This is a genomic window from Olivibacter ginsenosidimutans (genome assembly GCF_039542865.1).
Lineage (GTDB): Bacteria > Bacteroidota > Bacteroidia > Sphingobacteriales > Sphingobacteriaceae > Olivibacter > Olivibacter ginsenosidimutans.
In genome coordinates, this window is record NZ_BAABIQ010000034.1 from 57,672 (window position 1) to 111,690 (window position 54,019).

A 54,019-nucleotide genomic window follows, 5' to 3' on the forward strand; every position below is an offset into this window, starting at 1 on the left:
TCTTCAATGGTGGGGTGCCGTTTTGTATTGGCCATAAATTTTTCTACACTAAGCGCCCCTAAGGTAACACCTTGATAAAGCTTAACATGGTTACCGATAACAGTTGTTTCGCCAATAACAATCCCAGTTCCATGGTCAATATATAAATATTCTCCAATTACCGCTCCTGGATGAATATCTATTCCTGTTAGGGAATGTGCATGTTCTGTTAAAATTCGGGGAATCAAAGGCACTTGTAACGATAACAATGCATGTGCTATACGATAAAGCGAAATAGCTAAAAAACCAGGATAGGTACGAATAATTTCAAACCTGCTTCGAGACGCTGGATCACCATCCAATATGGCTTCTACATCGGTATTCATTACCCGATATAAGGATGGAATCTGTTCAAAGAAATGCTTAGCTACCGTCTGATTATTGCACTCCTTACAAGCTTTGGTGGCGTCTAAAATTTCGACAAGCGTTTGCTGCAAAGCGATAAAACGATCTCTCAGTGCATCAAGACTGTATTTTGGGGTTGTCAACCGTTCCGGATAAATTAAATCTAGCAGGTTAAATGCCCATTCGGCAATGATCTGATTAGAAGGTACGGCTTCTACCTTTTGCTGTTGTTCATAAATATGTTGAAGAAACTCTTCGCTCATGTTGGTTATTCGTGATGATTTCAATTGCACTGTAAAGGACGGAAAAATCTTGCATTTTTAATAACGTTTTTGTTAGTTCAATATAATATTATCTTCAGTCCGAGGCAAAAGTTTAATATTCACTAGCCGTAATAGTTAGTAGTTTAGTTGTTGAATCGTTAAGTCGTTGAGTAGTTAATCACCACTCAACGACTATGCCTTACACCAATTGGCTTAATGCATCTCTCGAGAAGCCCTTCAGTTCCACTGTACGCCCATCGCGTATTTTTTCTGCCCAGTTCGGATCGGCCAATAATGCCCTTCCTACACCCACTAAATCAAAATCGCCTCTATCTAACCTGCGCATCAATTCTTCCAGGGAACTAGGTTGAGAGGATTCACCATTAAAAGCTGCTAGAAACTCTCCAGATAGGCCAACAGAGCCGACAGTAATCGTTGCCTTTCCGGTAATTTTCTTAGCCCACCCAGCAAAATTTAAATCGGATCCATTAAATTCAGGCTCCCAAAAACGGCGTTGCGAACAATGAAAAACATCTACTCCGGCATCAGCCAAAGGGTTCAACCAAGCTTCCATTTCTTCCGGTGTCTTAGCCAAGCTGCTTGTATAGCTTGAAGGTTTCCATTGGGATAAGCGAAGAATAATAGTAAAATCTTCCCCTACTTGCTTTCTCACCTCTTTAATCACATCTATGGCAAATCTAGAACGCTCAGCTAGTGTTTTACCACCATATGCGTCCGTACGGTCATTGGTTTCCTCCCAAAAAAATTGATCGATTAAATAACCATGTGCACCATGAATCTCCACGCAGTCAAATCCAAGACGTTTAGCATCCGCAGCAGCCTTACCGAAAGCTAAAATGGTATTAGCAATATCCTGTTCTGTCATTGCCTTACCATTGGTAAAACCTGGTCTACCTGAACCTGAAGGTCCTTCAAAAGGTTCTGCGGGAAGCCAACCCGAATGGTGGTTATCCATGACACCCATGTGCCAAATTTGTGGTCCCATACTTCCGCCATTAGCATGTACATCCCGAATAACCTTTTGCCAACCCGCTAACGCTTGTTCACCATAAAAGTGCGGAACATTTGGATCATTGGATGAAGCCACTCGATCGATAACCGTACCCTCTGATAGGATTAAACCAACTTCTCCTGCAGCACGCTTAGCATAATAAGTCGCAACGTCTGCTGTAGGTATCCCATTTGGCGAAAAGGAACGCGTCATCGGGGCCATTACAATTCTATTTCTTAAGTTTAATGATTTTAACTGAAAAGGTTCAAATAATGTTGTCATACACCTGTTTTTAATTATTTATAATGCTGATTTAATGAAATCACTTAACTGTTGAAATGCTTCCTCATTACGCTTATAGTAAGTCCATTGACCGATACGAGTCGACTCCAATAGACCCGCATGAAGTAAGAGAGCCAAATATTCGGAAACTGTTGACTGGGTTAGTCCACATTTTTGCTGAATCTGCCCCACACAAACTCCAATTTGCTCAAAATCGGCATTTTCTTCTGCTGAAAAATATTTCTCCGGTTCTTTAAGCCATTCCAATATCTGTAACCTGGTCTTATTAGAAAGCGCTTTGAAAATAGTTAACTGATCCATAAAGCAAATATATATCGGTTTTTCCCGATATTCCTATTAACTTAAGGCTTATGACTTGTGCTTGATAAAAACGAACAGCCTTACACTCTTTTGACAAGAAGATATTTCAATGGCAGCTCAGCACAGTTCTTAGCTGCTTTAATGCTTAATAGTACATGCTGTAACTTCCACCCAGAGGTGCTGATGCTGGCAAATGAACATCTGATACGTTAGTATATAGCACCGGTATTTCAAAACCTATGAGATATATTTAAAGCAGGTATTAATCGGATTAAGGTAAATCATAAAGGTACTTTATACCCACATGATCCTGTTTTATACCTACTTAATAAATACCTAATCACCCTAGCAACAAACAAGAGTTAACCCTATAGGTACTCGTCCAGATTTACCATTATTGGTGTTCTTTGGGCTTTTCCTTCTACAAACCGCTAGCAGGTTACGCTGTCTCCCACTTGGAACCCAATTCAAATGCATTGGAAGTCATTTTCAGCTCTTCATAAGCCATTTTACGATGAAAAAAGTTGGAAAGGTAAAACGATAGGTTTCATTATGTGTGCAGATTAAAGTAAATTTGCTAACCATCTCGTGAAAAATTGCGCTTATGCTTGGATTAACGTTATTGACTGACCCTCGTTGGGCAAATATTGCAGAAGATAATTTGGAAGAAATTCTTACCGACCACGCTTGGTGTGAGCAAAAGGCCGCTTCAAACGCTATATCCCTGATTACCAATAATCCAGAACATACTGATCTGGTGCATGAATTAACGGCCATAGCCATTGAAGAAATGCAGCATTTTCAGCTAGTGATTGATATCATTAAGCAGCGTGGTTATACGCTGGGAAGGGAGCGAAAAGACGATTATGTTAATCAGCTTATGAAGTTCAGCAAAAAAGATGGAAGCCGGAATACGGCTTTTATTGATCGTTTATTATTTGCCGCTATGATAGAAGCACGCAGTTGTGAGCGTTTTCGGGTACTATCTCAACATATTCGGGATAAGGAATTAGCCAAATTCTATTACGACTTGATGGTATCAGAAGCGAATCACTACACTACCTTTTTAAACTTTGCACGCAAATACACCATCGATGTTGATGTAGAAAAACGTTGGAGAGAATGGTTGGCATTTGAAAATGAATTAATCCAATCCTACGGTACAAAAGAGCAAATTCATGGTTGATCGTAACGACAAGTGACATGGTTTAACTCGAAAATGCTTCCAAATATTTTGTAATAAAGGCATCTTTTTGTTTTGATTTATATTGCATGATAAACCGCGGATGTTCCAAGACTACTATTTCGCCAAATAGTTTTTCCTCTTTATTTATCTGTTTTATAAAATCGGCATTCTTCTTCCCCAGTACATAGACACGATCACTTATTATCTCCATCGTCAACTGTTTTTTTAATGTTGTTACCATAAATGATTTAACGCAGTTAAAAAGTGCTTTGTTATCGTAGTAATTCGCATTAACCCATTTATCACGTTCATTTCGCCTAATAATAGCCAGAGGGAAAGGAGAATTGATATAAAAATCGCTAAAGAAAGACGCAGCTCCTCCATATTGTGCTATAAGCTCGTATATAAAGACCGATGAAACCTCATGCGAATAAGCCGTTTTCATTTCAATGCCACAAACCTCTTTTAACCGTTTGGTATCCGTAAATGGAACGCCGGTAACACCCGCACCGTGGCGGTTCGGCTTGATGCCAATAATGAATTTTCGGTGACAGTGATCCGCATAAAATTTTCGGTAAAAGCGTTCCATAACCATGAGCGTTTCTTCTTGCTGCTGAAAAGGATTAATAACTGCGAAACTTTCTGGAAGTTCGCTTTTATAGTGCAGCTGTTTATTATATGCAATAACCTGTTCACCAAAAGATAAGTTTTTCTCCATTGTCTTATCAATAAGCATATTTTATCTCATAAAAATTTGTCCTAATGAAAAAGCCTTGACTGCCTGTTTACATAAAGCCCTTCTGCCAATAACGGCAGTTTCTCGATAATGTCATATTGCCCTCTTTGGGCATTAAATTTACGTACAACAAATGCCTCACAAAAATCGCTTGCTTTACATTCAGTAAATAATTCTTGAGCCAGTACCAAGCCTTCTTTTGTTAATCTTCTACCAATGGATAAGTGAGGCGAATAGAACCTACTATGTAAGGTAGCTGTAGATAATTGCCTGATATATTGACTGTATTCGATGATCGTTTGGCTCGACTCAGGATGCAATTTCATATAAAAAGTAAAATGTGTCATGTGTTCAAAATAGTCAAATCCGTCAAAGACAATGGTAAAAGGAGATAGTCCGGCAATAAGTTGCCTCAAACCAGATACTACAGCCGTATACTTATCGTCTACTATTTTCCATTCAAACAAACTAATGTGCGCTAACGCGTTTGCACTTCCATAGTGTGCACCGATTGCTTGCCTCAATTGTTTTTTCATTTCAGCTACGCGAAAAAGAAGAACATCATGGGGCTGTATAGCCAGCGAATATTTATGCATCCCTATTTCATCTATGTAATTAGATAAACGAATTTAACATTATATCATGAGACGCACAATTCATCTAATTTGGCATGGTGCTTGACATACTTATAAGAAAAAACAAAAATATATGAAGAACAAAATTAAATTATTAGGAACAATTATACTAGCAACCATGGTGTTTGCGCTTGGCTGTAGTAAAGATGACGACCCAGCAGACAATGATTTTTTTGTGGGAACGTATAATGGAACGATCACTTTCAATGATGGAGAAAAAACCATAACTGATGATGACGGGCGTGTAACAGTGGTGAAAGTTGATGACTCCTACTCTTTTGATTTTGGTAGCGGTATTCCTAACATTACCGGTGTAAAATTCCAAAAACAAGACGATAACACCTATATAAGCATTGGAGAAGGTTTAACAGGAATCACCGTTACTGCCAATTCATTAAAGATGTTGGTATCGAATGATAAAGGTACATGGACGGCCGATTGTAGTCGATAACCATTATTATCATCTCTAAAAATCATCCCTAAGGGGCCAGCTTCTATGTTTAGTTAACTATGAAGTTGGCCTCTTTTGCTATGAAAAGAGTTGTATGTCCTGATTAAAGGTCATTGTAATGTATTTAATCATACATGAACAACCTAAGACATCAGTTGTATATGCTTAGTGTTGTTTCAGTTCTTCCTCTTGACGGACACTTTCTGCATGGACATCTTCATACAATCGCTTCACAAAAGTCTCCGATAGCCCTTCCTTTTTCCCTTCGGTAATGGCTTGCTGCAACACCTTATTAAAGCGATCGGGCTGTACTACAGCTACTTTATGCGTCATTTTATATGCACCAATAGCCTTTGCTGCTTGCATACGTTCACCTAATAAGTGGATGATTTCTTTATCCAACTCATCTATCTTTTTCCTATATACTGTCATCGTATCTTGTACAGGAACCGTATTACCCTGAGCTTTTGCTGCTACGCAGCCTATAAAACATATCCCAGCAGTGATGATGATTTTACGCATGGTGTTCCTTTTAAATGTCGTTTGTTTAATCATTTTCTTTTTCGTTATTTTTTACTTTTAATAGCTATTGAATAAATCATCCAAAAGGGCATAAATATGTCACTTCGAACATATTGGAAGCGTCATTTCGACTGTGGTGGCGAATCCAAAGGCTCAACGATTTAAATCTATTCATGGACGAAATCCCTCGGCTACACTCGGTATGACGATTCGATTCCACTCGATACGACGGATAAGGTGCTTCATTCGCTTGGATGAATAAAGCATTTCGATCCCTTTATTGTGTCCCCCCATGGACAATGTTCATTTCTATCCAACTCTTAGCAGACCAATGAATTGCTGTTCATTACTTGTTATATGATCATGGTATATTTAACGACAATCTCATCGTAAATATTACACTGATTGGGTGTATTCCATTTCAGATCACGCTATGCCTATTCAAAACAGCATTATAAATGGAAATATATTCTGTCTTTGTAAAGGGGCCCACTATTTACCATCACGCAATGCAAATGCAATATAGCTGTCGCCCTTAGGAGTCCCTAATTTAGTACCTCCACAGGCTATCACGATATATTGCTTTCCATTCAGTTTATACGTACTTGGTGTTGCAAAACCAGCTGCCGGAAGCGAGTATTCCCATAACAGCTCGCCAGTCTTCTTGTTATAAGCCCGAAACATGCCATCTTTTGTCGCTGCGATAAAAAGTAATCCACCTGCTGTAACGATCGGGCCACCATAATTCTCTGTACCGGTTTCCGCATAGCCTTCGGCTTTAAGCTCTTTGAAAGTCCCTAATGGCCTTTGCCATAAATGATTGCCAGTATTCAGATCGATTGCCGTTAATGTTCCCCAAGGCGGAGAGATCGCAGGATATCCCCTATCATCCAAAAACTTATTGTAGCCATTAAATCGGTAAGGCGATGTTGTCTTAGCATCTTTCTCGGCCAGATCAATCCCTCTAGCAACGTTTGGAGCTTCAGTTTTCTCCTCCCCAAACAAAAAATCTATAATAGCCTGCTTTTCTGTTGCTCCAAGCTGACCAAATCCAGGCATCATCCCCTTCCCATTGGTGATCAGCTTCGATAGCTCATCCCGTTTCATTTGCTGCTTTACATCGATTAATGCAGGGTAACCACTAGCCGGATTGCCTTTTCGTTCAGGCCCATGGCAGGTTACACAGTAATTGTTATACAAGACATGACCTTGACTATATTCACTACCCTGACTTCCTGTCATTTTTACTAAGCTGAACAACCACGCCATTTCATTCGCATTTACATACATCATACAGTCAGGATCTACCGCAGCACCGCCCCACTCTGCACCGCCATCAGCCCCAGGCAATAGTAGGGTTTGCTTATCCACTTCCAAAGGATGGAACATTCCCTTGTTCGCACTGCGGTATACCGCCAAAAGCTCTGTTCGATTGCGCGCTAGGGGACTAATTTCGTCTTCCGTTATCTCCTGCCTTGCAAAAGGTTTAGGGGCAGCAGGTATGGGTTGGGTGCGCCAAGCCTCTTCCCCAGGTACAGTTGATGATGGAAAAGCTTTTTCTTCGATATCAAACAAGGGTTTCTCGGTTTCCCGTTCAAATACAAATACAAAACCCGTTTTCGTGATTTGTGCTACCGCATCAATTTCTTGACCATTTCTTTTTACCCGGATTAAGTTTGGAGGAGCAGGTAGATCACGATCCCAAATATCGTGATGAACCGTCTGATAATGCCAAATATGCTGACCTGTGTGCGCATCCAATGCAATCAAACTGTTTGCATATTCGTTCTTTCCGTGACGTTCTGCTCCGTAAAAATCAAAGGCATAGAACCGGTAGGGACAAATACTATTCCCCGTTTCCGGTCAATAGCCATTCCCGCCCAATTATTTGCGCCACCAATAGCATCATTCTTATAGGCGTCTGCCGGCCAAGTTTCATATCCCGGTTCTCCAGGTTGTGGAATTGTATGAAATACCCATGCCAATTTTCCTGTTTTTATATGAAAAGCCTGTATATAACCTGGAGCAGCACCTTCCCCTTCTCCCACCCTTATCGGCATGATCATGATATCTTCAAACACCGTTCCGGGGGTAGTCGATCCGACATATTTTCCTTCAGCAGCTTTACCTAAACCCAGTTTCAGGCTTACCCTACCGTTGTGCCCAAATGTATGGATAACTTTTCCTGTACGGGCATCCAATGCGGTTAACCATTCACCATAGGCAAAAATGATCCGTTTATCGTTTCCATCTTCCCAATAAACAACTCCACGATTGACATTACCCGAAAATCCCTCACTCGATTTATTTTTCCAAAGCTCTTTGCCGGTTACAGCGTTTAGAGCAAAAACATAATTGGAAGCCGTTATGCCATATAAAACTGTATCCACCATAATGGGATTGCATTGAACCTGCCCAGAATCGCCTGAATGATATTCCCATGCCACGTGCAGGTTCTTCACATTGGCGATATTTACCTGATCAAGTGCGGAATAATGGTTTCGGTCTGTGCCATTTTAATCCTTATTAATCTCGTCTATCATCCGCTTTCCTAATGCGGTCAATATATAACGTTGTTTGCTGCTTTTGGGTTTATCGGGTATGGTCATTTCCAGCAATCCCTTATCAACCGCTGGTTGTAAGTAATTGTATAAAAATGTAGGACGATGCTTTATGCCGACCAGTGCCATCAATTCCGCGCTTGTACGTCCGGTTTGGTCTGCCACTGCCAATAAATTCAACACTTGTTCGGTGACTTGTTCGGTGACTTGTTCGGTGACTTGTTCGGTGACCACTTCCGAAGCCGGAAACGTCATTCGGATAAAGTTACCCATAAACCGGAAGCACTCTTTTCCATAACTCTCCAAAATCCTTGGCACTCCCGAACCAAGCTGCTCCACCAATTCCAAATCCCGGTACACGCGCATCAACTCCCGATTCCTTGGGATGGAGACCCCATCAAAGAAATCCTCCTCGCTCAATCCCTCTGGCAATGTGCCTGCCGATGTGATTTCGATACGATCGGCAAAAATCTCAAACTTGGGTGGCACCTCTCTGGTAAAGTCGTTATGCACTATCGAATTTATCACGGCCTCGCGGATGGCCACCGGATTCCAAAGCCTCCGGTCTATCCGCTCTTTGGACGTAATTTGGGTTGCCGTCCGGTTTTCCAATTCGATTTTATCTAATACGCTTTTCGTTGCCTTTATGAGCGAGCAATAGCCGTATTCGTTGTTTTCGATGAGGTCTACCCGGTTCGTACCGCGATATTTCGCCACTTTAATGGAAACACCGTTTTCATCGGCCAACAGGTAGGCCGCATAATTGAGCGCACCATCCTCCGTAAGCAATTCCAAACTTTTCTTGAACTGGCTATTGAGTGGCTTACGCTTTTCCTCGTAATAAATACGAAGCTGCTCAAAGGTCAAATCCTGCCTATTCGACCGGATTTTGCCGATGGAATTACGGGTACGGGTGGAGAACAGTTTATCAATCATACCCTGCGGCATTGGCTCCACTGCTGTACCGATACGGATGAAACAGCCCTTTTCGGTCATCCCGTATTTCTTTTTGAAGTAGGGCTTTTCGCTGCCGCTGGCTACGGTGATTTTGACAATGTCCTTGCCCTCGCGCTCCTCCACCACCACATCAAACAATCCCATGGCCGATGGCGAAATATTGTTTTTGATACGGTCTTTGATTTTGAGTGCGTCACCGTCCGCATCCGCGACACCCACGACATCGCCGGTTTTGTCGATGCCGATATAGATAACGCCGCCTTCGTAGTAATTCAAAAACGCAATCACCTCCTTTTCAATATCCACATCGGTATGGAGTTCGCGTTTGTATTCTATGCGATTGGTTTCGGGCATAGTCAATATCATTTTCTATAACTCCTCTTCATCCGTCAAATCACCTCCAGGCAACTCCAACGCTTCTACAGGTTGTATCGCATTTCCAGCAATACCCCTAATCGAACCGTACATGTCGATGGTGTTTGTGATTACTTTGTCAATCTGCTTTTCACGCTCCTTCCAAATCCTTTGCATCGCTCGCTTTTCTTTTTCGAGGTCATTTTTCATACACGAAAATCCCTCTACAATTGCCTCTACCTGCATACGGAACGTATTACTTGTGAGAAAATCATAGAGCATGTGCATCTTATCGCCTTTATTCTCCTGAGAGGCAACAGCTAATCCAATCTGTATGACCGTCTCTCTAAGTACGGCGCACAATCCCTTGAACTCTTCATACGTACAGATCCACACCCCGTCCTTGATGCCCATGCGCTCAAACCCGGCAGGCATTGCGTCGGTAACCAGCACACCCACATCCGCACCTTTTTCCCGCATGTCGGCTTTGAATTTCTCTATCCAGCTTGGCTGGAAATCCTTGGTACGTTTACTCTCGTAGTAAATACGCCCGCAATTCACACGATTATGGGTATTGACCACCTGTATACAGTCGCCACCACGTGCTCCTTTCTTGACTTCCTCTACGCTATCCAACGGGAATTGCATGGCCAACCACTCTTCTATGGCAAGTTCCTGCACCTCCCCCTGCAACTGCATGGAGCCCTGCTCTTGCTTACGTTTCATTTCTTCGGTGAGCTTCTTTTGGTCATCCAGTTGCTTCTGGAGCTCACGCAGTTTCAGCTCATTTTTTTCCTCTTCCAACTTTTTGATGCGCTCGCGTTCTGTTTGCAGTTGTTCATTCATCCGCCGTTGCAGATCAAGCTCGACGGCCTCTTTCAGTTCATCCTTCTCGCGTTTAAGGCGTTCAATGTCGGCCTTGGCACGGTTTAGCTCTTTGATTTGTTCCGATTTATCATTGAGCTCCCGTTGCAGGGCTTTGAATTGATCGGATTGCTCTTCCTCCAATTTGGTTTTCAACCGGTCTTCAATGGCTTTACTCTCCTCCCGCAACTTGGCATCCAGCCGTTGCTGGAACAGCTCGTTTTCCTGTTTCTTCTTTTGTTCAAAAGCCTCGCGCTCCTGTTGCAGTTTGGCTTGTTCCTGCTCATATCGTTGGCGTTCTTCAGCCAATTGTGCCTGGTATTGGTGTTTAATCTTCGCTTCCAATTGGTGAGCAAGGATGTCTTGCACGTCGATGGAAGTGCCGCAATTAGGGCATTTTATTTGGGTGGTATTATTCATTTCCTTCTTCGTTATTTAAACTTTGCCAGTCGTCAGCAAGGTCTTTCCAATTTACTTCTCGTTCTGATTTTCTTGTCCAAACATCCCAGAAGTCAGGGTCATCTGATTTAGGCCTGTGTTCAGGTTTGAGTTCATTCATTTCAACAAGTATTGGAAGTGGTGATGCCCAGCCCAATAAAATCGCTTTTCTTGTCGGAAGAATTGGAAGTTCCTGTAAAAGTCCGCCTATATTGTCAGGAACAAGTCGTTTAACCAATTCTTGGTCACGGTCGTTTACAATTCTATGAAGTAAAAACGTATTACATTGAGAAAGAACTGTCGGAGATAGTTCTGAAGGTCTTTGTGAGGAAAGTGTCAGACTTAAACCAAATTTCCGCCCTTCTCTTGCAATTTTTTCAAATGATTCCGTGCAGAGTTGTGACGCTGAAATTTCATCACCACTATCATTGTATCGCTTAATGAAATTATGAGCTTCTTCCATAACAATGACAGTAGGTAGAAGCTTATTATTTGATTTCCTATATCGTTGTAAAGATTCAAACACCACTCTCGAAATTACTGTAACAATCAAGTGAGTAATATCGGATGGAACAAGCGATAAATCAATTATTGAAATGCCATTTACAGTATTGCTTAACCAATTTTCTAATGTTACTTCATCATCTTTTTTTATAATGGTGTTCATTCTGCTATCAGCAAACATCGTCCGAATACGCATAGTAAGAAAGTCGACAAACTGCAGTTTTCCTTCTTTCTCTGCTAAACTGTCAATATAGTTTGGCACTTCTTCAACATCAAAAGGAATAGGATTATCTTCATTGCTATTCACGATTGTTTCAGGAAAGTACGTTTTAAGAAGGTCAGAATAAGTGTTTAAAATTTGTTCAACTTCGCCCACTAAGAAATCGTGATACCAAGGATTGTCGTTGTATACACCTCCAAACTTACCAACGCGGATTGCTTCAAGACTTGCAGACGCAGTTGATAATGCAGATTTATAAGGCTCTTCCAACTGGTGGGAATAGAAGTTTATTCCCTCTATAAATGATTGAAGTTTGTTTCCAAACTCATTTTTCCCCGGCTTACCAGAGTATGCTGATGGCCCATTGTTTAGGTCTGTTTGAATGGAAAACATACTTGTAAGTAAATACCTTTTTGCTCTGCCAATTACCACAGATGTTTTATCAATGGAATTTGATTTGAGTTCTCTTAAAGCTTGTTTGAGTAATGGTCGTTGAGTCCTTCCGCTTGCATTGGAAAATGAACTCCATTCATAGCTGTTCCACAACCAAGCAGGGATTTTAAGTTCCTTGAAATTAGCCTTTTCCGCTTCTGTTAATTCAACTTTGAATTTTTTAATATCGGAGTTCAGGTCATTAAAGGCATTTGTATATTCTCCATTCGGATCAAGAATGATAAAGCGATTATTTAACTTTTGTCCTTCGGGTAAGCTTTTAGACGCTTCTTCAAGCGACCATCTGATTACACCTGCAACGCTGCAAGATTTTCCACTTCCAGTATTACCAAGTATTGCTACGTGTCTGCCAAAAAGTTTATCGGGATTGATTTTAACTTCTGCATTTCCTGCAATGGGAGCAATGCCAATTTTTACAACTGAATTTTTTTCTTTGTTTTCAACTATTGATTTTAACTGAATGTCAGTTGGAAGAATAACAGTATCGCCAATAGATGGGAAACTGTAAACGCCTCTTTCTAATTTGTAGGTTTTATCTTCAATTTTGCCTTCCTGCTTTAATGTTCCCATTGGCGTTATGGACATTTTCCGTAAAGGGAAAGGCAAATCAATTAAATCAAAATCTTTGTAGCCCTTTCGTTTGGGGTATTGGCTGTGTTCAACTCCAATCCAACTGATTAAACCAACTAATGCACCAACTTCATTCGGAATTAATACAAATCCGTTAATTCTTGGAAAAAGGGAAGGTGTGCCTGTATTCAAAGCAGTGTTTTGTGGTGCTGACATGTCAAGCATCACTTTTATTTCATTTGGTGAAACATAATCAACCGTTCCGATTGTCAGGTTTCTTAAATGGTCATAATCGTATTGGTTGATATTGCTCATTCCTCACCTTTATTATCGTTTGCTGAATTACCCTCACCCTTATTTCGGTCGCCTCTATTGTCTTTCAGTTTTTGCATTTTAACTGTCAATCGGTCAATTGCAGATTTCGGCAAATAAAATTCAACAAGGTTTTTAAGGTCTGCAAAATGTTCGCCCATTAACAAAGTGCATTGTGCAGAATTTTTGTTTTCTAAAAATTTTATTATGCGTTCTCTCGATGAACCAAAATTTACAGGTTCTCCTTCATTAGCGTAATTCCTATCCCAAGCTATCACAACCAAGTGGGTGGATGGAATTGTAAGCATGTCTTCAATTACTCTGTTGATATGACTATCACCAAACCCGTATCCGTATGTAATGATTACCGAATTGGGTTGGCAAATGGCGGATGAAAAATCACGGAATAATTCTGCATACGGGTAAAATGCCGTTTCAATATCTTTTGAGGAATTGGGATAAATTACTACCTGCTCTGTGACATTTTGAGGAATTTCAGGATGGGTGTCTGCTGCACCAAAAGGCAATAGCGACTTGATAATTTTGTCTCCCGTAAATTTCCAATCAATTGACCCGTGCAGTTTCGTAATTCTTGCAACACCTTCAACATATCGAGGTTCGCCTCGGATGCCTGGCGGATTGTAATGATAATCCAATTCAAGTCGTGTGTTCCGGAATATCGGTTGAATTTTCCCTTTAAACCTGTCTAATAGTAACACTCCTGTTTCATCACAAGCCAATTCAATAAATCTATCGTAGTTGGTTGTGAACAAGTTAAGGCGTTCCCTCGAGGCCGCTCTACTTGTAAAACTTAGAATGAAGCTTTTTAGTAGATTAAAAGCTAAAATGCCTTTTTGATCATCAGCTTTCAGTTTGTTGACAAAATCTCGCTCTGTTTTAAGAATTGCTTTTATGAAAGCAAGGAGTTTTGTATCCAGTTCTGATTCTAAATCAGTGTACCGTTCATCATCGAGAATTTTTAAACCGTTAATTAGTTCCAACGCGATACGAATATCATCTTCGATATTCGCTTCGCCACGATTCATTTTTACAGCTGTTTCATCAGCTTTGGACTTAATCTTTTCACTAAGACCATTGTCAAGTGCAAGACGTGACATTTCTTGCGGTACTACGCCTGCGGTAAAAGAAACTGCACTTGTTAAACCTGTTCCTATGAGTAATGATAAATGTTCACTTTGAAATATGGCTGAAAGCCAAGGTTCAACCTCTTTTTTCAATTCTTCCGCATTGATTTTTTCAATTTCAGAAGTGCAAACGAGCGTAGTGTTTGTTTTCAGAATGTGCTTTTCACTCCAATCTATACCGAAAAATTCCATATTTCTTTAAATTTATGTTGCCCCCCATTTCTTGTCGTTTCATTTCCAAAGACATTGCTTATTTTATTCCGTCTTGGTTCCTTTTTGTTGTACTTTTTTTATAACTCTTCTGTTTTTGACCCGCCTATAATAAAAACAGCCAGAACACCTAAAATTATCAAAGCTTTTATCATTATGCGTTATCAATAATTTTTATTTCATCATCGGTCAGTCCGTAGAGCTTATAAAATAACTGATTTATTCGGTTTTCAAGTTCATATATATCCTCTGATTTATCTTCCTTTGTTGCTTTGATGATTTTTCTAACTATTACAACAATTTCATCTTGCTCTTTTCTTGTTGCTGGCTTTATGTACGCATTTAACAGATTTGGTGCGGAGTACAAAAGATAACCTCCTGACATTTTTAACCCATCAAAAAAACATTCGAATAAATATTGGAAAAGTTTTGAGTTCACCCAACCCAAAATATATTCAGGAAAATACTCATCGGAGAATGTGTGAATACAGTTTGTATTTACAGATGCATACTCTCCATTCTCATCATAAAATGCTTCTGGCGTAATTGCAATTTTTGCAAAAATTATTTTGGGTTTTGAATACAAGTCCAAACGATTCCTTCCTAATACTATTTCTGATTTAGGTAAGTAGGGTGTTAAATACTTTTTCCTCTTATCTACGAGATATGCAACACCCCAAGTCGTGGAGTATTTGTCAATTGTTCCAGTGTTTACGAGTTTAAAACCACCACTTTCATTTATGTGAGCATTAAATTCATCAGCTTCTTTTGCTGTCGAAGTAGCATTGATTGTTCCACATCTGTTAAGTGGAACGGATTGAGAAATTATTTTACTGACAATTTCATATTTTTCACTTAATACAAAGCCAAGAATGTAATCGTTAAGAGAAAACAAATCTTCTGTTCTATAACTTCTATATCTAAAAGGTTGATATTCGTCTTTAAACGTAAATGACGTTAATTTATGATTGTTTGGGGTCTTCTTAAAAAGTGTGGTAATAGGATATGTTGATGCTTCTTTAAAAACTTTTACGCTTGAATAGTCCCCTATATTCAAAAGGCTTGTTTTATTTAATAAGAACTCCCGTAAGGCTACACCATAACTGGCAGACAAGAATCTATTGGGTGTAATGTAATTTAGAAAGCTGTTTTCTCTTAATATGGTGTGGCCAAGTTCAAAAAAGTAAATATATAAGTCAACAGAGCCTTTTGCAGTGGAATAATTTTTCTTATAGAAATTGTATTCGTTTTCTTCCAGATTTTTTTTCAACTCCATTGCATTCACATAGGGCGGATTCCCAATCACCACATCAAAGCCTACAAAATCGCCATCATTGTTCAACACTTCGGGGAACTCGAAGCGCCATTCAAAAGCATTTTCGAAAATCTTGTTGGCTTTGATTTCTTCAATTTCAGCCTCTAACTTTTTGGTTTCTTTGGTCAGCTTCGTTACTTTTTTGTTCCAATCAGCCTTTTCCTTTTTGGACATTGCAAAAAGCTGAGTCTGATTAGTCATTTGAAACAATTCGCCTGATAATTTTCGTAATCGCTTTGCTTTAGGATCATTTAACGAAATCTCACTCCTAAAATCGGATTTAATATCAGCGATCAAGCGTTCCATTTCTCTTTTCTGTTCCTTGCTTTCGGCATTGCGGTATGTGGCTACAGCAACACGGTAACTGTCAATTGTCCACTTACTTTTTTTCAGGGCTTGCTTCAGGTCGGCGTCAATAGCAAAACGGCTCACCAGCGAGTTGCCGCATTTGATATTGATGTCAATGTTCGGAAGCGTTTCCAACTCGGTGGCATTTTTGTAATAAGCGTTTTTCAATAACTCAATCCACAAACGCAAGCGGCAAATTTTCACCGAATTAGGATTGATGTCCACACCGAAAAGGCAATTTTCAATAATGGTTTGCTTTTCGTGGAACAGCATTTCCTGTATGCGTTGGCTTTCTTTATTCGTTGGATTGTATTCAAACAGTTCGCCCTCTTCGTCCGTAATAATCAGTTCGTCATTCACCACTTCCACCTGATATTCTTTCAGGCGTCTGCCATCCCGGTCTTGCAGAATCTTCAAGTCGTTCTTTACGGAAATCATTTCATTGAGTGCCGAAACCAAAAAGTGACCTGAACCAACGGCAGGGTCGCAAATCTTGATGCTGTTTATAACCTCGTTGGCTTCTTTCCGGTCTTCAATTTTGTCGTAAAGTGCTTCAATGTCTTTGCAGTTCCATTTTTTGGTTTCGTTGAACTTCTGCACAACGGCTTTGCGGATGGTTTCACGGCACATATACATGGTGATGAAACCAGGAGTAAAAAACGAGCCGTCTTTATAACCGTTTATTTTCTCGAAAATCAGCCCCAGCACCGAAGCATTGATGAGCGTTTTGTTGTCTTCCTGAATTTCTTCGGAGCCTTCACCGCTGAAATCATAGGCGTCCAAAAACGCAAAGAGGTATTCGAGCGTAGTCAATTTCCCTGTTCTCTTCCGGCCTTGCTGGTCTTTGAGAACAGTGGAAGAAATTATCGGGATGGTTTTATCGTCTTTCAGGTTGCTGATAAACAACGTAACCTGCTCCAGATCGCTCGGCTCAAAAAGTGACGAATTGAGATAAGGAACCTTCTCAAAGGCCTTTTTTACATCTTCGTTTCGCTCATCGTATCTGCGTGCCAACACCTGAAAGAACAAGCTATTCAGGTCGTCGTAGTTTTTGATTTTGCTGTAGCTGAGAAAGGAATTCGATTTGTCGCCTTTGTGATAATTGATGAGTTGGGCTTCCAACAGCTTCAAAAACAAAATCCGGTTTATCCAAGTGATGGACAGTTCAAGCGCGACATTGAAAAGCCGTTCCTGTTGGGTGTTGCCGAACTGACTTGGTTTATCCAATCGACTGAGCTTATCTAAACTATCAAGCTGGATAATGGCATCTTCCAGTATGGTGCCGGTGTGCCGTTCGCCTTCTTTGTGCCGTTTAATCAGTTTCTTGCTGCCTTCTTTTGTTTCTGTCAAACCGATAATATGCAACAATTCGCTGTAAAAGCGTTTGTCAAGTGTGTTGCTGTCGTTGGTGAATGGCAGTTTCAAAAGATGCTCCGGCGACATCAACTTGAATAAAGCAATCAGTGAACCATCATCCGCTTTATCAATATTGTATAGAGGCTTTCTAAAGTCCTGAATGTTGAAGTAGGTAAATTCAATTTCGGAAGTGATACTTTCAATAAAAGGCTCGGCAATCTGTCTGTAGAAAAAATCGGTTTTTGTGTCCGCCAGCCGTCCACTTTCAAAGTCGTTAAATTGCTTTACAAGGTTTTTGCTTTGAGCAAAAAGCCTGTCGAATAGCGTAGCATCAAAAATGAACCATTCGTTGATGTTGGTAGCCACCAAATGTTTTACTTCGAGGTTTTTGTGTATAATCCGCTCTCTTAGGTAATATAAAACCAATTCCTGAAACGCCTTTACGTTCAGTCTTTTGGTTGTAATCATTTCGACTTTGTTGGTTGGCTTTTTCGCTTCGAGAATCACACCAACTGTTGAATTGGCATTTTGATCGTTATGAATAACAAGGTCGTTTCTACCTTTGGTATTGATGAAATGGTTAGCATCGTAATAAGTTTTCTTTAAAAAGTCAATAACAAGATTTTTATGAAACTCTTCGCTTTCGGTGTCATTAGTCCTTTCTAGTAAAGTAATAAGATTGGTCTTGAAACTTTCTATCTCAGAACGATGGGGCTTTACTTTTAAAAAGGCTTTATTCAGAGCCTTCTTTGGTTTCAATATATTAATCCGCATTAAATTCTCTTTTTATTAACAACACTGACATTTTCAATTAAATCTTTAGCCTCCACCCCCAAAATCCTCGCAATCTCAAACAGCACCTCCAACCTAGGCTGTTGCCGATTTTGCACATAGGCATTCACCATATTATAGCTTTTACCCAAGTGCTCGGACAGCCAAGACTGTGTAACGCCTTTTTCCTGCAAGACCTCTTTGATTCGGTTCATTGTTCAGCTTATTGAAATTGCTTCACAATATACACAAAATCCAGTTACCATCTCATTTTGTGAGATACAAATAATAGGCCTACACTAGACCCTTAACTGCATGGCACACGAGCGACACCAAAGCTAATCATGAATCCATATTTCCATTTACGGAAAACCGGAACGGAAGCGAGAAATTGTATTATAAAACGGCTGTTATTTGAGACATCTTTACCACCTTTGATGCGAAATTTCAACGAAACTCGTACGTTTGTCATCGCTATTTCAATATAGCGCCAACAGTGTTTTTCGTTAAAAAGCTAAAAATCATAAATATGAAGAACAAAAATTCCTATTGGAACTGCCGCATCATGGCTCATCACCATTCGAACAGTGAAGATGCCTATTTTGCCATCCACGAAATATACTATGAGAATGACATCCCTGTTTCGTATACTGAAAATGCAGTTGCCGTTGTTTTTGAAGAACTAAGTGATATATCCGATTATCTTGACAAGATGAAACTTGCCCTTAGTAAGCCGGTTTTATGGGCGGGTGAAAAATTCCCTAATGAATACATTGCCAAATAACCGCCACGCCACTGCTTTAAGTTATTGCCCTGATTTCCCATATTTAATACTTTCCTCCCTTTACTCAGCATTTATTTGCCTGTACAAAGTTTTCGCCTTCTCCTAATTTTGTTGATTTATTGATTGAGATCCATTAGATTTATTTTGATTAAAAGAAAGCTATGGCTAACAGTAAACAAGCGACGGAATACAAGTTAGGTGAAGAAATTCTAAATATGCCGACAGAAAATGCCCGTTATGGCATTAGCTCAGCTGAAAAGGAATTTATCAATCAACTGAACAACAGGAACATTCTCTCAATCAAAACCATGAGCGACTTTACAAAATCGCTCCTCATATTGCATCATATTGATACCATCGAAGATTTAAGGAGAAACTCGTTAGATTTCCTACTTCATTTTGATGATGGAAATACTGAAAAATATTTCCAAGCTTTTTTTGAATGCAAAGATTTCTTAAAAAATGCGACCTTCAAAAATCGCAATGTATTCGACAGCTTATAAATCATTTGAAAAGCAAGTTGCGAGCTTTTCTTAAATTCCAGAAAAATTAACGCAATGAAATGAAGTAGATTTGACTGGCATTTGCTTTGTCTGCAAGCCAGCTGGAAGCGGTTTGTCAGTACAAAAGCACAACTTGCATAGACTAAAAAATTTTTCCATAAACACATATTTACATAATCACGCAAATACATCATTGCATATTCATGTATTTATGCAAATTCATGCTTACATTATTACATACATTATAGCATAACAATTCATACCAGCAGCTTTATGCATCTCTATTGCTAAAACCTTGTGTCTTTTCTTTTGCTAGCAAAAAGGAAAAATAGCCACCCCTATAAAAAACGGCCTTAAATCCCCCAAAAATTGTTGACTTGTTGACTTTTTGCTATAAATCATTGTATTAAAGATACTTAATAGGTCAACTTTTAATCAACTTTCTTGTCAACATTTGAAATCGTTTGTTGACCTATAGTCAACTTTTAATTTGAATGTTGACCAATTGTTGACTGAATGTTGACTTAACAAAACACTACTAAACAGTCACTTACACTAAAAAGTCAACATTTCTTCATAAATACGGTCTAAATCGTGTTGCGTAATTCGGTAGTACCTTCCTTTACCATCGAATTCCAATAAAAACCCATTATGGTCGTACAAAAATGTGCTGAATGTAGACGCGTTAGGATGTTGCTTCAATTTCCACTGACCTTCCAATATATTACGTACCTGTGATCTTGTTATTTTTATGCCCGACCGTTCCAATAATAGCTTGGTGTGTGTATTGGTTAAGCAATAGTCATTCAACCCTTTAGCTTCCATAATCTCCCGAATGATCTCATACAGCTCCAGTTCAACCTTATTCACATAGTGCGATTTAACTTTACGCAAAGCTGACGTAGCAATTTGTTCTGGCGTGAACCACATTCGTGAATTATTCTTTGTAGATAAATTGCGACTCAACAAATAATGCAGGAAAGCAGGTATCTCGCTTTCAATCTTCCAGAGAAAATCGGGATCAAGTTGTTCGAATTGGCAGACCTTTCGTACCCAATACCGAGTTTCGTGAACGCCAATTACCATAAAATTATCCTCATTGTTAGAACACAGAATAATTTTCCCAAAGAACTCAACTTCAAAACGATCCTTACCTTTCGCCTCTGCTTTGTATGATTTTGCAGTACTTAAATTTTTAATTTTTTCACTGTCCTCTCGTCGATCTAATAGCACCTCATCTATCGCTATTATCAATTTAGACACCCAATCTGCATTGAAATTGCTTCGGAAATCCGCATTGGTATTAAACGTCATATTATTGCCGAATACTGCTTTCAATAAATTTAGGAAGGTGGTTTTTCCAGTGTTTCCTTCGCTGCTAACCAAACACAGAACCGGTAAGCGTTGCCTAGGATGGGTATATAAAAGCTGCAAATAATCAAGTCCCAATTCGTATTGTTCTCCAAAAATGTGTTCAATAAATTGCAATATTGTCTCGCATTCACTCTTTTTGGGAACATGTATTATCGGCTCATAAAGATTATAGAAACCTTGATAATCACGATGATAGTCCAAATGTTCCGGAATAGTACAAAACCCATCATATTTGGGCATTTCCTTCAGAAGAATACGCCATTCATTGGGATGATCTTGCTTTATCGCCTCTATAGTCCAAGGGATCAGCGATTCCAATACATCCTTGGAAAGTAATGGTTTCTTTACTTTCTTGTAGAAGGATGTTCCGATACGTAGATACCGATGCTGTGCTGTTGCCATAAGTGTAGAATTAAAGTGAAAGAATAACAGCTATGCTCACTTCTTACGAGCAACACGCTGAAAGGCCTCCATTCTAATTTCGCTTTCCGATTTATGATTATTTTGCAATAACCATAGGTCGATTTTCTTCCTGTCAAAAAAAAGTATCTTTCCATTAGGTTTTGAATAGGGAATTTTGCCTTCATGCACTAGCTTATAGATATAGGATTTTTTAAAGCCGGTGTACTCGGATAGTTCTTCGACATTGAATATGTCTTTGAGACCGCATATAAATCTCTCTATGCGATTAAGCTTGTGTAAGATTAGTTCATTTTCCATTTGCTTTCCTATTTTGTTTTTACTCCAGCAAAGGAAAGCACCCGATAATAGAAACCGAAGATGGACATAAGCATACTTAACGTATTTCTCTAAAATGTTAATCTATTTGCTCAAAAATAAGATCGAGCTTTAACATATTCCTAGAACCGTGACTACGTTTCTTTGCCTGACTTGAGGAAGAGGATAAAGATTCTGGTTTAATAATGCCATTAAGATTTGTAAAAATATTTACAAATCTAACAGAAGTGAGGCTGCTTGTATTTAGTTGTAGTTTTTCAAGAAAATAGGCGGTATCGGGATTTTTAAATTCCAGTTTAAATCGTGGCTGGTTGGGTGGTACGCCGGAGCGAAAAATAGCTATGAATTCTTTACGCGCATTGATCAACTCATCGTGATCCTCATAGCTTATGAAACCATATTTGGTTAATCCGTCAAAAACTGTTGTCAGATCCACCACTGACAATGCTGTCTTAAACTCACGATCATTTCCAAGATTGTTTTCGGTAACTGGTTTCTGCTTATATCTGTTTTCAAAAGAAGTGCTCCAAGTAAAGTTTAGTAGAGAGAAAGTTAGGATAATTATTACTTGAAACGAATAAAATAATAAAACATCCATCCAGAAAATGCCGCTCGCATTGGCATAATAAAAAACACCTATAAAAAGCACAATCAAAGGCCAAGCAACAGAATGAATAAAGATTCTCGGTTTATCTACTTTTTTATCAAAAAGTACTGTCTTTTTGTTTCCCATATATTCAGCGTATATCATCGCATATCGTCTGAAAAATTTATAGGAAGAATAACCAGCCAGCCCCAATACTGCTGCAATTGTAGTAACTTTTTTAAAGATGGAAAAATCGTATTTAATGAATAAACAGGTGTATAGGCCAATAGCAATGAGGCATATAAGTATTTTCACTAATGACAGATTTGATTTAGTCATTTTTTGTACCGCTTAATATTAACTCTGGAATAATGTGTGCCGACTCCCGCATCTTTTGATCAACAATTTTAGCATAAATGGCTGTGGTTTTAATTTCCTTATGACCGAGTCGTTTTTGGACAGTATATAGATCCGCCCCGTTTTCCAGTAATAGCACCGCATTGGTATGACGGGCAGAATGGAAAGTAATATGTTTTTGTACCCCTGCACGATTACACCAACGCACAATCTCATTATTGTACACAGCTCCGTATTTGAGACCTAGAAAGACACGCTCACTAGGAGATCGCCGTTCTCCGAGTAATTCCCGCGCTTGTTTGGATATATATAGATACTCTACACCATCCGTTTTCTCTTGCCTAAAATTAACTCTGTAAAGATTTTCACCTTCGTCTCTAACTTCCGACCAAATCAATGTATTGCAATCCGACCAACGAAGACCAGATAAACAGGAAAATATGAAGGCATTTTTTAAGATCGAATATTTGCACGGTGTGCCGGACAGTTTTTGAAGTTCATCGAAGGTCAGGTATTCTCTTTGCGTTTCTGATATTTCAAAGGCTTTAACTTTTGTAGCGAAGTTTATTGCGGTGTACCCTTCATCATACGCGCTGCGCAAACAGGCTTTAAATTTATTAAAATAGGAATATTTAGAATTAGCAGAAATGGGTAGATCGCTTTTGGTTTTTGCCTCCTTGTCAAAATACCGCCGTATACGCTTTACAAATTCATCATTCACTTCATCGAAAAGTAAATTTGGGCTTATACATATCTTTAAATGATGAAGAGCGGATGTCCATACGCCATAATTCTTTTCAGAACCTGCTTTCTCATTTGTCTTTTCAATAAAATAATCCAGAAATGGCCGCTTTGCTTTACTTTTGTTTTTAATATTGTATTTTCCTTGCAAATATTCGCTTTTACGAATAGCCAAAATATCTTCTGCAAGTTTGAGGTTTTCCCTATTTTCTTTCTTTTCGACAGCAGTTTTTGGATTCTCAGACAGATAAAGCTTTAAATATTCAAAATCACGTAGGTGAACACGCCTGCCATCGCTATCGGTATTAGAGCCTTTGTAATATTCAATGTATAGGCTAATGGTACCGTTCTTTAGTTTTTTCTCTTTCAAGGTTATCCGCATAATCACAACTCTAGATGTACATTTGTACACCTTTTAAAAATAAAGATGTACAAAAGGTGTGACTAATATAGTAATAAAGGAATTAAACAGAAAGAAAAATTAATCATAAAATACTGATAGTCAACAAAAAGAAAACAATAAAAACTATCAGAAACTACTTTTATTTCCCGATGCAAAAGCGACTAAAAATATTCTCTAAAAGGTCGTCTGAGCTCACTTGTCCGGTAATCGACCCAAGGTGATGTAAAGCTTGCCGAATATCAATGGCTAAAAAATCAGACGTAATAGGATTATCGATACCGTATAATACTTTATCTAAAGCTGCCTGGGTCTTACCTAAAGCTTCCACATGGCGAATATTGGTCACCATAACATCGTCGATATTAATATGGCGTAAATTAATTTGGTTTAGTAGTTCCTGCTTAAGCTCTTCAACACCCTCCTTACTTTTCGCTGAAATAAATACGGGATTTAGGGGAGTATAAGTGCTTAATGCTTCGGGAGTGAGTATATCTTTTTTGTTGACCAACAGCACAAAAGGAATCTGCAATAATAGTAAATCGGCAACCTGAATAGACACTTCTTCCACATCATCTTGCTGAGGGTCTACCAAGTAGATGATTAATCTAGCCTGCTTCATCTTTTCTCTTGTACGGGCCACACCCTCTGCTTCAATCAAATCTTCTGTATCACGGATACCTGCCGTGTCAATAAAACGGAACGTGATCCCTTCAATAATGATTTCGTCTTCTATACTATCACGGGTTGTACCTGCGATATCGGAAACAATAGCCCGTTCTTCATTTAATAGGGCATTCAACAAGGTTGATTTACCAACATTAGGTTTTCCGGCGATGACTACTGGAACGCCATTTTTTAAGACATTCCCCTGTTCAAAGGAAAGGATGAGTTTTTGCAGCACTTTATTGATCTGTAAAACCAATGTTTTCAGTTGATCGCGATTCGCAAACTCTACATCTTCTTCCGAGAAATCGAGTTCCAATTCGATCATTGATGCAAAATGGATTAATTGTTCCCGCAAAGCTTTTAACTCATTCGAAAATCCGCCCCGCATTTGCTGCATAGCCACTTGATGTGAAGCGGCTGAGTTTGATGCTATAAGGTCAGCGACGGCCTCCGCTTGTGAAAGATCCATTCCACCATTTAAAAAGGCACGTAAGGTGAACTCTCCAGCGCGAGCGGCGCGTGCCCCTTTTCGCAAAAACAGCTTGATGATGCTCTCCACTATATATTTAGAACCATGCGTTGATACTTCTACGACATTCTCCTTGGTATATGAATGTGGTGCTATGAATAAAGAAACCAAGACTTCATCCAAAATTTTATTGTCTTCATCTCTAATTGTTCCAAAATGGATGGTATGGCTTGCCTGTTGCGTTAAATCTTTCCCGTTAAATACCCCATTGACAATGGTCAATGCCTCGGGACCAGACAGCCGAATCACGGCAATAGCACCACTACCTGTAGGTGTGGCCAAGGCTACAATAGTATCAGTATGCGCTAAGATGGACATAGAGGCAAAGATACAACAATATTAAGCATTTCGTCTTGCCTTATCCATACGTCTCATCGCTCCAAAATCCAATTGTTTTTCCATGGCTTCCAAGGTTAGGGCAATCCTTTTCGTGCGGGTAGGTTCTGTTTTCGCTTGATTAATCCAATTGATAAAATAGTTTTGGTGGGATTTGGGAAACGCTAAAAAACGCTCCAGCCAAATTGGATCCTCACTTAAACAAATTTCCAAATCTTCAGGTAAGTTGATCTTAAAACCCACATCCTCTTCCAGCATGACCTGCACAAGGTCTCCTTCTTCTTTTTTCAAAGCCCGCCGAAGCGCGGCCTTCAGTGCCAAAATAAAATGTCCCTCACCCATTGGGGTAAGGGATAGGCCTTGTATGGGTAGATGATCTATTCTTCCTTGTACACGGAAGCTTTTACGAAAACCAGGTTTGAGTTGCTCCGCTAAATGTTGGTTAATTTCAATATAAGACCAACCGCTTTTTTCTCCCTTATTTCCAAATTTTAATATTTCCGCTTCAAAAGTAAGCATCTCTACTGAATCATCATGAGCGATTAATTCACCTTTTCTTTAGCGACCTTCTCTACCAAATCACCATCTTTCAAGGTCTTGCTAACGGCATTAAAGGGTCTGGTAACGACTTCTTCACCTTCTTTCAAACCCGTGAGAACACGGATATACGCATCATCTTGAATACCAGTAGTCACCTCCACCTGTTTCACTTTTTTGGTAGCTGCGTCATATACAAAGACATATTCTTTCACATTAGCTTTGGTTTCCTCCTCTTTAGCGGTATTTTTTGTGCTGACGGTATCTTTTTTGGTGAAATCTTCACGGGTAGTCACCGCTTGTATCGGCACAGCCAGTCCGGTGTCTTTCTCAGTATGGATATCTACTGTTGCCGATAAACCAGGCCTGAAAGGTGAAGGATTGGGTTGATCCGGTTTCAATAGATCTTTGTACGATTCGGGCAATATCCGAACTTTTACCGTAAAGTTGGTCACTTGATCGGTATTGGAAGCTACCGTTTCCGTAGTAGTCGCATTGGCAGAAGAAGAACTTGCTATCTCCGTTACGACGCCTTTAAATTTCCTATCCCGAAACGCATCGATTTCGATTTCAGCCGTGTTATTCAATGATACCCGGTTGATGTCACTTTCATTAACATCAACATTTACTTCCATTGAAGAAAGATTTGCTATGCGCATGATCTCCGTACCGGCCATTTGTGCGGTACCCACTACACGTTCCCCTTCTTCCACTTCCAGCATAGATACCACCCCACTTACTGGAGCATAGATTGTTGTCCGGGCCAAGTTATCGCCCGCTTCTTTTACGGCCGCTTGCGATTGGTCTATGCCATATTTAGCCCCTAACATATTTTGGCGTTGAGCCTCTACATTGGCCCTTGCTGCTTCATAATCGGTTCTAGCCTTGTCAAATTCCGACGCAGAAATTACTTTTTTGTCATAAAGCTGTTTAGTACGATTAAATGTAGCTTCCATGATGGTTAACGAAGCCTGAGCCTGTTTCAACTGTTGTTCAGCAGAGGCTAAGGCAGCACGTTGGGTGTTTAGTGAAGCCACGGCACGATCATATCCTGATTGCAGAATATCTGGTTTAATCCGGCAAAGCACTTGTCCTTTTTCTACCACTTGTCCTTCTATTACATTAAGTTCAACGATTTCCCCAGAAACTTCCGAACTGAGTTTCACCTCTTTTTCAGGCTGTACTTTACCACTCGCCGTAACGGTTTCCTGAACTGTTTTCTTTTCCACTTTGTCCGTCGCAATTTGTGTGGCTTTAGGTCCCCCTATCCATCCCATCTTCCCTGCAATAATGACCAATATCAACAGGATAACGGCACCAATGATCACATATTTTAGCGTACTTCTTTTCTTCTTCGCCATGGTTTATATAGATGATGTGTATATGTTTTTATTGTTAATTTAGTTATTAAACGTAATGGTCTTACCCAAATAAAAATCAATGACTTTACTCTTAAAAATAAAGTCATATTTGGCCTGAATAAAATCAAATTCGGCTTTATTTTTTGCTGTTTGTTGGGTAGATAGCTCCACCGCATTAGCCAAGCCTACGTCATAGCGTTGCTTTAGTACTTCAAAAGCATCGGATGTGGCTTTAAAGTTCTCTTGCGTAGAATAATACCTCTTTTCTGCTGTACGTAAATCCAAAACAGCTTGGTTAATCACTTTATTCAGATTATTCTTAGCTAATTGCTCATCGTTAAGCGCACTTTCGTAGGATATTTTTGCTTTTCTGACTGCTATATTCCGCCGATAGTTATCAAAAATTGGGATACTTAATTGCGCAAAAATATTGGTGTTTTTATTTTGATCCAATTGCTTGCCAAAGCTTAGCGGCATTCTCGTGATGAGGTCAACTGCCTGCGAAGAGTAATTGGTGCCATAGCCCGCCCCAACAGACAATTGGGGATAATATCCTCCTTTACTAAAATCGACATTCTTCTTTGCCACCATCGTATTATATTCGGCTACCTTAATATCCGGATAATGCTTAATAGCTTCCTGATAAACGTCGCCTGCTATAAAGGAAGATTCCAATTTGGTCACGTTAGGTAAAGGTGGTTTTTCCAGTACAATATCCATAGAAGGATCCATCTCCATAAGTTGTTTCAAGTCAAGAATAGATAAGTCATAAGCACTTTGCGCGGTTGTCAAATTCAATTCATCAGTAGCTAATTGACTTTTCGCTTGTGATAAATCGGCCAATGTTTTATTACCTACATCATAATTATATTGTTGTGCCTCCAATTGTGCTTTAGACAATTCTACTTGTTGCTGTGCTGCCACGGAAACATCTTTATTACTTAACGCTTCCAGGTATTTGGTAACCACGGATAATACCAAATCATTTTTTATCTTATCCAAATTACTTTGATTAGATAGAAGTTGATATTTATTAATGGAGATTTGGTTAACCTTCTGAAAACCACCAAACAAAACCACGTTACTGGATATACTACCGCCTACAGAGGTTATAGAAGTATTGATCAGTTTTGCAGAGGTCTGGTCAAAACTTAATCCCCAGTTTTTAGCCCCTTGAACTCCGGCGCTAACCGAAGGAAAAAGATCCATTTTTGCTTGCAATACATCTTGCTCACTCAATGAACTCTGGTACATTGCCTGTTTAACCTGTAAATTGTTCTGTAGGGCTTGGTCCAATGCTTCCCGGATGGTTACTGTTTTTTGTGCAAAAGCAGGAAGAGAAAGCGTACAAATAGCCATTGCCAAACCTACGCACACCACATATTTTTTAAAAGGCTTATAGGATATCATTCAGTAAATTTTATATCAATTGTTATAATTCTAGTTCATTTAGTTTTACCTTCGCTTCTCCATCAAGTATATTTTTGCCATGCGTGTTGTCAAATCGCCAATCTGGTTACGATTATTATTACCCAAACTTATCTGGCATTATCCTCGTCAAGGAAAGCATATTTATTTAACCTTTGACGACGGACCTATCCCTGATGTTACACCACACATATTAAATATCTTAAAAAAGTATCATATCCAAGCCACTTTCTTTTGTGTTGGCGAAAATATTGTGAAGCATCCTGAAATCTTCCAACAACTGAAAGCAGCAGGGCATCAGATTGGTAATCATACCTATAATCATCTCAAAGGCTGGAAAACCTCTACCAACGAATACCTAAAAAATGTTGAAAAATGCCAACAGTATACGCAAACAAACCTCTTTAGACCCCCATATGGTCAATGCACTCCCAAACAATTTAGTCAGTTAAGAAAAAAGTATCGGATTATTATGTGGGACGTCATTACGTACGACTTTGATCAACGCTTGAGTGCTGAGGCCTGTTATAAAAATGCAATTGACAACGTTACTAATGGATCTATTGTCGTTTTCCATGACAATATTAAAGCAACAGCCCGGCTATACGATGCGCTGCCAAGAGCTATTGAATATTGGTTACAACAAGGGTTTACATTTAAAATGATTACGGCTTCTTAAATTAAGTTATGCGTTGCCAATTGTGTATGTAACGTGTACTTAAAAAGATGCTACTGAATAATCGTAGCCGCCTGAGAAACCGTATGAGCACTAAAATATCCTAAAGCACCATTACTAAAATTCGAAACAGGATTTGCCGGGGCTGCAGCCCCGGGATTATTGGATTGTATCCCATTAAAGTAACGGTACACGGCCTCATCGACACCTAATTGTTCTACCATAACGGCATCGTCTTTTTTCAAGTCCAGATCCTCATGATATAAATTGCGCTGGACCTGCTTACCATCATTGTATTTATCGTTGTAAGCAAAAACCAGATTGGTTGGTTTTCCATTGAGCGTTACCAAATAGCGATAGTAGTTCTTTACTCCCGGGGGATCTTGATACACGACTCCCACCGTTTTTCCATCATCACCAAAAAAATCATCCGTTACTGTTCCGATTGAATCAATCATTACCGGCATGGGCATTGTAGATGAAGCAGTATACTCTTCGTCACCCACTTTGACATGCAGCGTATATGTTCTCCCAGGATACGCTTTAAAATGGGTTACCTGATAAACTCCGGGACTGACCTCAGCAAATGTTCGTTCCGTTTTCAAGCCTATACCACCTACAATAATCATCGAATCACTAACACTTTCCGTAATGTCAACCACTGCTTGTTGAACGGGGTTATATGTTCCACTTGCTGAAAAAGGCACGGTTTTAGAGATATATACATAGTGAGTATCTTCCTGATCAGAGACATTACCTTCAATGACGATTTTGGATTCACTATCTTTCAAATCGATATCGATAACTTTTTCGCAAGCACTTAAACCTAAAAGTCCGATACCCCACAAAATTCTCCAATAGAAAAAGGAAGTACTTGCAAGGAAGCTATAACTAAATTTTTTCATTCCATGTAAACATTAAAATTTAAAATTCCATGTTACTGAGGGGATGATACCAAACAAGGCTACCTGATATGCCTCTGTAACATTTGCATCATGTTCATTTTCTCTAAAATCAATTAGATAAGCATTCCGCTTATTATATACATTATAGATACTAAACGTCCAGCTCGACTGGTATTTCCTTCCCGGTTTTGATGCGAGCGTAGCTCCCAAATCAAGTCGATGATAATCCGGCATTCGATATCCATTCCTCTCCGTATAATACCAAGTTGATTTTCCGCCAATACTATATTTACCACTGGGAAAAGTTACTGCATTACCGGTATTGTACACAAAGGTGCCCGAGAAACTCCATCGATCAGAAAGTTGATATATTCCCACAAGCGCTACATCATGGATACGATCTTGCCGAGCAGCGAACCATTTTCCATTATTGATGGCATCAAACTTTCGTTTACTTCTAGATAAGGTGTAACTCAACCAGCCGTTCAATCTACCTGTCTTCTTTTTCACGTATAATTCCAAACCATAGGCTTTCCCGGCACCATAGACCAGATCCGATTCCACATGTTCATTTGCCTGCAAATCCGCACCATTCTTATAGTCGATTTGGTGTTGCATCGTCTTATAATAAAGTTCTGCTGAAAACTCGTAATTATTTTCAATGAAGTTACGATAGTAGCCCAATGCACCCTGGTCAGCTATTTGAGGCTTAATATTATTACTACTCAACACCCAAGCATCTGTTGGTAGAGCAGCGGTGGTATTGGTTAATTGGTGTAAATTTTGAGTATTTCGGTTATAAGAAGCCTTAACACTACTATTTGTTGTCAGGAGATAATTCACGGCAAGTCGAGGCTCTAAATTCATATAGTGTTCTACGAGTTCACCCTTACCATAAGTTTTGGTATAAGCCACGTCTCCATCCGCATCATAGGTATAAAAATCGCCAGGCCCTAGAAGCAAGAAAGTACTCAAGCGCAGGCCATAGTTTAAATTTAATTTTGGTAGGGGTTTCCATTCATGCGAAACATAAGCGGCTAAGTCTAGCCCCTGTCTATTTTCAATTTTTAAGGAATTCACGTCCGATTCTTCTGATGCGTCAATTCCCGCCGGCGATATTTCCTGTCGCATAACGTTTAATCCAAAACGTACATTACTGTTATTTCCGGCGAAATAATAATAATCTTGTTTCAGATTCAGGTTCTGGATACGCGAGGTAATTTTAAAATCATTATTATCCGAAAAAACATTTACATTATACTTGAAATCACTATAAATCAGTGATGTATTTGCAAATAACTTATGTGTAAATACGTGATTCCACCGAAGAGTACCGGTGGCATTACCCCAATCAAACCCGAAATCGCTAGCATAACCCAAAACATCTTTGCCGAAATACCCCGATAAATACAGGGTATTATTTGGATTCAATTGATAATTGGCTTTCAAGTTAAGATCGTAAAAATAAAGCTTACTTTTATTAATGGACGTATCGGATGATGCCTTCAAAAATAAATCGGCATAAGTCCGCCGGCCACTAATCATAAAAGATCCTTTATTTTTTTTCAATGGGCCTTCCACTTTTAATCGTGAAGCAATAAGTCCAATTCCTCCATCGAAATGAAATTCTTGGTTATTGCCATCCAGCATGCGCACGTCCAAAACAGAAGCTAACCTTCCTCCATATTGGGCTGGCATACTACCCTTATAAAGATCGACATCCTTAATTGCATCTGAATTAAAGGTAGAAAAGAAACCTAACAAATGAGAGGCATTATAGACCATCGCCTCATCAAGCAACACTAAATTCTGATCAACTGTTCCTCCGCGAACAAAAAAGCCACTGCTACCCTCTCCCGCCGAAAGGACACCAGGCAATAATTGAATGGTTTTTAGCACATCCCGTTCGCCAAACAACACCGGTACATTGTTAACTTCTTTGATGTTTATTTTATTCACACCCATTTGTGGGCTCTCCAGTTGTTCTCTGGAAGATACGGCACTAACTTCCACTGTTGCTAGTTGATTCATTGGTTGCAAGGCAAGGTCTATCCGAAGATCCTGACTAAGATGAACCACTTTTTCTTGTGCTTCATAGCCAACAAATGAAACGAGCAGGGTATAATCCCCCGGATTTAAAGAAAGTGAATAAAATCCATAAGCATTAGCACTTATACCTGTCGATGGAAACTCTTTCACCTTTACGCTGGCACCAATTAATGTTTCGCCGCTTGAAGCATCTCGTACGGTACCATTAAGGGTAAATTGTTGAGCTACTGAAAAATGGAGGCAAAAAAAGAAACTAATGATAAATCCGACAAGGGGTTTCAAGGCTTATAACTATTTAAAATCAAATTACTGGTATAATATGTCTCACACAAATGGCTACAATGTTAAGGAATAGATTGGACACTCGCAACTGTTCTCCATTATCCGTTTTTACCCTATACCATTAGGTACTACGTCATATGTATAGCATTTTTAAGTGAAAAGCCAGCGAGGCAAATGAAAACCAGAATCACTTTAAAATTTAAAACGTCCAACTTAAAAGCTATAGCCCAATGTAATTGACCCATATTGATGAGCCGTAGCCGTACTTTTAACTTCTTTCGTATTAAATTGGAGATGAGCATCAATTGAAAATTGATTATGCGCATAGGTAAATCCAAGAAGCTGGCTAATCACCCAAGGCTCTATTCCAAATATGACAGGCCCTTTGTCGTGCAATAACATTCCGCCTTGAATACTGGCATCGTACAACCGATAAAATACCATAGGCCAATAATAAAAATAACGCTCTTTTTTTGGCACCTTCGCCCCGCTACTTAGTCGATTATTATAAAAAGCCGTTTCATAAAGCGCGTTTGTTTTTCCCAAACGCAAAATAGGCCCTACTCCTATGTAACTTTGATTCAATCCAACCGATACCCTTGACGTAGCCTGAAGATCCGTTTTCCCAGATGCACTTCTAGCCAATAAACGACTATAGGCCATCCGCATATCCAACGTAGCATTATCTTTCAATTGATACTCCCAACCATTAATCTGATAAAAGCCAAATAGATGATGAAAACCTCGCTGCATCTGCTCACCAAAGGCCCATTTACCATATACCCCTACCTCTGCAGAAAAACTCAGTGCTGATTCATTTTTATAGAATTTCGTGTTAGTCCCCCTTACATAAAGATAGGCAGTAAATGGCCTATCCATAAATTGCAATTCGCTATAGCCATTATAAGCGTTATATAGTTTATGGCCTAAAGAAAGAGCCCAGACCTCCTTCACTTCGTTTCTCCGCAAGTACTTCGTATTTCTGAGTTTGCGGTAGCTAAATGCAATCCCATTGGTATAATACTGATCCTGGTTAATAAATAAATAGGCATCATTGTCGCTGTTAACAGTAACTTCGTGTAATTGAGCAGATTGTGCCTCACAAGTTAACGTAATTAAGCATAAAATAATACACCAGCCCAAATAAGCTGCTATACGGTTGATGATGTCTAAGTCCATGAGAATAGGCCAAAGTAGAAAATTTACTGCTATTTTTCAAAACCTTTGAACTGTCCATATTCAAAATTTCTTTTCAGTACATGAAAGAATGCGATTTTAAACACAATAAGGTTTGAAACAAAGTTGTTGCTAAGGCCGTAATTCTTAAAAAACCACTACAAATTCAACAGATATTTTATAACTTGCACCAAAACACAAAGCATAATAGCGGCTAACCATGCACCTATTATCAAGAAACAAATAGTAAAACGAATATGATCCAAATGAAAAAAATCTCGTTAAGTATCTGTAGTTGTTTATTTCTAGCGGCTACAGCTTTTGCACAACAAGCTAATAGTTTAACCTCTCAGGAGAAAAAAGATGGCTGGAAATTGCTATTTGATGGTAAAAGCACCAAAGGATGGCATACCTATCGTAAAGATAAAGCTGGAGCTGCTTGGACGGTACAAGACGGCGCATTGGTATTTAATAGTCCATCGGATAAATCGGAAGGCGGGGATTTGGTAACCGACAAAGAATATGAAAATTACGACCTTACCCTAGAGTGGAAAATAAGTGAGGGGGGAAACAGCGGTATCATATTTGGTGTAAAAGAAGACCCAAAATATGGTGCAAGTTATGAAACCGGTATTGAGATGCAAGTGTTAGACAACATTAAAGCAGAAGACCGGCATTACCCTAATCATTTGGCAGGCACCTTATATGATTTGATTGGAAGTGCAGAAGTTTCCAAACCAAAAGCAGTGGGCGAATGGAATCAGGCCCGTATTTTATACAATAAAGGTGAAATAACTCTTTGGCTTAATGGTGTTCAAACCGCAAACGTAAAAATAGGCAGCCCCGAGTGGCTGAATCTATTGGCAAAAAGCAAGTTTCATGACTGGGAAGGTTTTGCCAAATATCCAAAAGGAAAAATTGCCCTTCAGGATCATGGCCATGAAGTAGCCTTCCGGAACATTAAGATTAAACAGTTGTAACGATAACCAAGATCAGGTTTCACAACATGCAATGGCCACATTATCCTACCATAATGTGGCCATTTTGCTTTTTTAACTAAATATGACAAATAAACTAACAGCAGGATTTCGTTTTCGCGAAGCGATGCGCACAGCTCAGCCCTTGCAAATAGCGGGAGCTATCAATGCCAATCATGCACTTTTAGCTACTCAGGCCGGCTTTAAAGCCATTTATTTATCCGGAGGAGGCGTTGCCGCAGGTTCTCTGGGTATTCCAGATTTGGGTATTACTACTCTTGACGATGTATTGATTGATGTTAATAGGATTACCAATGTAACCGACACTCCTTTGTTGGTAGATGTGGACACTGGCTTTGGGCCTTCTGCATTCAACGTAGCCCGTACTGTTAAGGCGCTCATAAAAGCGGGGGCAGCTGCCCTACATATCGAAGACCAAGTAGGCGCCAAAAGGTGTGGACATCGCCCTGGAAAGGAAGTCGTAAGTCTTACAGAAATGTGCGACCGGATCAAAGCGGCGGTAGATGCGCGATCAGATGATCAATTTGTTATCGGCGCTAGAACAGACGCCTTAGCAACAGAAGGTTTGGAACAAACCCTAGCAAGAGCCGTGGCCTACAAAGACGCCGGAGCAGATTTTATCTTTGCTGAGGCCGTTCGTGAACGCAATCGCTACAAAGACTTTGCAGAAGCCACCCAAATTCCTATTTTGGCTAATATTACCGAATTTGGTGTAACACCACTTTGGACGGTTGACGAACTTCGGGAAGTTGGTGTACGCCTCATTCTTTATCCGCTTTCTGCCTTCAGGGCAGCCAATAAGGCAGCACTGCAGGTCTATGAACATCTCTTGAAAGATGGCACGCAACAAGCCGTCTTGAAAGACATGCAAACACGTGAAGAACTCTACCAAAGCATTGGCTACTATAACTACGAGGAAAAACTTGATGCTTTGTTTGCTAAAACGAATGCTAAAAAAGAATAAATTATGACGACAGAAAACGCTAATTTCAAACCCAAAAAGTCGGTCGCACTATCCGGTGTACCAGCAGGAAACACGGCATTATGTACCGTAGGCAAAAGTGGTAATGATTTACACTACCGAGGTTATGATATTCTGGACTTAGCCGCAGGGGCTAGCTTTGAAGAGGTGGCCTATCTGTTAATTTATGAGAAATTACCTACTATAGCAGAACTTAAGGTATACCGGGATAAATTAAAAAAATCAAGAGGATTACCCATTATTGCTAAAGCCGCTTTGGAACGGATTCCCGCTGCTGCTCATCCTATGGATGTATTACGTACCTACACTTCATTATTGGGTACCCTATTACCGGAAAAAGAAGATCACGCTTTAGCTGGAGCTAGGGCTATTGCGGATAAATTAATGGCATCCTATGCTTCAGCATTGCTTTACTGGTACCATTATGCATATCATGGCAAACGTATCGAGGTAGAAACAGATGACGATAGCATTGGAGCACATTTCTTACATTTACTCCATGGAAAAGAGGCAAGCGCCTCTTGGATACACGCCATGCAAGTTTCATTAAACCTTTATGCCGAGCACGAATTCAATGCATCAACGTTTACAGCTCGAGTAATTGCAGGCACCGGCTCCGATATGTATTCGGCTATTACAGGCAGTATCGGAGCGCTCAGGGGACCAAAACATGGAGGAGCCAATGAAGTAGCCTACGACATCCAAAGCCGTTATGCAGATCCTGATGAAGCCGTACAGGATATGGAACAACGTTTGGAAAAAAAAGAAGTTATCATTGGTTTTGGCCATCCGGTATATACCATCGCCGACCCTCGAAATGCTGTTATAAAAAAGGTCGCCAAAGCATTATCAGAAGAAATGGGCGACTTAAAACTATATGCGATTGCCGAACGTATAGAAAGCTTATTGTGGGAAAAGAAAAAAATGTTTCCTAACCTCGATTGGTTCTCTGCGGTAGCCTACCACATTCTGGGGATTCCAACGTCTTTTTTTACACCTCTGTTTGTGATTTCTCGAGTAAGTGGATGGAGCGCTCACATTATTGAGCAACGCTTAGATGGAAAAATCATCCGTCCTAGCGCACACTATACCGGTCCCGAAAATCGTCCTTTTATCCCTTTAGATAAAAGATAACTAATGATTAAATTTATTTCTAACAATTTTTTTAATACTTAGTAATCAATGTATATACAACGATTATATATTATTTAAATTCAATTATTTTTTTAACTGGATATATTCCTATTCTAAACTATAGTAGAAAAAAATGTCTTTTCACAGTGATAACCAACGACCACCGGTAGATCAAGTGATCACCGATATAGTCAATTATATAGTCGATTACAAGCTCACTAGCGACCTAGCATTAAACACGGCTTACCATTGCTTTCTAGACACCCTTGGTTGTGGTTTCGAAGCTTTAACCTACCCAGCATGCATCAAGTTATTAGGGCCTATTGTGAGAGGCACCATTGTTCCTAATGGAGCAAAAGTACCCGGCACGAGCCATCAGCTTGATCCGGTACAGGCGGCCTTTAATATCGGAACCATCATTCGGTGGTTAGACTTTAACGATACCTGGTTAGCAGCCGAATGGGGTCATCCCTCTGATAATTTAGGTGGAATATTGGCAACAGCAGACTGGCTAAGCAGGCAGGCTATTGCAGAAGGGAAACCACCCTTAACCATAAGTGACGTACTACATAGCATGATTAAAGCACATGAAATACAAGGAATTATAGCTTTAGAAAATTCTTTTAATCGTGTAGGATTAGATCATGTTTTGTTAGTTAAACTTGCGTCTACCGCTGTTGTGGGCCAACTGATCGGACTGTCGCGCGAAGAGCTAGCCAATGCACTTTCCTTAGCCTTGGTAGACGGGCAAGCGCTACGTACTTATCGGCATGCACCCAATACCGGAAGCCGCAAATCATGGGCAGCCGGCGACGCCACCTCTAGAGCTGTCCGTTTAGCCCTAATTGCGCAAACGGGTGAAATGGGATACCCATCGGTATTGACAGCCAAAACATGGGGATTTTATGATGTACTCTTTAAAGGCAATGCATTTAAATTTCAACGCCCTTATGGAACCTACGTTATGGAGAATATCTTATTTAAAATCTCCTACCCTGCCGAATTCCACGCACAAACCGCTGTTGAAGCTGCGGTCTTGATACACCAGCAGTTAAAAGCCCTCGGCAAAAGCAGTGATGATATTCAGGAAATCCAAATTCGCACCCATGAGGCTGCTCTTCGCATTATCGATAAAACCGGTCCTTTATATAATCCAGCAGATCGCGACCATTGTTTGCAGTATATGATTGCCGTACCATTAATTTATGGGCGCCTTACAGCAGCCGACTATGAAAATGAGACAGCCAATGATCCACGCATTGATCAACTACGAGAGAAAATGCGAACTAGCGAAGACCCTCAGTTTACCCGTGATTATCACGATCCCGAAAAAAGATCGATTGCTAATGCATTGCGCGTGACCCTTACAGATGGAACAATGTTAACAGAAGTACTTGTTGAATATCCAATTGGACATAAACGGAGAAGAGCAGCAGGAATTCCTTTATTAATCGAAAAATATAAAATCAATCTGAATAGAGTTTTCTCCGAAAAAAAACAGCGACAAATACTCGCTCTTTCACTCGATGCCTCAAAGCTTATGGAAACCCCAGTTCAGGAATTTATGGATTTGATCACCTTTTAATTTTTTCATTTAATTTAATGGAAGCCCATATCAAGAATAAACCTAAATTATTCTATCCCCCTGACCCTTAACATGATGAGACTGGTATGTGGAATACCCAATGTTGTTCCTGGTTTTATGGTAAACAAATGCTTGAGGTATACATCAATAATGCCTTCTAAAACACGTTTTCGGGATTCCACAAAATCCTCGCTGGCCACAAATTTACCCAAATGCACATCGCCTTTACCGTCTACTAAAACTGAAAAAGGATAATAAAAGTTTTTATAGGCCTTCTTTATGACAATATCGTATTCGGGATATAGGTAATCATAGGCTGCGCTTTGATTTAAACGTTCAGCCTCACTGAACGATCTCGTTTTAACGGTAACGTTTGGATTTTTTGGTATCAGTTGAACGGGCCTGCGGGCAGCAAAAGCACTATCAATTACGGTAGGATTGGCATTTGCAATAGTTGACCGCCACCGAATGAAAGCTGTATCATTTGCTCTTGGTTGCCGAAGCTCTTCAACGCTGGTTTTTAAGCTATCGCGAATATAACTTTCCGAATATAGCTTCATATAAACATTCGATCGGGCTTCCTTTACCGTCTTACTTACTACGGTTAAACGCTGCAAGAGTAAACTATCTTTCTCTAAGCTTTTTACACGAAACCATTCCCGGCCAAAATGAAAAATAGAATCCTGATCGAAATAGATAGAATAGTGCAACATCGCATTGCTATCAGGGCTGAATATTTTTACGGAATCATTGTTGATAAAATTTATATGCCAAATAGGCTCTTGCTCAAAACCTAGTGTGTCAAAGGCTAAGCCATTATCAAACGAACGTCTAACTTCAAAAAAATCGATACCAGCAATGGGAGTAAACGGCGGACGGCCTTCTTCCAATATATCATCTTGACTATTTTCAGTCTGCTCTCCTTTTTTCGCATTTGAGGAACAGGAAACTACCCCATACCAGGCGCTAATTATAAAAAAAAGAAGGTGGAATCTTTTAACGTATTGAACAAGCATAGGGGTGCAAGATATACAATTTACATTAAGATAAAAAAAGAACCTTTTTTCACTTTATCATCCTACTTTGAGTTTAGTCCACTAAAACAAATAGCATTGTACCTTGTTACCTTTAGTATTCATTTCAAAAATAAAAATCTTTATGAAAAAATATATTACGCTTTTTTTTATTTCCGTAATCAGTACGTATTGCTATGGCCAACAATTATATTTAATCCCACAATTGGGATTAAACGTCAACACCTATAACTTTGATGAAACCTCGTCTAATTTAAGTGATCAACGTTTTTCACCAGGTGTAACTGCTGGATTAGGACTTAATATAGGTCTTAATGAACTACGGACATTCATCATTCAACCTGAAATCAATTATAGCATGCGCACCAATCGTACAGACCACCTATTGGAATCCGCTTTGGAAAGCAACGCCACAACAACCGTTATTCAAAAAAGCACGCTCCACTATCTAGAAATCCCCGTCTTGGCGCGATTTGATTTTGGTATAGGAACACGTTATTATTTCAATATTGGTCCGTCATTTTCTTACGCTTTCGCTGGTAGAGAGAAACAAGAAAGTCATGAACCGCTAATTGAAAGTTATAACCGAAAAGTTGATTTTGATAATCGTTTTAATCGTACCGACTGGGGAGCAATTATTGGCGGGGGAGTAGAATTTCCAGTAAATGACAGTTTTTTTGTAGTTGACGCCCGGTTTTCATGGGGCTTCCATACGCTTTATCGATCAAGAGAAGTACAAAGCATTGTAGACGGCAGTCCGACAAGCACCACTGTAGGCCCTGAAGGAAAAAGCAGGATAATAACGCTAAGCATAGGGTATGCCTTGCCTTTAAATTGAACCATAAATATTGTTTCGTGTAAGAAAACCGGGTGTTCGTCACGGCAGGAGCACTGTCTGTGTAATATTTTTTTTCTTTAAAAACGAATCCTTAGGTTTGCGTAAAGAAAAAAATTCAATTTTTATGCCTAACACAAACAATCACCTAGATCTGGACTTTCTATTGAAAAGAAAGGAATTAATTAAACACGAACTACAGCTATTAGAACTAGCCATTATGTCCATTGAACTTAATCAAGTTTTTAGCAGTAGCGAATTAATCAACACGTCAAAAACAAAGGTGCTTCTTCACTAAAATAACATCTTGATAGATAAATATTTTTAAATATTACGATTATATTATATTTTTGTTATGAACATACGGTTTCATAATGAAAACAGACAATATTACAGAAAAGCAAGTAGTTGAATTCTTAAAATTAAGGCAACAGCAGCTTAAGGAAGAATTAAAGAGTATCGAGGTGACTATTAACGCTATTGGGCAAACCAAAACACTTGGCCTAAGCGGTGGTGGGGCTGATTATAGTACAGATACTTTTGGGAAAAAAGGAGTCGATAAAGCGTTAAAGCCTCAAGAAAAGTTTAATATCAATAGTAAATTAGATCAAAAGATCAGTTATGCTTTAACAAAAATTGGTGCTGGTTATAAAGACGATATTCTTGATGTTATCAATAAAGCGCAACCAGAGATGGATCCTTATAAAGTTGAAAAAGCTGTTGCCGTACGTCTATCCTATTTATTAAAGAACGATTTTATCCAGGCTACTAAGAACGGAAGAAGTTATAAATATAGCTTTAGGCCACAGGGTTAGGCCTTGGCTATAATAGGAAATGAACCTAAATTAATAGAATCATTACAAATCAACCTTTTTAATTTATAGGCAATGAAAGTTGTTTGTCAACTATTTTCGTCTTATTCCTAATAGAGATTAGAGTTTGCAACACAACGGAAACCATTACCAAAGTTAAACCGCCATAAAACGAAGCATTTACTTCTTTACTTTCATTAAAAAATAAAAATGCTAAGATGATTGTATAAATCGGTTCCAGATTAAAACTGAGATTGACCGTAAACGCAGGTATCTTTTTCAATACCTCAGCAAATAAGGTGTACAAACCTACTGTGCAGAAAAGGGATAATAAAATCAAAAACATGGTGTCTTTCATATCAGGCACAAGGTTCTTTGTAGGAAAGAAATACAAGTAAATAGGAAGTAAAACACCCAAACCTACCGTTCCACCGATCATTTGATAATAATTAATGATTTTACTATCGTAATTTCTTACCAATCGTTCATTATAGATGGTATATAGCGCGGCAAAAGCAGATGAAATAACGCCTAAACTAATACCTAGTTGATAAGAAGAGTCAAAATGGAAAATAAGTCCAATGCCAAACAATGTAAATGTACTCAATAACAACTCAGATAACTGAAATCTTCTGCTATCAATCAGCGGTTTGAAAACAGTGGTAAAAAAACTTGTCAAACAATAACAGACTACTCCAACGGAAATATTTGAATACTTAATACTTGCGTAGAAAAACACCCAATGTATGGTAATGAACATACCGACTTTAGCAATGGCCAGTTTTTCCTTCAGGGTGATACAGTTGGTTATTCTGGAGAGTTTTACAACCAGAAACAAGATCATAGAAGAAAAGAGAAGTCTATACCACACTAACAACCCTTCGTTAAGAGAAATTAGTTTTCCAAAAACACCCGTAAATCCGGCAAGAATTACCGCAAAGTGTAACAAGAAATATGATTTCTTCATAAATTATTTATCTGCCTCTTACAAAGGCGAGATCTAATACGATACAAAAACTATTGACTAACTATTGATACTGCCAGATTACCGATAACATCGGAGCTGTACTTAATGGAGCGATAAAGAAATACTAAAATCCTGGTGGAGAAAGGCAGCTTTTTCTATTCATATCTCTGTTTTAGAATGGTAAAGGTAATAAAAATTTATCGATCAATTTTGCTGGCTATTGAATATTTCATGGTAAGTTTCACTGCTCACTCATCTCTCAAAGTCTTGACCGGATTAAGGAATGCTGCTCGTATTGCTTGCCAACTTACCGCTAAAATCGTAATCAAAATAGCTAAAACTGCCGTTAACGCAAATATCCACTATTGAATTCCTAACATGATTACTATTTTATTGTTGATCGTTAGTTCAATTAGCCCCTAAAAGTTACATGTTTGGCGATTATCTAGCCAATACGCAAATTCCCTAAAATCTCATGCTATTACAACAAAATACTCATTTAAAACACATTACAAACAAATTTATACTCATTAGTGTTCGAAATCGAACAACAATTGTTCAATCTTGGACATACGCTTTCTGATATACATTTTTTATTTAAGAAAAAATCGTCTAAGAATTGATACGTAAAAACACGATGATTTTCAATTAACACATCGTCATCTCTTGGGTGTATGTTCTCTTTGTTGGGTGTTCGTTCTGCTTAGACAGGACTTAAACAGGGTTTAGAAAGGGTGTTTATTAAGTGAAGCTTGTGTGCTTGCTGGCTCGTTCCAATGTGGTTGTTGTATCGTTGTTAGGTGATTGTTGTACCGTTGTTAGGTGATTGTTGTGCCATCATTAGGTGATTGTTGTACTGTACTCCAATAAAAAAGCCGTCCCAGAAGTGAGACGTCTATCACAATATATGGAAAAATGATCTAGATCAACTTAACATTTACTGCATTGGGACCTTTTTGTCCCTGTTGTACCTCAAAGGATACATCATCATTCTCTCTGATACGGTCTTTAAGACCTGATGAATGAACGAAAATTTCACGTCCTCCGTCTGTCGGAGTGATGAATCCGAAACCTTTGGTTTCGTTGAAAAACTTTACTACGCCTTCTTGCATGGCATTTGAATTAAATAAAAAAATAAACTATTATCTGTAAAGGTACAGATAAATATTTATCGCACAAGTTTTATATTCCAACATTTCCGCAACACTTCGCACGAGGCAGTCATAGTATTCCACAATAAAATAGCAGAAAGTCCTAATAAAGTAGCCTTAGCGCTATTTGCTTCATCATGCATAAGTAAAACGTGTACACGATAAAAAATACAATTAAAAAATAGATGGAACATAGTAGAGACAAGAAAGAAGAGAAATTAGGGTATAAGCTATGCACTCGCTGCTTAATATTATTGAAGTGATTACAAACAACAATCCGTTAACATTGTTTTTGGCATATGTAGGATTGCGTGTTTTTAAAGACAAACAACGGGTTAAAATTATGACAAACGGATTTAAAATAATCGGAATTTCTATAAGAACAACCAACAAAGACAATTAATCTCAACAGGATTTGGAAGCAATTTTATGCAAACAGCATTTTTGATAAAATCCACAACAACGTTTCAAAACAGATTTTTGTAGTTTATACGGATTACAAGAGTGATTATACAGAAGACTACACGACAATAATTGGTATTACTGTTTCAACGATAAGATTAGGCTTGAACCACACAAAAAGAATTCCCATCCGGGTCAAGTAAAACGATATAATCGGCATCTTCTTCGTATTCCCAATGCTCAATTGTTGTTGCGCCTAGCTTTATTAGTCGTTCTACTTCCGCTTTTTGGTCTTGAGTTATTAAGTCAATGTGATGTCTTTTTGGTTTATCGGAAGTCGTTAATTTTAATGACAGCTGAAGACCCTGGCCGTTTTTGGGTATTAATATTGCAAAATCCACCTCGGGTTTCCGTTTCAACTTATAGTTTAACGCCTCACACCAAAAAGCAATCGCAGTATCTATGTTTTTGACTCCCCAAACAATTGAAAGAATTTTCAAATTCATATAATGATGTATTGGTTTTTACATTTTGTCACACTAAATTCATTGTTTTCTACCAGAAGTGTGTCGTTTAACATTGTCTACAACCGTTTATATGTCGTGCACACCAGACCTCCAGCACATGGTTAATTAGTTAGTCAAGATCTTCCTAATTGTTGGTAGATTTGTGCGCAACCCGTCGTTTCTTATGCGGATATGATTAAATAATAACCATCTAAATCCCTTAACGTAAACTGATTTTTTTGTGAATTCTCGTTATAGTGAATTTCTTTTTCAATATTTGCTTTTAGTTTTTTTGCATTTTCCAACGCTTCATTCAGATTACCTACTCTAAAGAAAAGTATCAATCCATTTCCCATCTCTTTTTCAGCTTTCAACATTGTCGGGTGCTCATGTTCACCCCATTTATGCAAGCAAAGTACGACTGTTTTTCCACTTGTTAGGATTTCAAAAGTTTCACCACCGTGTTCCCCTCTACAACCTAACAATTTTTGATAAAATGCTGCGCTTTTAGGAACGCTTTTTACAGCGATTATTGTTTCCAACCTTGTCATGAATATTGTTTTACTAGAGTGCTGAGTTTCATTTCTATTTTTCTTTCTTTTCCAAATCGCTTTCTGTGTGCATTGCGCAAAGCCATTTTTTGTTTTCTTTTATCCAAGTAGAAGTACAGGCACATTTCATGGCTTTTCCATCATAATCTAATTCAATCAGGTAAGCAATTAATGCATGGTCATTTCCCGTTTCAATTTGTTCGTCAGAAATGCTTTTTACTTTCATTTTTTTCCCGCTACCCTGTTCAAACATCTTTTTATAGGTTGGTTCATCAACACTCATTACGCCTTGCTTTCCTGCTACAATGCAAGGGAATTTGGTGAGATTCTTTACCGTTTCATAATCTTGACTAGTCATGGCATCCCAGTACTTTTGTTCGAGTTTGATCATTTCAGTTTTCATAACCAATATGTTAGTGTAAATTTTCAACAAAAAATGGTGATCAAATGTTTAATCGGATTTAAATTCCTTGCAAACTACTCCATTGGCTTATACAACTCATTACTAACCTGTGCATTGAAGAAACCTATTACACGGTATTGTGTAACCATATCGTTTTATATACCCTTATCCGCTACCAATCTTCAACTCATTCATCTCAAGAATCTGATATCTTTCCCAGATTAGGTAAAACAGAAATCTGTTCTCCATTATACAAAAGGTCTCGCATCAATTCATGTGTATAGAAAAGTCTTTAAATCTGAAAGTGCATGTAAATTAAGGATCGTCAATGTTCCTCATTTGCTTTTTTTGTAATTTTGCTGTTGATCAAAATAATTTAGCCGATTCACGTCGCATTAATTGTATTAGAAAGGTTTTATAAAGGAGTATAAACATGTTAACTAATATTTTATGGAACAACCGACACCTGAAAGAATTAAGGAAATTTTTGACCATTTTTATAAAGCCGATATAACTTTATGGACTGAATTTGCAAAGTCGGTGCACATACGCAGATTTAAAAAAAACGAAATAGTAAAAGATTATCTCAGAACCGAAAAATACATCAATATACTCATTTCAGGTTCAGTCGCTCATTTTGTTTTAGCTGACGAAAAGGATATTTGCATTAATCTCTATTATGAAAAGCAGATTTTTAGTGACTATCTGTCTTTTTTAACGCAATCTCCAACGCTCATAAAAACTGAAGCTTTAGAAGATACGATCATTTGGTCGGTAACTTATAGCGATTTGAGTGAATTATATTTAAAATCTTCAACTGGTATATTTATCGGCAAAGCAATTTCAGACGCCATGTTTATTCGCAAACAGTGGGAACAAATAAACCTATTAACATTATCGCCAACAGAACGATATTTAAAATTGATAAAAGAACGACCCGAAATTTTCCAAAGGACATCACTGAAAATTGTTTGTTCTTATCTTGGCATTACCGCAGAAAGTTTAAGTAGAATCAGGAAAAAAATTTCTTGAAACTGCACTTCTTACCTATCATCAATTTTTTAGCGAAATCATATCTCTACTTTTGAAATCTATATCAAAACGGATAATAAATGAGACCTAAAATTAACTATTTCGCTATCATTATTTTTTACATTATTGCCGTATTTCTGCGCTATTTAACAAATAAGACAAATCTACTGAATGGTATATCGAGCGAATTCCTTAAAGTACTTCTACGAGGAATTGGTCCTACCATTGGAGCTGTATCTGTCTTTTTAATTTTCAAAATAAAACCCGTTCTTACCTTGAAAGGAAATTACAAAAAAATACCCATACCTTTTCTTTTGTATTGGATACTTCCAATCACGTTCATTGTAGGGGCTGAATATTTAATAAAGGGAACTATTTCATCATTTGTTACGGTTAGTGCAATTTTGATTTATGGTCTTTTAGAAGAGATTGGATGGCGAGGTTTTTTACAGCGAGCACTTCAACCATTACCTCAATATTTGAATGTATTAATTGTTGCTACTTTATGGTTTATATGGCATTTAAATTTTGACTTAACTATTTCTAATTTGCTATTTTTTGGGATTTTATTACTTGGAGCTTGGGGCATTGGAAAAGTTGCAAACAGCACTCTTTCATTACTTGCTGTATCCGCATTTCATTCATTAAATAACTTTTTGCCTGAAATAAATCAAATTAGCTTACTTATTTTGATATCTCTTTTAATTATTTGGATAACGTCACTAATTATTAGAAAAAAGCAAATGAAGAAAAACGCCAACTAACATCATGCTGCAAAAGGTTAAACCTAAATTTAGAGTAGACTTGGCTATCCACTATGCGATTCGAAACGGCCAGTTGCTTCTTCGATGTGGATACGGTAAACGATCAGCGCGTCTCGAAGCGCTGGATTTATTGCATGAGAAGGATTCCGCCCAGGATCGTTGGTATTTGGCATAATACGCAGAATTAAGCCCTGCATCACCTGCTGGCGTTCCACACCTTTCAATTCCTCAAAGCTTCCCCATAGAATCACACTCTTCCACTTGAACATGTTGTCAATTTCATCAACCTGAAAACAAACGTGTGGATTTGCGCGCAGCATTTCTATTTTTTTTCCCTCGCCTGAATGGGCATATATCGCATTGTTTTGGTATACATAGTTGATAGGCACGATGTAGGTTTCGCCGTTTAAATAGCACCCCAGGCGACCAATGAATTGGCTTTCTAACAAATCGATGATTTCTCTTTTATTTAGTTCTCCTAGCATGGGCATCAACCATTATTTTTACTAAAATTACGTAAACTCCTTGGTTTTCCAAAACTACCACTTTAAACCAGTGATACTTTCATTACTTTTAACAAGTACCTCCAAGAAAGCTATCGGATGTTCTCCTACTTATTCAATCGTTCTATTTCTCTTGTCAGCGTTTGTTTCTCTGTTTTAGATTTGGTCAGCCTGATAGCTTGTTTGTAATGATAGATTGCTTTATCTCGGTTTGTATTAGTATATAGATAACCTAATAATCCGTGATAGTGGCTATTTTCATCTAGATGCAATTTTTCAGCTTCAGCAATAGCTTCTTTGTGCCCGTAAACCTTAGCAAAGGCGAACGTTCTGTTTAGTGCAGTTACTGGCGAATATTCAATAAGAATGAGTTGATTGTAAAGCTGTAAAATATATGGCCATTTGTTTTGGTCCATTGCTGTAGTATGCCAATATGCGATACTCGCTTCCAAATGGTATTTTGTCCAGTCGGCGAATCCTTTACACGCATTTGTCAAATAATAATTACCTCTTTCAATCAATCTTTTGTCCCACAAACTTTTGTCCTGTTCGTCGAACAGAACAGCTTCTCCTTTATCGTTCGTTCTCGCTTCCAACCGAGAGCTTTGAAAATACATTAAAGCCAATAAAGCATTTGTTTTTGGTGTATTGGTTGATAAATTTTCCGTCAATACCAATGTTAGTCTTATCGCTTCCAAACAAAGGTCTTTTCTAATTAACTGATTGTTGCTTTTTGAGAAATACCCTTCATTAAAGAGTAAGTATAACGTTTTCAAAACCGTATCTAATCGTGATTTTATTTCTGTTTCGTTTAATGATCTAATTTGGAAATTATCGTTCCGAAGATTGGTTCTCGCCCTTTGCAAACGTTTTTTAATGGTTTCGGGTTTTGCCAAAAAGGCATTGGCAATTTCTTCCACACTAAAACCGCAAAGTATTTGGAGCGCCAAACAAATCTGTGCTCCGATCGGATTTATTGGATTACACACCGCAAAAATCATGGCTAACTGACTGTCCGAAATATTCTCATTGCTGAACTCAAACGCTTGCTCCGCTTCCATTTCGTCTGATTTTATCGCTTCTTTAATTTGCGTTTCAAAAACGGAAATGTGTTTAAAATAGTCTTTGGTTTTATTTTTGGCTACTGTATAAAGCCATGCTGTTGGGTTATCGGGTATTCCCTTGACTGCCCATATTTCGGAGGCTTTTAAAAAGGTTTCGCTTGCAATGTCTTCGGCAATCTCCATATGTTTTAAATGGAATTTTCTACAGAGCACGGCAACTATTTTGCTATATTCTGTCCTAAATAAATGTGGAGTTATTTCATTCTGGCCCATAACAAAAAAAAAGCCCACGTAAATATACGAAAGGCTTTTAGGTATGCCTACAATTCGCTGATTTCTCTGACTTCCACACTTCCAAATGATAATATGGGAGCACCTTTAGCTAATCCTATGGCGTCTTCCATAGATATGGCATTTATCAATGTGTAGCCCATAATGGATTCTTTTATTTCGGCATAAGGTCCATCTGAAATTGTATCCCCTCTTAAAACCTTGCCCGAATCCGTTAAGCGATTTCCCCTATCAACCAATTTGTTTTGTACTGCAATACCTGCCACCCAATTCATCCATTTTTGGGTGGCTGCCTGCATTCCTTCAGGCGATTCTTTAGGCATAGCGTTATAATCTCCCCTGAATACCAATAAGAACTCTTTGCCATCTTCTTGGCTAAAGTCGCGATCTGCTATTCCTCTGATTTCTACATTGCCGCCAAAAGAAAGTATCGGACAATCTTTTACCAACGCTGCCGCCTCTTCTACCGAAGTGGCTTTTATAAGCGTATAACCCATTATGGATTCTTTAATTTCGGTATATGGACCATCCGAAATTACCCCTCCGCTTTTTACCGTTTTCCCCGAAACATCTAAGTGATTGCCACCCGCGAATTTGCTCTGGGCAGCGATGTCTTTAAACCAGTTCATCCATTTTTGTGTGGTTGCCAGCATTTCCTCGGCCGATTCCTTAGGCATCGACTGGTAGTCTCCCCTGAATACGAATAAGAACTTTTTCATTTTTCAAAATTTATTGTTCATCCTAATAACGATTAGCTTTAAGAAACGGGGACAAATTAAAAAATGTATCCTAAAGACAGTTGAATATCATTGGCATTTTTATAAGATTATGCGTTCAGTGTATATGAAGTAGTAATAAAAGTTTACCCCTGTTAAACCTTTATCAAACCTTTGTTAAACCTTGATATATTCACCTCAACACCAGAATGCTTACCAATTTGGCGTATATTCTTTTGTCACTGCAATAGTGTCTAGTGCAGCATTAATTATGAATAAACAGTATATTGCCGTAATATTAATATTGTTATGAACAAACCAACCTTAATAGTCGTAACTGGCAGGCCCACATCGGGGAAAACCACCCTCTCTCACCACCTATCGCGAGAAATGAAATGCCCATTATTATCAAGAGATGAATTCAAGGAAGGCTATCTGAACACGTTTAAGTGTTCTCACGACGATGTTAACAGGACGGCGACAACGATTATTTATGAGACATTCTTTCAGACGATAGAACTTCTTCTCTCACAACATATCTCCCTAGTGGCCGAAGCAGCCTTTCAGCACCATGTATGGCAACCCAAGATCATGTCGTATCGGAATATCGCCATCATTCGCATCGTAATTTGTGATCTTTTACCTGAGCTAGCGCGCTCGAGATATATCAATAGAATTGCAGCAGACAGCGATTGTGAAAGATACCACGGCGATCAAGCAGAACTTCGTAAAAAAGCAGAACAATCCCTGATAACTTCATATATCCCACCCGATATTCCCGTTCCCACATTACGTGTAAACACGACCAATCAATATGCTCCCGACATCTCCGAAATTCTAGACTTTACTCGATGATGCTATTTAACTGAAAGCTTTGTAAATTGAATGAATCTTCTTGTTGTGCGATCACCAAGTATTTTCAACGTACATTTTTCAAAACTCTTTTTATACCATTGCACTGGTCTTCATTTGTAAAATACACCTATCCGAATTTTTTATCTGTCCATGAGAGGGTACTGTACTTTCTGATTTCAAACAGTTCCTTTTGAATTTTTCGAAGTCGTCCCAGATAAGCTCTACATTCATCTTTCCTCCTTTGTTATTGTTAAAAAATCTGTTATCTCGCGAGCGAAAACAGATACATTGTACACTTTTAGTCAATTTGGATAAATGTGCGTGGTGCTGAGATTGGCTTTCGGTTGGAATATTTGCAAGAAGATTTGTCACGCTTGAATATCAGATCTTCTGCTATGCTCTTGCTATTCGAATGGATTTATCGCTATATTTACTTATATTTATTGCTCTTGTTATTCGCGGTCGGTTGTATCGTTGAAGTAAAATGGGATATAGATTTAGTAATACATTCATTATAAACAACCACAATGATTTGACTATTCCAAATTTCACTGCCACAAAAATACTGAACCCAAGAACGATGATAAAAATAATAATATGTCCCAGTTCATCCTGTTTTGTTTTGTAATGTAGCTGTATTAAAACATCGGTATTTTTCTTGGCCGGCTTGGATTTTTTGTTTAGTTTTTCCCAACCAATCCCAACCAGTAATTTTCTGTAAAGGTTTATTCCAACAAATTCATATATCTTTCCTTTTCGTTCCCATTCCTTTTCGTTAAAGTAAGGAGAAACAAGTTGGCTTTTTAGTGCTTCAGTAAATGTAAGTACGCAAGCCATCAACAAAAAATTAAGACTAAACGCAAAAGAAAAACCTTGCATTCCAATATAATGAATTAAGGCATACGTTAAGGCAATTGTAATGATTACGATAAAAGTCAGGGTTAGTGTTTTTTTCATTGATTATCTTTGTTTCTAAAGCTTCACACCATCCAAATATACACACAACTACCCAATAGCCAATGCTTTACTTAAAAACAACCTTTTTGATTAGGTATAATGAGCATTGAGATTTCGCAGCCACAAATGACAAAGATGATTACATGTATCCACATTGTCCAAACACAAACAACAAGTGTTCGAATACGAACAGTTATCAAGATGAAATATTTACAAAATATTGAATATTAGTTATTTTCGTGGTTTAGCAGCTTTTTATTCAACCGTTAAGTAAAAGTCTTTTTAAGACCTATCTGAAAATCACTTGGTCTTTCGATATTATTTTGTTCACCAGTTGATGGACTAACAGCGAGAAAAATATTGAAGCCAATTCAGATTGTGTATTGTGGCAAATTTCTTATAATGATTTAAATGTTATCATAAAAATACCTTGATTGGCGAGCGAATCAGAATAAAAGTTACCGAAAATGTTATCTCAAAAAAATGAAACGTGAGATATCATTACTCGAATACACGGCAAAAAAAGTATTTGTACTTAGTGAAAGATTAACCACAATTGATTCCGCATATCCCTCTCAAATACCTGGCTTCCTATATCAGCATCCGTCCGCAATCGTTGAGCCGTGCCCGAAAAGAAATTAATTAACATTTGTTCATTGATTCGCTTGAACGGACAGGATACCTTTACAAATAAAAATAAAAGAGATGAAACCATTATTTGTTTTAATCTGTGTATTTGCCGTGTTTTTAATAGGAACAAGGCTTTTTAAACATAACTTTGATTATAAATTGTCCGGTAGAATGGCATTGGTTGCAATGCTATTATTTACTTCGTTAGGACATTTTCTCTATACAAAAGGGATGTCAATGATGTTGCCTGATTTTATTCCGTTTCGCATAGAATTGATTTATTTGACAGGAATTATTGAGATAGTAGCTGCCGTAGGGGTCTTCATTCCCAGCTTGAGGATCACTACCGGAATACTTTTGATGGTATTTTTCGTTTTGGTTCTTCCCGCTAATATTTATGCGGCTATCAAACAGTTGAATTACGAAACCGCAACGTTCGACGGAAAGGGCATTTCTTATCTTTGGTTTCGAATTCCGTTTCAGATCTTATTGATTTTGTGGACCTATTTTTTTGTCATAAAATAAATCAAAAAATTACTACAGCTGAAATATCTGTCAAAATATGAACTATTTTTAAAACAAATTTTCAGAAACACAAATGGCAACGTTACATATTTTCTATATCAGAATCGTACCCCTTGGGGACTATTGATATTATTTTAAAGAATAATGAAATAAAGAGTGATAAATTTTTTGAAGTGTGAACTGAGAATATTATACAATAAATGAATAAGCAGTGATGTGATAATAATGGTAGGTATAATATGAAAGAATTCACGTACTTTGGAAAAGACGGATTACCTCTTTTTGCGATTTCATTAGAATCAGAATCCTTTGCGCGAAAATCGACTATTGTCTTTTTACACGGAGGTGGTCCAGATCATCATAGTATGATTCCACTAGCAAAGAAATTTCAGGAAAAATACAGCTGTATTTTGCCAGATTTACGAGGATACAGTCGTTCAGTGTGCAGGGATGCTTCAAATAATTGAAAAACAAAAACTCACCGAACTACTCACATTTACCTTGATATTTATTGGTGGATTTGATACGAAAGAAATGAAAAAAGCCCCTAAATGTGCTATTTAAGGGCAGGATTGGCTATGTCGCACATTGCCCACACGCAAAGGCCACAGCCATCCTAGAGAAGGAGGTCTCAGCAAAAATGAAGCCCTTGCTTACGCAAGGGCTTCATTTTTACTGGTCGGGGTGGCAGAATGACCACACCTAATCTTAAACATCTGTATTACAACTATTTAATTATCCCTTATTCTAAAAGGGCACGAAATAGGGCACGATTCAAACTATATCAAAATAAAACAACCTATTCTTTACTCGACTTCATTTGCCTAAAAATAGCATCAAATCAATCGACTTTAATAGTACTCTAATATACGGAATTTAATCGAAATATTGTTTTTTGTTACTCAAAAAATTGGTAAATTTTTCATTTAACCTTTCCAACGTCTTGTTATAGAACTAACAGTTTCTCCTGCTTCAAGCAATGATTTTACGCTGGATAAAATTGCAGCCTACCCATGATTAGTGAGTTGACAATTTAGAAGATACAAGGGAGAATAAAATTTGATGTTTAAAAAAAGTTTCCATTCAAAATTTTAATAATAAATTTGTTTCGATACATTTGAAGGGATTAAGATACAGCGCAAGTGAACATACGTTTGTGGCTTTAATTTGGTCATAATTCTAACGAAGCATTTAAGACTTTTAAATGCAAGATCGTAATTTGACTAACTATATAAACTAGCTCTTTATCTACACTACGTTTTAGTAGACTAAATATATTACAAGTTTGTGTGCTGACTTTGACGTTGAATTATGATGAACAAATACGTCCGTCTGTAAAAAATATTTCTCGTCCAAGTTGAGTTTGTTCGTCCCAACCAGCCTTTGTCACAGCAGGAGTGATAAACTTCTCTTTTATGTCCGCTTCTGATAAGTCCTTTTTGTTCATGTTCTACTTTTTAGTGTCGGTCGGTGCGTTGGCAAAATTTAGCTCTTTTGGTTTTGCGAATCGTTGGCTTGTGTGTCGGGCAAAACCAAATGTGCTAAATGTGCGGTTGGCTTTTATGTCGTTTTTCTGTCTGTTCATGTTTAGCACTGTCGTCTTTTAGGGTTGCTTGTAATGGCTCGGCGACTTGGCGAAGTAGCGAAGCTGTATCGAAGATACAAAAGCGGAGCTATTTAGCCAAGTCGCTTGTTGTAAGCAGTCCGCGAAGCGGCGGCTT

Annotated in this window: 51 protein-coding genes and 1 pseudogene (1 of these 52 running past the window's edge); 16 read left to right on the forward strand and 36 right to left on the reverse strand. The window is 38.4% G+C overall.

Annotated features, from left to right (window positions below; translation table 11 throughout):
• From epsC to ABD930_RS11525, 3 genes are all read right to left on the reverse strand, one after another.
• Positions 1-647 carry the 5' portion of a serine O-acetyltransferase EpsC gene (gene epsC / locus ABD930_RS11515; RefSeq protein ID WP_345231872.1) on the reverse strand. 172 nt of this gene lie to the left of the window's left edge, so the window shows 647 of its 819 coding nt (coding positions 1-647); the start codon lies at positions 645-647; its stop codon lies off the left edge, out of view.
• Between the two features lie 199 nt (positions 648-846).
• Positions 847-1,941, reverse strand: a complete 1,095-nt coding sequence (locus ABD930_RS11520; protein ID WP_345231873.1) for an NADH:flavin oxidoreductase — start codon at positions 1,939-1,941, stop codon at positions 847-849.
• 18 nt (positions 1,942-1,959) lie between these two features.
• Complete coding sequence (locus tag ABD930_RS11525; protein WP_345231874.1) at positions 1,960-2,262, reverse strand: ArsR/SmtB family transcription factor; 303 nt, start codon at positions 2,260-2,262, stop codon at positions 1,960-1,962.
• 604 nt (positions 2,263-2,866) lie between these two features.
• Between ABD930_RS11525 and ABD930_RS11530 the strand changes: the two genes are divergently transcribed.
• Entirely contained in the window at positions 2,867-3,448 is a 582-nt protein-coding gene (locus ABD930_RS11530; protein WP_345231875.1) for a MiaE family protein, read from the forward strand.
• A 22-nt stretch (positions 3,449-3,470) separates the two neighbouring features.
• Here ABD930_RS11530 and ABD930_RS11535 read toward each other — a convergent pair whose 3' ends face one another.
• Complete coding sequence (locus ABD930_RS11535; RefSeq protein WP_345231876.1) at positions 3,471-4,166, reverse strand: SMUG2 DNA glycosylase family protein; 696 nt, start codon at positions 4,164-4,166, stop codon at positions 3,471-3,473.
• 41 nt (positions 4,167-4,207) lie between these two features.
• A complete protein-coding gene (locus ABD930_RS11540; RefSeq protein ID WP_345231877.1) occupies positions 4,208-4,780 on the reverse strand; it encodes a 2'-5' RNA ligase family protein in 573 nt (190 codons plus the stop codon).
• Positions 4,781-4,892: 112 nt separating this feature from the next.
• Between ABD930_RS11540 and ABD930_RS11545 the strand changes: the two genes are divergently transcribed.
• Positions 4,893-5,270, forward strand: a complete 378-nt coding sequence (locus ABD930_RS11545; protein ID WP_345231878.1) for a hypothetical protein — start codon at positions 4,893-4,895, stop codon at positions 5,268-5,270.
• Between the two features lie 165 nt (positions 5,271-5,435).
• Here the strand turns inward: ABD930_RS11545 and ABD930_RS11550 are convergent, their stop codons facing one another.
• The 9 genes and pseudogenes from ABD930_RS11550 to ABD930_RS11590 all read right to left on the reverse strand — a co-directional run bounded on the left by ABD930_RS11550 (position 5,436) and on the right by ABD930_RS11590 (position 18,385).
• Positions 5,436-5,792: a chorismate mutase gene (locus ABD930_RS11550; protein ID WP_345231879.1), complete on the reverse strand. Its 357-nt coding sequence runs from the start codon at positions 5,790-5,792 to the stop codon at positions 5,436-5,438.
• Between the two features lie 492 nt (positions 5,793-6,284).
• Entirely contained in the window at positions 6,285-7,562 is a 1,278-nt protein-coding gene (locus tag ABD930_RS11555; protein ID WP_345231880.1) for a c-type cytochrome, read from the reverse strand.
• A pseudogene (locus ABD930_RS11560) lies at positions 7,559-8,287 on the reverse strand (outer membrane protein assembly factor BamB family protein); the annotation flags it as partial. The pseudogene ABD930_RS11560 and the gene ABD930_RS11555, both read right to left, overlap by 4 nt.
• Positions 8,288-8,308: 21 nt before the next feature.
• On the reverse strand, positions 8,309-9,676 hold the full coding sequence (locus tag ABD930_RS11565; protein ID WP_345231882.1) for a Fic family protein: 1,368 nt from the start codon (positions 9,674-9,676) through the stop codon (positions 8,309-8,311).
• A 3-nt stretch (positions 9,677-9,679) separates the two neighbouring features.
• Positions 9,680-10,948, reverse strand: a complete 1,269-nt coding sequence (locus tag ABD930_RS11570) for a DUF2130 domain-containing protein (protein ID WP_345231883.1) — start codon at positions 10,946-10,948, stop codon at positions 9,680-9,682.
• Positions 10,941-13,028, reverse strand: coding sequence for an ATP-binding protein (locus ABD930_RS11575; RefSeq protein WP_345231884.1), 2,088 nt, complete (start codon positions 13,026-13,028; stop codon positions 10,941-10,943). The genes ABD930_RS11570 and ABD930_RS11575 overlap by 8 nt, the downstream gene beginning before the upstream one ends.
• Entirely contained in the window at positions 13,025-14,362 is a 1,338-nt protein-coding gene (locus tag ABD930_RS11580; RefSeq protein WP_345231885.1) for an SIR2 family protein, read from the reverse strand. The genes ABD930_RS11575 and ABD930_RS11580 overlap by 4 nt, the downstream gene beginning before the upstream one ends.
• Positions 14,363-14,534: 172 nt before the next feature.
• Positions 14,535-18,173, reverse strand: coding sequence for a DUF7149 domain-containing protein (locus tag ABD930_RS11585; protein ID WP_345231886.1), 3,639 nt, complete (start codon positions 18,171-18,173; stop codon positions 14,535-14,537).
• On the reverse strand, positions 18,173-18,385 hold the full coding sequence (locus ABD930_RS11590) for a helix-turn-helix domain-containing protein (RefSeq protein ID WP_345231887.1): 213 nt from the start codon (positions 18,383-18,385) through the stop codon (positions 18,173-18,175). Before ABD930_RS11590 ends, ABD930_RS11585 begins: the two co-directional genes overlap by 1 nt.
• Positions 18,386-18,699: 314 nt before the next feature.
• Between ABD930_RS11590 and ABD930_RS11595 the strand changes: the two genes are divergently transcribed.
• The gene (locus ABD930_RS11595; protein ID WP_345231888.1) at positions 18,700-18,954 is read left to right on the forward strand and encodes a hypothetical protein; all 255 of its coding nucleotides are present in this window, start codon (positions 18,700-18,702) and stop codon (positions 18,952-18,954) included.
• 161 nt (positions 18,955-19,115) lie between these two features.
• Positions 19,116-19,457, forward strand: a complete 342-nt coding sequence (locus ABD930_RS11600; RefSeq protein WP_345231889.1) for a hypothetical protein — start codon at positions 19,116-19,118, stop codon at positions 19,455-19,457.
• A gap of 555 nt (positions 19,458-20,012) precedes the next feature.
• Here the strand turns inward: ABD930_RS11600 and ABD930_RS11605 are convergent.
• The 8 genes from ABD930_RS11605 to ABD930_RS11635 all read right to left on the reverse strand — a co-directional run bounded on the left by ABD930_RS11605 (position 20,013) and on the right by ABD930_RS11635 (position 28,495).
• Entirely contained in the window at positions 20,013-21,233 is a 1,221-nt protein-coding gene (locus ABD930_RS11605) for a primase-helicase family protein (RefSeq protein ID WP_187340222.1), read from the reverse strand.
• Positions 21,234-21,269: 36 nt separating this feature from the next.
• Positions 21,270-21,551 carry a helix-turn-helix transcriptional regulator gene (locus ABD930_RS21870; RefSeq protein ID WP_187340223.1) on the reverse strand — a complete coding sequence of 94 codons (282 nt, stop codon included), beginning with the start codon at positions 21,549-21,551 and terminating at the stop codon, positions 21,270-21,272.
• A gap of 97 nt (positions 21,552-21,648) precedes the next feature.
• Entirely contained in the window at positions 21,649-22,494 is an 846-nt protein-coding gene (locus ABD930_RS11610; RefSeq protein ID WP_345231890.1) for a hypothetical protein, read from the reverse strand.
• Entirely contained in the window at positions 22,487-23,635 is a 1,149-nt protein-coding gene (locus ABD930_RS11615) for a tyrosine-type recombinase/integrase (RefSeq protein WP_345231891.1), read from the reverse strand. The genes ABD930_RS11610 and ABD930_RS11615 overlap by 8 nt, the downstream gene beginning before the upstream one ends.
• Before the next feature lie 160 nt (positions 23,636-23,795).
• Entirely contained in the window at positions 23,796-25,169 is a 1,374-nt protein-coding gene (gene mnmE / locus ABD930_RS11620; protein ID WP_345231892.1) for a tRNA uridine-5-carboxymethylaminomethyl(34) synthesis GTPase MnmE, read from the reverse strand.
• A 21-nt stretch (positions 25,170-25,190) separates the two neighbouring features.
• A complete protein-coding gene (locus ABD930_RS11625; RefSeq protein ID WP_345231893.1) occupies positions 25,191-25,706 on the reverse strand; it encodes a YdeI/OmpD-associated family protein in 516 nt (171 codons plus the stop codon).
• Positions 25,707-25,729: 23 nt separating this feature from the next.
• Entirely contained in the window at positions 25,730-27,085 is a 1,356-nt protein-coding gene (locus ABD930_RS11630) for an efflux RND transporter periplasmic adaptor subunit (RefSeq protein ID WP_345231894.1), read from the reverse strand.
• Positions 27,086-27,124: 39 nt separating this feature from the next.
• The gene (locus tag ABD930_RS11635; protein ID WP_345231895.1) at positions 27,125-28,495 is read right to left on the reverse strand and encodes a TolC family protein; all 1,371 of its coding nucleotides are present in this window, start codon (positions 28,493-28,495) and stop codon (positions 27,125-27,127) included.
• Between the two features lie 79 nt (positions 28,496-28,574).
• Between ABD930_RS11635 and ABD930_RS11640 the strand changes: the two genes are divergently transcribed.
• The gene (locus ABD930_RS11640; protein WP_345231896.1) at positions 28,575-29,192 is read left to right on the forward strand and encodes a polysaccharide deacetylase family protein; all 618 of its coding nucleotides are present in this window, start codon (positions 28,575-28,577) and stop codon (positions 29,190-29,192) included.
• A gap of 50 nt (positions 29,193-29,242) precedes the next feature.
• Here the strand turns inward: ABD930_RS11640 and ABD930_RS11645 are convergent, their stop codons facing one another.
• From ABD930_RS11645 to ABD930_RS11655, 3 genes are all read right to left on the reverse strand, one after another.
• Complete coding sequence (locus ABD930_RS11645) at positions 29,243-30,094, reverse strand: DUF4249 domain-containing protein (protein WP_345231897.1); 852 nt, start codon at positions 30,092-30,094, stop codon at positions 29,243-29,245.
• Positions 30,095-30,106: 12 nt separating this feature from the next.
• A complete protein-coding gene (locus ABD930_RS11650) occupies positions 30,107-32,425 on the reverse strand; it encodes a TonB-dependent receptor (protein WP_345231898.1) in 2,319 nt (772 codons plus the stop codon).
• A gap of 213 nt (positions 32,426-32,638) precedes the next feature.
• Positions 32,639-33,604, reverse strand: coding sequence for a lipid A deacylase LpxR family protein (locus ABD930_RS11655; protein WP_345231899.1), 966 nt, complete (start codon positions 33,602-33,604; stop codon positions 32,639-32,641).
• 263 nt (positions 33,605-33,867) lie between these two features.
• Between ABD930_RS11655 and ABD930_RS11660 the strand changes: the two genes are divergently transcribed.
• The 4 genes from ABD930_RS11660 to ABD930_RS11675 all read left to right on the forward strand — a co-directional run bounded on the left by ABD930_RS11660 (position 33,868) and on the right by ABD930_RS11675 (position 38,300).
• On the forward strand, positions 33,868-34,581 hold the full coding sequence (locus ABD930_RS11660) for a 3-keto-disaccharide hydrolase (protein ID WP_345231900.1): 714 nt from the start codon (positions 33,868-33,870) through the stop codon (positions 34,579-34,581).
• An 82-nt stretch (positions 34,582-34,663) separates the two neighbouring features.
• Positions 34,664-35,563 (forward strand): methylisocitrate lyase, encoded by a 900-nt coding sequence (gene prpB, locus ABD930_RS11665; protein WP_345231901.1) that lies wholly within the window; start codon positions 34,664-34,666, stop codon positions 35,561-35,563.
• A 3-nt stretch (positions 35,564-35,566) separates the two neighbouring features.
• A complete protein-coding gene (gene prpC / locus ABD930_RS11670; RefSeq protein ID WP_345231902.1) occupies positions 35,567-36,715 on the forward strand; it encodes a bifunctional 2-methylcitrate synthase/citrate synthase in 1,149 nt (382 codons plus the stop codon).
• A gap of 133 nt (positions 36,716-36,848) precedes the next feature.
• Entirely contained in the window at positions 36,849-38,300 is a 1,452-nt protein-coding gene (locus tag ABD930_RS11675) for a bifunctional 2-methylcitrate dehydratase/aconitate hydratase (protein WP_345231903.1), read from the forward strand.
• A 47-nt stretch (positions 38,301-38,347) separates the two neighbouring features.
• Here ABD930_RS11675 and ABD930_RS11680 read toward each other — a convergent pair whose 3' ends face one another.
• On the reverse strand, positions 38,348-39,316 hold the full coding sequence (locus ABD930_RS11680; protein WP_345231904.1) for a hypothetical protein: 969 nt from the start codon (positions 39,314-39,316) through the stop codon (positions 38,348-38,350).
• A 142-nt stretch (positions 39,317-39,458) separates the two neighbouring features.
• On the opposite strand from ABD930_RS11680, the gene ABD930_RS11685 reads away from it, so the two are divergent.
• The 3 genes from ABD930_RS11685 to ABD930_RS11695 all read left to right on the forward strand — a co-directional run bounded on the left by ABD930_RS11685 (position 39,459) and on the right by ABD930_RS11695 (position 40,984).
• Positions 39,459-40,172 carry a porin family protein gene (locus ABD930_RS11685; protein WP_345231905.1) on the forward strand — a complete coding sequence of 238 codons (714 nt, stop codon included), beginning with the start codon at positions 39,459-39,461 and terminating at the stop codon, positions 40,170-40,172.
• Between the two features lie 124 nt (positions 40,173-40,296).
• Positions 40,297-40,467, forward strand: coding sequence for a hypothetical protein (locus ABD930_RS11690; protein WP_345231906.1), 171 nt, complete (start codon positions 40,297-40,299; stop codon positions 40,465-40,467).
• 76 nt (positions 40,468-40,543) lie between these two features.
• Entirely contained in the window at positions 40,544-40,984 is a 441-nt protein-coding gene (locus ABD930_RS11695) for a fimbrial protein (protein WP_345231907.1), read from the forward strand.
• A 58-nt stretch (positions 40,985-41,042) separates the two neighbouring features.
• Here the strand turns inward: ABD930_RS11695 and ABD930_RS11700 are convergent, their stop codons facing one another.
• From ABD930_RS11700 to ABD930_RS11720, 5 genes are all read right to left on the reverse strand, one after another.
• Positions 41,043-41,948, reverse strand: coding sequence for a DMT family transporter (locus tag ABD930_RS11700; protein ID WP_345231908.1), 906 nt, complete (start codon positions 41,946-41,948; stop codon positions 41,043-41,045).
• A 920-nt stretch (positions 41,949-42,868) separates the two neighbouring features.
• Positions 42,869-43,060: a cold-shock protein gene (locus ABD930_RS11705; RefSeq protein WP_345231909.1), complete on the reverse strand. Its 192-nt coding sequence runs from the start codon at positions 43,058-43,060 to the stop codon at positions 42,869-42,871.
• A gap of 599 nt (positions 43,061-43,659) precedes the next feature.
• Positions 43,660-44,007 carry a VOC family protein gene (locus ABD930_RS11710; RefSeq protein ID WP_345231910.1) on the reverse strand — a complete coding sequence of 116 codons (348 nt, stop codon included), beginning with the start codon at positions 44,005-44,007 and terminating at the stop codon, positions 43,660-43,662.
• A gap of 182 nt (positions 44,008-44,189) precedes the next feature.
• Positions 44,190-44,558 (reverse strand): VOC family protein, encoded by a 369-nt coding sequence (locus ABD930_RS11715; protein ID WP_345231911.1) that lies wholly within the window; start codon positions 44,556-44,558, stop codon positions 44,190-44,192.
• A 34-nt stretch (positions 44,559-44,592) separates the two neighbouring features.
• Positions 44,593-44,961, reverse strand: a complete 369-nt coding sequence (locus ABD930_RS11720) for a nuclear transport factor 2 family protein (protein WP_345231912.1) — start codon at positions 44,959-44,961, stop codon at positions 44,593-44,595.
• Between the two features lie 450 nt (positions 44,962-45,411).
• Between ABD930_RS11720 and ABD930_RS11725 the strand changes: the two genes are divergently transcribed.
• Both ABD930_RS11725 and ABD930_RS11730 read left to right on the forward strand, forming a co-directional pair.
• A complete protein-coding gene (locus ABD930_RS11725) occupies positions 45,412-45,993 on the forward strand; it encodes a Crp/Fnr family transcriptional regulator (RefSeq protein ID WP_345231913.1) in 582 nt (193 codons plus the stop codon).
• An 80-nt stretch (positions 45,994-46,073) separates the two neighbouring features.
• Complete coding sequence (locus ABD930_RS11730) at positions 46,074-46,757, forward strand: CPBP family intramembrane glutamic endopeptidase (protein WP_345231914.1); 684 nt, start codon at positions 46,074-46,076, stop codon at positions 46,755-46,757.
• Positions 46,758-46,801: 44 nt separating this feature from the next.
• Here the strand turns inward: ABD930_RS11730 and ABD930_RS11735 are convergent, their stop codons facing one another.
• The 3 genes from ABD930_RS11735 to ABD930_RS11745 form a co-directional block, all read right to left on the reverse strand.
• Positions 46,802-47,248: a pyridoxamine 5'-phosphate oxidase family protein gene (locus ABD930_RS11735; RefSeq protein WP_345231915.1), complete on the reverse strand. Its 447-nt coding sequence runs from the start codon at positions 47,246-47,248 to the stop codon at positions 46,802-46,804.
• Between the two features lie 119 nt (positions 47,249-47,367).
• Positions 47,368-48,597: an RNA polymerase sigma factor gene (locus ABD930_RS11740; protein WP_345231916.1), complete on the reverse strand. Its 1,230-nt coding sequence runs from the start codon at positions 48,595-48,597 to the stop codon at positions 47,368-47,370.
• Positions 48,598-48,644: 47 nt separating this feature from the next.
• On the reverse strand, positions 48,645-49,334 hold the full coding sequence (locus ABD930_RS11745) for a YciI family protein (RefSeq protein ID WP_345231917.1): 690 nt from the start codon (positions 49,332-49,334) through the stop codon (positions 48,645-48,647).
• 306 nt (positions 49,335-49,640) lie between these two features.
• Here ABD930_RS11745 and ABD930_RS11750 point away from each other — a divergent pair, with 306 nt between their 5' ends.
• The gene (locus ABD930_RS11750; protein ID WP_345231918.1) at positions 49,641-50,186 is read left to right on the forward strand and encodes a P-loop nucleotide/nucleoside kinase family protein; all 546 of its coding nucleotides are present in this window, start codon (positions 49,641-49,643) and stop codon (positions 50,184-50,186) included.
• Between the two features lie 393 nt (positions 50,187-50,579).
• Here ABD930_RS11750 and ABD930_RS11755 read toward each other — a convergent pair whose 3' ends face one another.
• Positions 50,580-51,143 carry a glycosyl-4,4'-diaponeurosporenoate acyltransferase CrtO family protein gene (locus ABD930_RS11755; protein WP_345231919.1) on the reverse strand — a complete coding sequence of 188 codons (564 nt, stop codon included), beginning with the start codon at positions 51,141-51,143 and terminating at the stop codon, positions 50,580-50,582.
• Between the two features lie 705 nt (positions 51,144-51,848).
• Between ABD930_RS11755 and ABD930_RS11760 the strand changes: the two genes are divergently transcribed.
• Positions 51,849-52,298 (forward strand): DoxX family protein, encoded by a 450-nt coding sequence (locus ABD930_RS11760; protein WP_345231920.1) that lies wholly within the window; start codon positions 51,849-51,851, stop codon positions 52,296-52,298.
• Between the two features lie 1,309 nt (positions 52,299-53,607).
• Here the strand turns inward: ABD930_RS11760 and ABD930_RS11765 are convergent.
• Positions 53,608-53,745 carry a hypothetical protein gene (locus ABD930_RS11765; RefSeq protein WP_345231921.1) on the reverse strand — a complete coding sequence of 46 codons (138 nt, stop codon included), beginning with the start codon at positions 53,743-53,745 and terminating at the stop codon, positions 53,608-53,610.
• Between the last annotated feature and the right edge of the window lie 274 nt (positions 53,746-54,019).

What these genes read in the sequence shown, in the direction of transcription:
- ABD930_RS11520 (WP_345231873.1), bottom strand. Translation starts at nt 1,941, where the DNA reads ATGACAACATTATTTGAACCTTTTCAGTTAAAATCATTAAACTTAAGA.
- ABD930_RS11525 (WP_345231874.1), bottom strand. Translation starts at nt 2,262, where the DNA reads ATGGATCAGTTAACTATTTTCAAAGCGCTTTCTAATAAGACCAGGTTA.
- ABD930_RS11530 (WP_345231875.1), top strand. Translation starts at nt 2,867, where the DNA reads ATGCTTGGATTAACGTTATTGACTGACCCTCGTTGGGCAAATATTGCA.
- ABD930_RS11535 (WP_345231876.1), bottom strand. Translation starts at nt 4,166, where the DNA reads ATGGAGAAAAACTTATCTTTTGGTGAACAGGTTATTGCATATAATAAA.
- ABD930_RS11540 (WP_345231877.1), bottom strand. Translation starts at nt 4,780, where the DNA reads ATGCATAAATATTCGCTGGCTATACAGCCCCATGATGTTCTTCTTTTT.
- ABD930_RS11545 (WP_345231878.1), top strand. Translation starts at nt 4,893, where the DNA reads ATGAAGAACAAAATTAAATTATTAGGAACAATTATACTAGCAACCATG.
- ABD930_RS11550 (WP_345231879.1), bottom strand. Translation starts at nt 5,792, where the DNA reads ATGCGTAAAATCATCATCACTGCTGGGATATGTTTTATAGGCTGCGTA.
- ABD930_RS11565 (WP_345231882.1), bottom strand. Translation starts at nt 9,676, where the DNA reads ATGATATTGACTATGCCCGAAACCAATCGCATAGAATACAAACGCGAA.
- ABD930_RS11570 (WP_345231883.1), bottom strand. Translation starts at nt 10,948, where the DNA reads ATGAATAATACCACCCAAATAAAATGCCCTAATTGCGGCACTTCCATC.
- ABD930_RS11575 (WP_345231884.1), bottom strand. Translation starts at nt 13,028, where the DNA reads ATGAGCAATATCAACCAATACGATTATGACCATTTAAGAAACCTGACA.
- ABD930_RS11580 (WP_345231885.1), bottom strand. Translation starts at nt 14,362, where the DNA reads ATGGAATTTTTCGGTATAGATTGGAGTGAAAAGCACATTCTGAAAACA.
- ABD930_RS11585 (WP_345231886.1), bottom strand. Translation starts at nt 18,173, where the DNA reads ATGCGGATTAATATATTGAAACCAAAGAAGGCTCTGAATAAAGCCTTT.
- ABD930_RS11590 (WP_345231887.1), bottom strand. Translation starts at nt 18,385, where the DNA reads ATGAACCGAATCAAAGAGGTCTTGCAGGAAAAAGGCGTTACACAGTCT.
- ABD930_RS11595 (WP_345231888.1), top strand. Translation starts at nt 18,700, where the DNA reads ATGAAGAACAAAAATTCCTATTGGAACTGCCGCATCATGGCTCATCAC.
- ABD930_RS11600 (WP_345231889.1), top strand. Translation starts at nt 19,116, where the DNA reads ATGGCTAACAGTAAACAAGCGACGGAATACAAGTTAGGTGAAGAAATT.
- ABD930_RS11605 (WP_187340222.1), bottom strand. Translation starts at nt 21,233, where the DNA reads ATGGCAACAGCACAGCATCGGTATCTACGTATCGGAACATCCTTCTAC.
- ABD930_RS21870 (WP_187340223.1), bottom strand. Translation starts at nt 21,551, where the DNA reads ATGGAAAATGAACTAATCTTACACAAGCTTAATCGCATAGAGAGATTT.
- ABD930_RS11610 (WP_345231890.1), bottom strand. Translation starts at nt 22,494, where the DNA reads ATGACTAAATCAAATCTGTCATTAGTGAAAATACTTATATGCCTCATT.
- ABD930_RS11615 (WP_345231891.1), bottom strand. Translation starts at nt 23,635, where the DNA reads ATGCGGATAACCTTGAAAGAGAAAAAACTAAAGAACGGTACCATTAGC.
- mnmE (WP_345231892.1), bottom strand. Translation starts at nt 25,169, where the DNA reads ATGTCCATCTTAGCGCATACTGATACTATTGTAGCCTTGGCCACACCT.
- ABD930_RS11625 (WP_345231893.1), bottom strand. Translation starts at nt 25,706, where the DNA reads ATGCTTACTTTTGAAGCGGAAATATTAAAATTTGGAAATAAGGGAGAA.
- ABD930_RS11630 (WP_345231894.1), bottom strand. Translation starts at nt 27,085, where the DNA reads ATGGCGAAGAAGAAAAGAAGTACGCTAAAATATGTGATCATTGGTGCC.
- ABD930_RS11635 (WP_345231895.1), bottom strand. Translation starts at nt 28,495, where the DNA reads ATGATATCCTATAAGCCTTTTAAAAAATATGTGGTGTGCGTAGGTTTG.
- ABD930_RS11640 (WP_345231896.1), top strand. Translation starts at nt 28,575, where the DNA reads ATGCGTGTTGTCAAATCGCCAATCTGGTTACGATTATTATTACCCAAA.
- ABD930_RS11645 (WP_345231897.1), bottom strand. Translation starts at nt 30,094, where the DNA reads ATGAAAAAATTTAGTTATAGCTTCCTTGCAAGTACTTCCTTTTTCTAT.
- ABD930_RS11655 (WP_345231899.1), bottom strand. Translation starts at nt 33,604, where the DNA reads ATGGACTTAGACATCATCAACCGTATAGCAGCTTATTTGGGCTGGTGT.
- ABD930_RS11660 (WP_345231900.1), top strand. Translation starts at nt 33,868, where the DNA reads ATGAAAAAAATCTCGTTAAGTATCTGTAGTTGTTTATTTCTAGCGGCT.
- prpB (WP_345231901.1), top strand. Translation starts at nt 34,664, where the DNA reads ATGACAAATAAACTAACAGCAGGATTTCGTTTTCGCGAAGCGATGCGC.
- prpC (WP_345231902.1), top strand. Translation starts at nt 35,567, where the DNA reads ATGACGACAGAAAACGCTAATTTCAAACCCAAAAAGTCGGTCGCACTA.
- ABD930_RS11675 (WP_345231903.1), top strand. Translation starts at nt 36,849, where the DNA reads ATGTCTTTTCACAGTGATAACCAACGACCACCGGTAGATCAAGTGATC.
- ABD930_RS11680 (WP_345231904.1), bottom strand. Translation starts at nt 39,316, where the DNA reads ATGCTTGTTCAATACGTTAAAAGATTCCACCTTCTTTTTTTTATAATT.
- ABD930_RS11685 (WP_345231905.1), top strand. Translation starts at nt 39,459, where the DNA reads ATGAAAAAATATATTACGCTTTTTTTTATTTCCGTAATCAGTACGTAT.
- ABD930_RS11690 (WP_345231906.1), top strand. Translation starts at nt 40,297, where the DNA reads ATGCCTAACACAAACAATCACCTAGATCTGGACTTTCTATTGAAAAGA.
- ABD930_RS11695 (WP_345231907.1), top strand. Translation starts at nt 40,544, where the DNA reads ATGAAAACAGACAATATTACAGAAAAGCAAGTAGTTGAATTCTTAAAA.
- ABD930_RS11700 (WP_345231908.1), bottom strand. Translation starts at nt 41,948, where the DNA reads ATGAAGAAATCATATTTCTTGTTACACTTTGCGGTAATTCTTGCCGGA.
- ABD930_RS11705 (WP_345231909.1), bottom strand. Translation starts at nt 43,060, where the DNA reads ATGCAAGAAGGCGTAGTAAAGTTTTTCAACGAAACCAAAGGTTTCGGA.
- ABD930_RS11710 (WP_345231910.1), bottom strand. Translation starts at nt 44,007, where the DNA reads ATGAATTTGAAAATTCTTTCAATTGTTTGGGGAGTCAAAAACATAGAT.
- ABD930_RS11715 (WP_345231911.1), bottom strand. Translation starts at nt 44,558, where the DNA reads ATGACAAGGTTGGAAACAATAATCGCTGTAAAAAGCGTTCCTAAAAGC.
- ABD930_RS11720 (WP_345231912.1), bottom strand. Translation starts at nt 44,961, where the DNA reads ATGAAAACTGAAATGATCAAACTCGAACAAAAGTACTGGGATGCCATG.
- ABD930_RS11725 (WP_345231913.1), top strand. Translation starts at nt 45,412, where the DNA reads ATGGAACAACCGACACCTGAAAGAATTAAGGAAATTTTTGACCATTTT.
- ABD930_RS11730 (WP_345231914.1), top strand. Translation starts at nt 46,074, where the DNA reads ATGAGACCTAAAATTAACTATTTCGCTATCATTATTTTTTACATTATT.
- ABD930_RS11735 (WP_345231915.1), bottom strand. Translation starts at nt 47,248, where the DNA reads ATGCCCATGCTAGGAGAACTAAATAAAAGAGAAATCATCGATTTGTTA.
- ABD930_RS11740 (WP_345231916.1), bottom strand. Translation starts at nt 48,597, where the DNA reads ATGGGCCAGAATGAAATAACTCCACATTTATTTAGGACAGAATATAGC.
- ABD930_RS11745 (WP_345231917.1), bottom strand. Translation starts at nt 49,334, where the DNA reads ATGAAAAAGTTCTTATTCGTATTCAGGGGAGACTACCAGTCGATGCCT.
- ABD930_RS11750 (WP_345231918.1), top strand. Translation starts at nt 49,641, where the DNA reads ATGAACAAACCAACCTTAATAGTCGTAACTGGCAGGCCCACATCGGGG.
- ABD930_RS11755 (WP_345231919.1), bottom strand. Translation starts at nt 51,143, where the DNA reads ATGAAAAAAACACTAACCCTGACTTTTATCGTAATCATTACAATTGCC.
- ABD930_RS11760 (WP_345231920.1), top strand. Translation starts at nt 51,849, where the DNA reads ATGAAACCATTATTTGTTTTAATCTGTGTATTTGCCGTGTTTTTAATA.
- ABD930_RS11765 (WP_345231921.1), bottom strand. Translation starts at nt 53,745, where the DNA reads ATGAACAAAAAGGACTTATCAGAAGCGGACATAAAAGAGAAGTTTATC.